This is a genomic window from Streptomyces sp. NPDC096310 (genome assembly GCF_044763125.1).
Classification (GTDB): domain Bacteria; phylum Actinomycetota; class Actinomycetes; order Streptomycetales; family Streptomycetaceae; genus Streptomyces.
Genome location: NZ_JBIWFO010000025.1, coordinates 57,158 through 107,600, shown reverse-complemented (window position 1 = coordinate 107,600; position 50,443 = coordinate 57,158). Strand labels below are relative to the sequence as shown.

48 protein-coding genes and 7 tRNA genes (1 of these 55 only partly in view) are annotated in these 50,443 nt (G+C 72.1%); 32 read left to right on the top strand and 23 right to left on the bottom strand.

Annotated features, from left to right (window positions below):
• Positions 1 to 398: 398 nt before the first annotated feature.
• Genes argC through ACIQ7D_RS31845 form a run of 5 tightly spaced genes read left to right on the top strand, consistent with a single transcriptional unit; the run spans position 399 to position 5,248 of the window.
• Positions 399 to 1,427: an N-acetyl-gamma-glutamyl-phosphate reductase gene (argC, locus tag ACIQ7D_RS31865; protein WP_403943595.1), complete on the top strand. Its 1,029-nt coding sequence runs from the start codon at positions 399 to 401 to the stop codon at positions 1,425 to 1,427.
• Complete coding sequence (gene argJ / locus ACIQ7D_RS31860; RefSeq protein ID WP_403943592.1) at positions 1,424 to 2,578, top strand: bifunctional glutamate N-acetyltransferase/amino-acid acetyltransferase ArgJ; 1,155 nt, start codon at positions 1,424 to 1,426, stop codon at positions 2,576 to 2,578. Before argC ends, argJ begins: the two co-directional genes overlap by 4 nt.
• Positions 2,575 to 3,504: an acetylglutamate kinase gene (argB, locus tag ACIQ7D_RS31855; protein ID WP_403943589.1), complete on the top strand. Its 930-nt coding sequence runs from the start codon at positions 2,575 to 2,577 to the stop codon at positions 3,502 to 3,504. The genes argJ and argB overlap by 4 nt, the downstream gene beginning before the upstream one ends.
• Positions 3,505 to 3,542: 38 nt before the next feature.
• Positions 3,543 to 4,694: an acetylornithine transaminase gene (locus ACIQ7D_RS31850; protein ID WP_403943615.1), complete on the top strand. Its 1,152-nt coding sequence runs from the start codon at positions 3,543 to 3,545 to the stop codon at positions 4,692 to 4,694.
• Between the two features lie 17 nt (positions 4,695 to 4,711).
• Entirely contained in the window at positions 4,712 to 5,248 is a 537-nt protein-coding gene (locus ACIQ7D_RS31845; RefSeq protein ID WP_384990833.1) for an arginine repressor, read from the top strand.
• Positions 5,249 to 5,333: 85 nt separating this feature from the next.
• Here the strand turns inward: ACIQ7D_RS31845 and ACIQ7D_RS31840 are convergent, their stop codons facing one another.
• From ACIQ7D_RS31840 to ACIQ7D_RS31815, 6 genes are all read right to left on the bottom strand, one after another.
• Positions 5,334 to 6,107, bottom strand: coding sequence for an FAD:protein FMN transferase (locus ACIQ7D_RS31840; protein WP_403943587.1), 774 nt, complete (start codon positions 6,105 to 6,107; stop codon positions 5,334 to 5,336).
• Positions 6,107 to 6,991, bottom strand: a complete 885-nt coding sequence (locus ACIQ7D_RS31835; protein ID WP_403943584.1) for an FMN-binding protein — start codon at positions 6,989 to 6,991, stop codon at positions 6,107 to 6,109. The genes ACIQ7D_RS31840 and ACIQ7D_RS31835 overlap by 1 nt, the downstream gene beginning before the upstream one ends.
• An 8-nt stretch (positions 6,992 to 6,999) precedes the next feature.
• The gene (locus ACIQ7D_RS31830; protein ID WP_403943581.1) at positions 7,000 to 8,331 is read right to left on the bottom strand and encodes a ferric reductase-like transmembrane domain-containing protein; all 1,332 of its coding nucleotides are present in this window, start codon (positions 8,329 to 8,331) and stop codon (positions 7,000 to 7,002) included.
• A gap of 130 nt (positions 8,332 to 8,461) precedes the next feature.
• Positions 8,462 to 9,265, bottom strand: coding sequence for a L,D-transpeptidase (locus ACIQ7D_RS31825; protein WP_403943579.1), 804 nt, complete (start codon positions 9,263 to 9,265; stop codon positions 8,462 to 8,464).
• A gap of 52 nt (positions 9,266 to 9,317) precedes the next feature.
• A complete protein-coding gene (locus tag ACIQ7D_RS31820; RefSeq protein ID WP_399294652.1) occupies positions 9,318 to 9,938 on the bottom strand; it encodes a pyridoxamine 5'-phosphate oxidase family protein in 621 nt (206 codons plus the stop codon).
• Between the two features lie 114 nt (positions 9,939 to 10,052).
• On the bottom strand, positions 10,053 to 10,967 hold the full coding sequence (locus ACIQ7D_RS31815; protein ID WP_399294649.1) for a hypothetical protein: 915 nt from the start codon (positions 10,965 to 10,967) through the stop codon (positions 10,053 to 10,055).
• A gap of 218 nt (positions 10,968 to 11,185) precedes the next feature.
• Here ACIQ7D_RS31815 and ACIQ7D_RS31810 point away from each other — a divergent pair, with 218 nt between their 5' ends.
• Both ACIQ7D_RS31810 and argH read left to right on the top strand, forming a co-directional pair.
• Entirely contained in the window at positions 11,186 to 12,379 is a 1,194-nt protein-coding gene (locus ACIQ7D_RS31810; protein ID WP_403943577.1) for an argininosuccinate synthase, read from the top strand.
• 128 nt (positions 12,380 to 12,507) lie between these two features.
• Positions 12,508 to 13,938 (top strand): argininosuccinate lyase, encoded by a 1,431-nt coding sequence (gene argH / locus ACIQ7D_RS31805; RefSeq protein WP_403943574.1) that lies wholly within the window; start codon positions 12,508 to 12,510, stop codon positions 13,936 to 13,938.
• An 82-nt stretch (positions 13,939 to 14,020) separates the two neighbouring features.
• Here argH and ACIQ7D_RS31800 read toward each other — a convergent pair whose 3' ends face one another.
• Positions 14,021 to 14,530, bottom strand: coding sequence for a hypothetical protein (locus ACIQ7D_RS31800; protein WP_403943571.1), 510 nt, complete (start codon positions 14,528 to 14,530; stop codon positions 14,021 to 14,023).
• 71 nt (positions 14,531 to 14,601) lie between these two features.
• Here ACIQ7D_RS31800 and ACIQ7D_RS31795 point away from each other — a divergent pair, with 71 nt between their 5' ends.
• Positions 14,602 to 15,150 (top strand): TetR/AcrR family transcriptional regulator, encoded by a 549-nt coding sequence (locus ACIQ7D_RS31795; protein WP_403943569.1) that lies wholly within the window; start codon positions 14,602 to 14,604, stop codon positions 15,148 to 15,150.
• A complete protein-coding gene (locus tag ACIQ7D_RS31790) occupies positions 15,147 to 16,694 on the top strand; it encodes an MFS transporter (RefSeq protein ID WP_403943566.1) in 1,548 nt (515 codons plus the stop codon). The genes ACIQ7D_RS31795 and ACIQ7D_RS31790 overlap by 4 nt, the downstream gene beginning before the upstream one ends.
• A 9-nt stretch (positions 16,695 to 16,703) precedes the next feature.
• Here ACIQ7D_RS31790 and ACIQ7D_RS31785 read toward each other — a convergent pair whose 3' ends face one another.
• Positions 16,704 to 17,375, bottom strand: coding sequence for a lysophospholipid acyltransferase family protein (locus ACIQ7D_RS31785; RefSeq protein ID WP_403943565.1), 672 nt, complete (start codon positions 17,373 to 17,375; stop codon positions 16,704 to 16,706).
• Positions 17,376 to 17,604: 229 nt separating this feature from the next.
• Between ACIQ7D_RS31785 and ACIQ7D_RS31780 the strand changes: the two genes are divergently transcribed.
• The 3 genes from ACIQ7D_RS31780 (at position 17,605) to ACIQ7D_RS31770 (ending at position 19,951) form a co-directional block, all read left to right on the top strand.
• Positions 17,605 to 18,756 (top strand): glycerophosphodiester phosphodiesterase, encoded by a 1,152-nt coding sequence (locus ACIQ7D_RS31780; protein WP_403943562.1) that lies wholly within the window; start codon positions 17,605 to 17,607, stop codon positions 18,754 to 18,756.
• Positions 18,757 to 18,832: 76 nt separating this feature from the next.
• Positions 18,833 to 19,411, top strand: coding sequence for a sigma-70 family RNA polymerase sigma factor (locus ACIQ7D_RS31775; RefSeq protein ID WP_403943560.1), 579 nt, complete (start codon positions 18,833 to 18,835; stop codon positions 19,409 to 19,411).
• A gap of 36 nt (positions 19,412 to 19,447) precedes the next feature.
• Entirely contained in the window at positions 19,448 to 19,951 is a 504-nt protein-coding gene (locus ACIQ7D_RS31770; RefSeq protein ID WP_403943557.1) for a GNAT family N-acetyltransferase, read from the top strand.
• Positions 19,952 to 20,048: 97 nt separating this feature from the next.
• Here ACIQ7D_RS31770 and ACIQ7D_RS31765 read toward each other — a convergent pair whose 3' ends face one another.
• Both ACIQ7D_RS31765 and ACIQ7D_RS31760 read right to left on the bottom strand, forming a co-directional pair.
• Positions 20,049 to 20,477: a hypothetical protein gene (locus tag ACIQ7D_RS31765; RefSeq protein WP_403943555.1), complete on the bottom strand. Its 429-nt coding sequence runs from the start codon at positions 20,475 to 20,477 to the stop codon at positions 20,049 to 20,051.
• Positions 20,478 to 20,481: 4 nt separating this feature from the next.
• A complete protein-coding gene (locus ACIQ7D_RS31760) occupies positions 20,482 to 20,841 on the bottom strand; it encodes a hypothetical protein (RefSeq protein WP_403943553.1) in 360 nt (119 codons plus the stop codon).
• Between the two features lie 585 nt (positions 20,842 to 21,426).
• On the opposite strand from ACIQ7D_RS31760, the gene ACIQ7D_RS31755 reads away from it, so the two are divergent.
• From ACIQ7D_RS31755 to ACIQ7D_RS31720, 8 genes are all read left to right on the top strand, one after another.
• A complete protein-coding gene (locus ACIQ7D_RS31755; RefSeq protein ID WP_403943551.1) occupies positions 21,427 to 22,491 on the top strand; it encodes a methionine ABC transporter ATP-binding protein in 1,065 nt (354 codons plus the stop codon).
• Complete coding sequence (locus ACIQ7D_RS31750; protein ID WP_403943549.1) at positions 22,488 to 23,159, top strand: methionine ABC transporter permease; 672 nt, start codon at positions 22,488 to 22,490, stop codon at positions 23,157 to 23,159. Before ACIQ7D_RS31755 ends, ACIQ7D_RS31750 begins: the two co-directional genes overlap by 4 nt.
• Before the next feature lie 68 nt (positions 23,160 to 23,227).
• A complete protein-coding gene (locus ACIQ7D_RS31745) occupies positions 23,228 to 24,091 on the top strand; it encodes a MetQ/NlpA family ABC transporter substrate-binding protein (protein WP_403943547.1) in 864 nt (287 codons plus the stop codon).
• Positions 24,092 to 24,197: 106 nt separating this feature from the next.
• A complete protein-coding gene (locus ACIQ7D_RS31740) occupies positions 24,198 to 24,875 on the top strand; it encodes a GNAT family N-acetyltransferase (protein WP_403943613.1) in 678 nt (225 codons plus the stop codon).
• Positions 24,876 to 25,012: 137 nt separating this feature from the next.
• On the top strand, positions 25,013 to 26,233 hold the full coding sequence (cbiE, locus tag ACIQ7D_RS31735) for a precorrin-6y C5,15-methyltransferase (decarboxylating) subunit CbiE (RefSeq protein WP_403943545.1): 1,221 nt from the start codon (positions 25,013 to 25,015) through the stop codon (positions 26,231 to 26,233).
• A gap of 313 nt (positions 26,234 to 26,546) precedes the next feature.
• Entirely contained in the window at positions 26,547 to 29,897 is a 3,351-nt protein-coding gene (gene cobT / locus ACIQ7D_RS31730; protein WP_403943542.1) for a nicotinate-nucleotide--dimethylbenzimidazole phosphoribosyltransferase, read from the top strand.
• A gap of 242 nt (positions 29,898 to 30,139) precedes the next feature.
• The gene (gene cobA / locus ACIQ7D_RS31725; RefSeq protein WP_403943539.1) at positions 30,140 to 31,363 is read left to right on the top strand and encodes a uroporphyrinogen-III C-methyltransferase; all 1,224 of its coding nucleotides are present in this window, start codon (positions 30,140 to 30,142) and stop codon (positions 31,361 to 31,363) included.
• 58 nt (positions 31,364 to 31,421) lie between these two features.
• Positions 31,422 to 32,318 (top strand): TrmH family RNA methyltransferase, encoded by an 897-nt coding sequence (locus ACIQ7D_RS31720; RefSeq protein ID WP_403943536.1) that lies wholly within the window; start codon positions 31,422 to 31,424, stop codon positions 32,316 to 32,318.
• 136 nt (positions 32,319 to 32,454) lie between these two features.
• On the opposite strand, the gene ACIQ7D_RS31715 is transcribed toward ACIQ7D_RS31720, so the two are convergent.
• Positions 32,455 to 32,685 (bottom strand): hypothetical protein, encoded by a 231-nt coding sequence (locus ACIQ7D_RS31715; protein ID WP_403943533.1) that lies wholly within the window; start codon positions 32,683 to 32,685, stop codon positions 32,455 to 32,457.
• A gap of 323 nt (positions 32,686 to 33,008) precedes the next feature.
• Positions 33,009 to 34,310, bottom strand: coding sequence for a serine/threonine-protein kinase (locus tag ACIQ7D_RS31710; RefSeq protein WP_403943610.1), 1,302 nt, complete (start codon positions 34,308 to 34,310; stop codon positions 33,009 to 33,011).
• 646 nt (positions 34,311 to 34,956) lie between these two features.
• Between ACIQ7D_RS31710 and ACIQ7D_RS31705 the strand changes: the two genes are divergently transcribed.
• The 3 genes from ACIQ7D_RS31705 (at position 34,957) to ACIQ7D_RS31695 (ending at position 36,848) form a co-directional block, all read left to right on the top strand.
• Positions 34,957 to 35,163 (top strand): hypothetical protein, encoded by a 207-nt coding sequence (locus ACIQ7D_RS31705; RefSeq protein WP_403943531.1) that lies wholly within the window; start codon positions 34,957 to 34,959, stop codon positions 35,161 to 35,163.
• A 240-nt stretch (positions 35,164 to 35,403) separates the two neighbouring features.
• The gene (locus tag ACIQ7D_RS31700) at positions 35,404 to 36,459 is read left to right on the top strand and encodes a phosphotransferase family protein (RefSeq protein ID WP_403943529.1); all 1,056 of its coding nucleotides are present in this window, start codon (positions 35,404 to 35,406) and stop codon (positions 36,457 to 36,459) included.
• Positions 36,460 to 36,536: 77 nt separating this feature from the next.
• A complete protein-coding gene (locus tag ACIQ7D_RS31695; protein ID WP_403943527.1) occupies positions 36,537 to 36,848 on the top strand; it encodes a zf-TFIIB domain-containing protein in 312 nt (103 codons plus the stop codon).
• Between the two features lie 74 nt (positions 36,849 to 36,922).
• Here the strand turns inward: ACIQ7D_RS31695 and ACIQ7D_RS31690 are convergent.
• The 5 genes from ACIQ7D_RS31690 to ACIQ7D_RS31670 all read right to left on the bottom strand — a co-directional run bounded on the left by ACIQ7D_RS31690 (position 36,923) and on the right by ACIQ7D_RS31670 (position 37,396).
• Positions 36,923 to 36,994: transfer RNA gene (locus ACIQ7D_RS31690), tRNA-Val, on the bottom strand.
• 54 nt (positions 36,995 to 37,048) lie between these two features.
• Positions 37,049 to 37,120: transfer RNA gene (locus ACIQ7D_RS31685), tRNA-Val, on the bottom strand.
• A gap of 20 nt (positions 37,121 to 37,140) precedes the next feature.
• Positions 37,141 to 37,212, bottom strand: a tRNA-Val gene (locus ACIQ7D_RS31680).
• Between the two features lies 1 nt (position 37,213).
• Positions 37,214 to 37,287, bottom strand: a tRNA-Cys gene (locus tag ACIQ7D_RS31675).
• A 36-nt stretch (positions 37,288 to 37,323) separates the two neighbouring features.
• Positions 37,324 to 37,396 (bottom strand) — tRNA-Gly (locus tag ACIQ7D_RS31670).
• Between the two features lie 158 nt (positions 37,397 to 37,554).
• On the opposite strand from ACIQ7D_RS31670, the gene ACIQ7D_RS31665 reads away from it, so the two are divergent.
• The 3 genes from ACIQ7D_RS31665 to ACIQ7D_RS31655 all read left to right on the top strand — a co-directional run bounded on the left by ACIQ7D_RS31665 (position 37,555) and on the right by ACIQ7D_RS31655 (position 40,450).
• The gene (locus ACIQ7D_RS31665) at positions 37,555 to 38,706 is read left to right on the top strand and encodes a chorismate-binding protein (RefSeq protein WP_403943525.1); all 1,152 of its coding nucleotides are present in this window, start codon (positions 37,555 to 37,557) and stop codon (positions 38,704 to 38,706) included.
• Positions 38,706 to 39,533 carry an aminotransferase class IV gene (locus tag ACIQ7D_RS31660; RefSeq protein WP_403943523.1) on the top strand — a complete coding sequence of 276 codons (828 nt, stop codon included), beginning with the start codon at positions 38,706 to 38,708 and terminating at the stop codon, positions 39,531 to 39,533. Before ACIQ7D_RS31665 ends, ACIQ7D_RS31660 begins: the two co-directional genes overlap by 1 nt.
• Before the next feature lie 77 nt (positions 39,534 to 39,610).
• Positions 39,611 to 40,450, top strand: coding sequence for a GNAT family N-acetyltransferase (locus tag ACIQ7D_RS31655; protein ID WP_403943521.1), 840 nt, complete (start codon positions 39,611 to 39,613; stop codon positions 40,448 to 40,450).
• An 81-nt stretch (positions 40,451 to 40,531) separates the two neighbouring features.
• Here the strand turns inward: ACIQ7D_RS31655 and ACIQ7D_RS31650 are convergent, their stop codons facing one another.
• On the bottom strand, positions 40,532 to 41,053 hold the full coding sequence (locus ACIQ7D_RS31650; protein WP_403943518.1) for a DsbA family protein: 522 nt from the start codon (positions 41,051 to 41,053) through the stop codon (positions 40,532 to 40,534).
• 249 nt (positions 41,054 to 41,302) lie between these two features.
• Between ACIQ7D_RS31650 and ACIQ7D_RS31645 the strand changes: the two genes are divergently transcribed.
• Together ACIQ7D_RS31645 and ACIQ7D_RS31640 are read left to right on the top strand one after the other, a co-directional pair.
• Positions 41,303 to 41,749 carry a hypothetical protein gene (locus ACIQ7D_RS31645; protein WP_403943516.1) on the top strand — a complete coding sequence of 149 codons (447 nt, stop codon included), beginning with the start codon at positions 41,303 to 41,305 and terminating at the stop codon, positions 41,747 to 41,749.
• 187 nt (positions 41,750 to 41,936) lie between these two features.
• Complete coding sequence (locus ACIQ7D_RS31640) at positions 41,937 to 42,089, top strand: hypothetical protein (protein ID WP_329821645.1); 153 nt, start codon at positions 41,937 to 41,939, stop codon at positions 42,087 to 42,089.
• Between the two features lie 123 nt (positions 42,090 to 42,212).
• Here ACIQ7D_RS31640 and ACIQ7D_RS31635 read toward each other — a convergent pair whose 3' ends face one another.
• On the bottom strand, positions 42,213 to 42,782 hold the full coding sequence (locus ACIQ7D_RS31635) for a CGNR zinc finger domain-containing protein (protein ID WP_403943513.1): 570 nt from the start codon (positions 42,780 to 42,782) through the stop codon (positions 42,213 to 42,215).
• Positions 42,783 to 42,988: 206 nt separating this feature from the next.
• Positions 42,989 to 43,402: an SsgA family sporulation/cell division regulator gene (locus ACIQ7D_RS31630; RefSeq protein WP_003959770.1), complete on the bottom strand. Its 414-nt coding sequence runs from the start codon at positions 43,400 to 43,402 to the stop codon at positions 42,989 to 42,991.
• A 190-nt stretch (positions 43,403 to 43,592) separates the two neighbouring features.
• On the opposite strand from ACIQ7D_RS31630, the gene ACIQ7D_RS31625 reads away from it, so the two are divergent.
• A complete protein-coding gene (locus ACIQ7D_RS31625) occupies positions 43,593 to 44,063 on the top strand; it encodes a TIGR02611 family protein (RefSeq protein WP_403943510.1) in 471 nt (156 codons plus the stop codon).
• A gap of 54 nt (positions 44,064 to 44,117) precedes the next feature.
• Positions 44,118 to 44,189 (top strand) — tRNA-Val (locus ACIQ7D_RS31620).
• A gap of 91 nt (positions 44,190 to 44,280) precedes the next feature.
• On the opposite strand, the gene ACIQ7D_RS31615 is transcribed toward ACIQ7D_RS31620, so the two are convergent.
• Entirely contained in the window at positions 44,281 to 46,800 is a 2,520-nt protein-coding gene (locus tag ACIQ7D_RS31615; protein ID WP_403943508.1) for an SCO7613 C-terminal domain-containing membrane protein, read from the bottom strand.
• 123 nt (positions 46,801 to 46,923) lie between these two features.
• Between ACIQ7D_RS31615 and ACIQ7D_RS31610 the strand changes: the two genes are divergently transcribed.
• Positions 46,924 to 46,995, top strand: a tRNA-Val gene (locus ACIQ7D_RS31610).
• 58 nt (positions 46,996 to 47,053) lie between these two features.
• On the opposite strand, the gene ACIQ7D_RS31605 is transcribed toward ACIQ7D_RS31610, so the two are convergent.
• Positions 47,054 to 47,881 carry a 3'-5' exonuclease gene (locus ACIQ7D_RS31605; RefSeq protein WP_403943506.1) on the bottom strand — a complete coding sequence of 276 codons (828 nt, stop codon included), beginning with the start codon at positions 47,879 to 47,881 and terminating at the stop codon, positions 47,054 to 47,056.
• 255 nt (positions 47,882 to 48,136) lie between these two features.
• Between ACIQ7D_RS31605 and thrS the strand changes: the two genes are divergently transcribed.
• The gene (gene thrS / locus ACIQ7D_RS31600; RefSeq protein WP_403943504.1) at positions 48,137 to 50,113 is read left to right on the top strand and encodes a threonine--tRNA ligase; all 1,977 of its coding nucleotides are present in this window, start codon (positions 48,137 to 48,139) and stop codon (positions 50,111 to 50,113) included.
• Positions 50,114 to 50,153: 40 nt separating this feature from the next.
• On the opposite strand, the gene ACIQ7D_RS31595 is transcribed toward thrS, so the two are convergent.
• On the bottom strand, positions 50,154 to 50,443 hold the end of the coding sequence (locus tag ACIQ7D_RS31595) for a potassium channel family protein (RefSeq protein ID WP_403943502.1). 376 nt of this gene lie beyond the right edge of the window; only the last 290 of its 666 coding nucleotides appear in the window; the start codon falls outside the window, past its right edge — the gene reads right to left on this strand; the stop codon is at positions 50,154 to 50,156.

Here is a 50,443-nt window from a genome sequence, read left to right as displayed (position 1 = left end):
AGACGCCACCAGGCAACAGCCCGACGCAGCCACTACAAACGGCGGTCCGCCGACGAACCCGCTGGATAGATCACGAAACCGCACTGGAGTACTAGGGCGTGTTTCGAAAGTCCCGCCTGGCTCGCGACGCCTGGCACGCACGTTCGCTGTGTTGTCGGAGTCGCCCACGTACGTCCAGGCCGTCGATGACACCGATCCTCCGCCTTGCGATCGCACGCACCAGACGCCGCGAGCCCCGCCCTACGGGCGGACGGCGCTACTTTCGAAACACGCCCTAGCACTCTCCATGTGCCAACAAGAATTCTCGGTCACAGGGCGGCTCCTCCGCCAGGGAACATCTCGTTGCATAAAAGTGCATCGCTACGTATAGTCATGCCATCACTGAGGAGGGCAATTCGATGGCTGTACGTGCAGCGGTGGCAGGAGCGAGCGGATACGCGGGCGGGGAACTGCTCCGTCTGCTCCTCACCCATCCCGGGATCGAGATCGGGGCCCTCACCGGAAACTCCAACGCGGGACAGCGGCTCGGCGGGCTCCAGCCGCATCTGCTCCCCCTGGCCGAGCGGGTACTCGCCCCCACCACTCCCGAGGTTCTCGCAGGTCACGAGGTGGTTTTCCTCGCGCTGCCGCACGGCCAGTCCGCCGCGGTCGCCGAGCGGCTCGGGGACGATGTCCTCGTCATCGACATGGGCGCCGACTTCCGGCTGAAGGACGCCGCCGACTGGGAGCGGTTCTACGGCTCCGCGCACGCCGGGACCTGGCCGTACGGCCTCCCGGAGCTGCCGGGCCACCGCGCCACGCTGGAGGGGTCCAAGCGCGTCGCGGTGCCCGGCTGCTACCCCACCGCCGTCTCGCTCGCGCTCTTCCCCGCGTACGCCGCCGGACTCGTCGAGCCCGAGGCCGTGATCACCGCCGCCTCCGGCACCTCGGGCGCCGGCAAGACCGCCAAGCCGCATCTGCTCGGCTCCGAGGTCATGGGCTCCATGACCCCGTACGGCGTCGGCGGCGGCCACCGGCACACCCCCGAGATGATCCAGAACCTCAGCGCCGCCGCGGGCGAGCGGGTCACCGTCTCCTTCACCCCCACCCTCGCACCGATGCCGCGCGGCATCCTCGCCACCTGTTCCGCGAAGGCGACCTCGGGCACCACCGCCCAGGACGTGCGCACCGCGTACGAGAAGGCGTACGCCGACGAGCCCTTCGTGCACCTCCTCCCCGAGGGCCAGTGGCCCGCCACCGCCTCCGTGTACGGCTCCAACGCCACCCAGCTCCAGGTCGCCCACGACGAGGCCGCCGGGCGCGTCATCGCCGTCAGCGCCATCGACAACCTCACCAAGGGCACCGCGGGCGGCGCGGTGCAGAGCATGAACATCGCCCTCGGACTCCCCGAGTCCACCGGACTGACCACGATCGGAGTGGCACCGTGAGCGTCACGGCAGCGAAGGGATTCACGGCGGCGGGCATCGCCGCCGGGATCAAGGAGAACGGCGGACCCGACCTGGCCCTCGTGGTCAACGAGGGGCCGCGCCGCGCCGCCGCGGGCGTCTTCACCTCCAACCGCGTCAAGGCCGCCCCGGTCCTCTGGTCCGAGCAGGTCCTCAAGGGCGGCACCGTCTCCGCCGTCGTCCTCAACTCCGGCGGGGCCAACGCCTGTACGGGCCCGAAGGGCTTCCAGGACACCCATGCCACCGCCGAGCACGCCGCAAAGGTCCTGACCGGCCACAGCGCCGGCGAGATCGCCGTCGCCTCCACCGGCCTCATCGGCGTCACCCTGCCCATGGACAAGCTGCTGCCCGGCATCGACGTGGCCGCCGCGGCCCTCTCCGAGCACGGCGGCGAGAAGGCCGCCATCGCCATCAAGACCACCGACACCGTCCACAAGACGGCGGTCGCCGGCGGCGAGGGCTGGACCGTCGGCGGCATGGCCAAGGGCGCGGGCATGCTCGCCCCCGGCCTCGCCACCATGCTCGTCGTCCTCACCACCGACGCCGACGTCGAGACGGCCGCGCTGGACACCGCGCTGCGCGCCGCCACCCGTACCACCTTCGACCGCGTCGACTCCGACGGCTGCATGTCCACCAACGACACCGTGCTCCTGCTCGCCTCCGGCGCCTCCGGGACCACCCCCGCCACCGACGTGTTCGCGGAGGCCGTCCGTACGGTCTGCGCCGACCTGGCCCGGCAGCTCATCGGGGACGCGGAGGGCGCCTCCAAGGACATCCGTATCGAGGTGGTCAACGCCGCCACCGAGGACGACGCCGTCGAGGTGGGCCGCTCCATCGCCCGTAACAACCTCCTCAAGTGCGCCATCCACGGCGAGGACCCCAACTGGGGCCGGGTGCTCTCCGCGATCGGCACGACCGGCGCCGCCTTCGAGCCCGACCGGCTCAATGTCGCCATCAACGACGTCTGGGTCTGCGAGAACGGCGCCGTCGGCGAGGACCGCGACCTGGTCGACATGCGCTACCGCGAGGTCCGTATCACCGCCGACCTGTCCGCCGGTACGGAGACGGCCGTCATCTGGGCCAACGACCTCACCGCCGAGTACGTCCACGAGAACAGCGCGTACAGCTCATGAACGCCCGCAAGCACACCGCGCTGCCCAAGGCACGGATCCTCATCGAGGCGCTGCCCTGGCTCACCCGGCACAACGGGAAGACCGTCGTCATCAAGTTCGGCGGCAACGCCATGGTCGACGAGGACCTGAAGGCCGCCTTCGCCCAGGACGTCGTCTTCCTGCGGCAGTCCGGGCTCAAGCCGGTCGTCGTGCACGGCGGCGGCCCCCAGATCAGCGCCGAGCTGGACCGGCACGGCCTGGTCAGCGAGTTCAAGGCCGGTCTGCGCGTCACCACGCCCGAGGCGATGGACGTCGTACGGATGGTCCTCGCCGGACAGGTGCAGCGCGAGCTGGTCGGCCTGCTCAACCAGCACGGCCCGCTCGCCGTCGGCATGACCGGCGAGGACGCCCACACCATCTCCGCCGTCCAGCACCGGCCGCTCATCGACGGTGAGCTGGTCGACATCGGCCGGGTCGGTGAGATCACCGCGATAGACACCGGCGCCATCGAGGCGCTGCTCGGCGACGGCCGGATCCCGGTCATCTCCTCCGTGGCGCGCGGCGCCGACGACGGCCAGATCTACAACGTCAACGCCGACACCGCCGCCGCCGCGCTCGCCGCCGCGCTCGGCGCCGAGACGCTGATGGTCCTCACCGACGTGGAGGGCCTGTACGAGGACTGGCCGAACAGCGACGACGTGATCAGCAGGCTCACCGCCACCCAGTTGGAGACGCTGCTGCCCGAGCTGTCCAGCGGCATGGTGCCCAAGATGGAGGGGTGCCTGTTCGCCGTGCGCAACGGCGTCACCACGGCACGCGTGCTCGACGGCAGGGTCCCGCACTCGATCCTGCTGGAGATCTTCACCGACGAGGGCATCGGCACCATGGTCGTGCCCGACGCGCCGGCGACCGTACCGGCACCCACCGAGGGAAAGGCAGTGAAGTGACCGGCAACCAGGAGCTGGCCCGGCGCTGGCAGGGCGTCATGGCCGACAACTACGGAACGCCGGGGCTCTCCCTCGTCCACGGCGAGGGGGCCCGCGTCCGGGACGCCGACGGCACCGAGTACACCGACTTCGTCGGCGGCATCGCGGTGAACGCGCTCGGCCACGGACACCCCGCTGTCGTCGAGGCCGTCTCCCGCCAGATCGCCGCCCTCGGCCATGTCTCCAACCTCTACATCGCCGAGCCGCCCGTCGCCCTCGCCGAGCGGCTGATCCAGCTCTTCGGCCGCCCGGGCCGGGTGTTCTTCTGCAACTCCGGCGCCGAGGCCAACGAGGCCGCCTTCAAGATCGGCCGGCTGACGGGCCGCACCCACATGGTCGCCACCGACGGCGGCTTCCACGGCCGGACGATGGGCGCCCTGGCCCTCACCGGCCAGCCCGCGAAGCAGACCCCCTTCCTGCCGCTGCCCGGCGAGGTCACACACGTACCGTACGGAGACACCGACGCGCTGCGCGCCGCGGTCACCGAGGAGACGGCGCTCGTGATCATCGAGCCGATCCAGGGCGAGAACGGTGTGGTCGTCCCGCCCAAGGGCTATCTGGAGGCCGCCCGGGAGATCACCCGCGCCACCGGCACCCTGCTGGTCCTCGACGAGGTGCAGACGGGCGTCGGCCGGACCGGCGCCTGGTTCGAGCACCAGGCGCACCAGGGCGTCGAACCCGATGTGGTCACCCTCGCCAAGGGACTCGGCGGCGGTCTGCCGCTCGGCGCGGCCATCGCCTTCGGTGACGCCGCCGATCTGCTGGGGCCGGGGCAGCACGGTACGACGTTCGGCGGCAACCCCGTCGCCTGCGCCGCCGGGCTCGCCGTGCTGGACACGCTCGCCGCCGAGGGCCGCCTCGACGAGGTGAAGCGGCTCGGCGAGAAACTGCGCGACGGTGTCGAGGCTCTGGGCCACCCGCTCGTCTCCCATGTCCGCGGCTCGGGACTGCTGCTGGGTATCGTGCTCACCGGGCCGCTCGCGCCGACGGTGCAACAGGCGGCCCAGGGTGCCGGTTTCCTGGTGAACGCCCCCGCCCCCGACGTCGTACGGCTGATGCCTCCCCTGATCATCGGCGACAGCGAGGTGGACGCGTTCCTGGCAGCCCTGCCGGGCATCCTCGACGACGCGCACGGGGACGGACGATCCTGAGAAATGAGACGACGACGATGACCGACGCCCAGGAAGCAGAGCACGGCGGGCCGTCCGTGCCGCAGACCAGAACAGCCCGCCACCGCCGGATCGTCGACATCCTCAACCGGCAGCCGGTGCGCTCCCAGAGCCAACTGGCGAAAGTGCTCGCGGACGACGGGCTGAGCGTCACGCAGGCGACGCTCTCCCGCGACCTGGACGAACTGGGCGCGGTCAAGATCCGCAACACCAACGGCGAACTGATCTACGCCGTTCCCAGCGAGGGCGGCTTCCGCACCCCGCACGCCCCGCTGGGGGAGTCGGCGAAGGAGGAGCGGATGCGCCGCCTCGCCGGCGAACTCCTCATCTCCGCCGAGGCGTCCGCCAACCTCGTGGTCCTGCGCACCCCGCCGGGCGCGGCCCAGTTCCTCGCCTCCGCCATCGACCAGGCCGAACTGAGCGACATCCTGGGCACGATCGCGGGCGACGACACCCTGATGCTGATCAGCCGCGACCCGGCGGGCGGCCAGGCGCTCGCGGACCATCTGCTGAAACTGGCCCAGAACGACCGCTGAGCGCCGCGGGTATCACATTCCAACCGCTGCGCGGGCGGCCCGGGTTGTGCGCCGGGCCGCCCGCACGGCGGGGCGCCGCCGCCGCTCAGACCCCCACCGTCGCGACATGCCGGTGGAAGCCGCTGGTCGCCCAGGTGTCCCCGTACGGGGTGACGGCGAAGCCCTCGGTGCCCGGCAGGGCTTCCAGCCACTTCCTCGCCCGGTCGCCCATCGCGTACGCGGCCGTCGCCCGGACATCGGCCGCCGTGACGCCCTCCTGGCAGACCACGGTGACCGAGGCCGGCCCGCCGGCCGGGGCCTCGCCGGTGTGCGGGTCGAGGACGTGGCAGCCGCGTTCCGCCGGGCCCGAGGTGGCCACGCCCAGGCCTTGGTGGGCCTCGACCACCGTGGCCAGTTCGCCGGGGCGCAGCGGGTCGGCGATGCCCACCCGCCAGGGGCCGCCCACCAGTTGGATGTCGCCGCCGCCGCCCAGACAGACCGACGCCGCCCCGGACGAGGCGATCATCCGGGCCGCCCGCTCCACCGCCCAGCCTTTCACCAGCCCCGTCGGGTCGACCCCGCCCGCGTAGCCGGGGGTGAACCAGCCGCCGCTCTCGCGCTCGGCCTCCGCGCACAGGCCGAGCACCTCCACGACCTCCGTCAGACAGGCGGAGAGCGTCAGTTCACCCCGGTTCAGCCGCGAGATCTGGCTGTCGGGGCGGTACGTCGAGAAGATCTCGTCCGCCCGGTGCAGCGAGGCCACCGCCGCCTGGAGCCCCGCCCGCACCCTCGGCTGGTCCCGCACACCACGGATGTCGAACGAGAAGACCGTGCCCATCGACTCCTCGACATGGCGCAGCCGTACGCCCTCGGGCGCCATCAGAGGCCCGCCTCGTCGAGCGCGCTCTGGAGCGATTCCTGGTAGCCCTTGCTGGTGTAGCTGGCGCCGGACACGGCGTCGATCCCCGCGCTCTGCGCGGTGACCGCCGCCTGGTTCAGCTTCGGCACGGCACCGGAGGTGATGGACTTGGAGCGGGCGTCCGCCGACGGGGCCTGGACCGCGTCGGACGCGGTGACCTTCCCGTCGGCGACGGTGATCTGCACCTGGACCGTGCCGTACTGGGTGTCGACCGGGCTCCCGAGCACGGTCCGCGGGGCCGCGCCCGTACCGGTACCCGCGCCCGTACCGGTACCCGCGCCCGTACCGGTACCCGCGCCCGTACCCGCGCCGGCGCCGGTGTCCGGGCCGCTCGCCTCGGCCGAGCCGCCGCCCGCGCCCCCGCCCGTGGCGGCCGTACCGCCCGTGGTGTCCGTACCGCCCGTCCCCGCCTTGTCCAGGGCGCTCTGGAGCGATTCCTGGTAGCCCTTGCTGGTGTAGCTCGCGCCCGTCACGGCGTCGATCCCCGCGCTCTGCGCCGTGACCGCGGCCTGGTTCAGCTTCGGCACGGCGTCGGCCGTGATCGACTTGCTGCGCGCGTCCGCCCCCGGCGCCTGCACCGCCTCGGCCCGGGTGATCTTCCCGCCGGCCATGGTGAGCCGCACCTGAACCGGTCCGTACTGGGTGTTCACGGCGTCCCCGAGCAGGGCCTGCCCGCCCGTGGCGCCCGCCGCCCCCGCCGACGCGCCGGCTGCCGCGCCGGGCGGCGCCGTCGCCCCGGCCACCGTGGACCCACCGGGCTGCTTCAGCGCGAGCAGCAGCACGATGCCCGACGCGGTCGCGGCGACACCGATCATGATCCGCCGGAGCGGATGCTTCCTCTTCACCGGCTGCCTCACATTTCGAAGGACTCGTGATGGATGCGCCGGGCGGGAACGCCCGCCTCGCGCAGTGCTTCGTACGATTGACGCGCGAGCCCGGCGGGCCCGCACATGTACACGTCGTGGTCGTCGATGTCCGGCAGCAGCTCACGCAGCCGCTGCGGAGTGATCTCGGGCCGGACCCCGTCGGGGCCGTTGACCGCGTACAGCAGCCGCGCCCCGCGCGCCGAGGCGATCTGGCGCAGCTCGTTCCACAGCGCCAGGTCCTCGGTCTTGCTGGCCCGGTAGAGCAGCGTCAGATCGCCGGGCTCCCCGGGCAGCGTCTCGAACAGGGCCCGCATCGGGGTGATCCCCGCGCCGCCCGCGATCATCAGTACCTTCTCCTGGCTGCGCCGGCCCGCGGTCAGCGCGCCGTAAGGGCCCTCCGCCCAGATCCGCGTGCCGGGCTCAAGGCGGGCCAGCGCCTCGCTGTGCTCGCCGTTGGCCTTGACGGTGATCCGCAGCAGATCCGGCCGCGGCGGCGCCGACAGGGAGTACGGGTTGGAGCTCCAGCGCAGCCCGTCCGTGAGGAACCGCCAGCGGAAGAACTGGCCCGGCTGCGCGCCGATCCGGTGCAGCCGCCGCCCCGTGATCAGTACGGAGACCACACCCGGCGCCTCGTACACCGTCGAGTCGACCCGCATCCGGTGGCGCAGGTTGAGCCGGACCGGCGTCAGCACGCGGTACCAGAACAGCAGGGCGCCGGCCGTCGCGTACAGCACGTACCAGACGGTCCGCGCGGTCGGGTTGCCGACGAACTCCGCGCCCGTGGCGAGCTGATGCCAGAACGTCAGGTACACCGCGACATAGGTGAGGAGATGCAGGTAGTACCAGGTCTCGTAGCGCACCTTGCGGCGCACCGTCCCGGCCGAGACGAAGCCGACCAGGATCAGGAGCACCGTCCCGACCGTCGCCTCGATCATCCGCGGGAACTCGGTGATCACACTGATGGTCTGGGCCACGATCGGGCTGTTCGCCTGGACCGCGTACCCCCAGACGGTGAGCACGACATGGACGATCACCAGGCTCACGGCGTACCGGCCGGCCACCGCGTGCCAGCGCGCCACCCGGTCGGAGCCCACCCGCCGCTCCAGCGCGGGGACCCGTGCCATCAGCAGCACCACGATCGCGATCAGATAGCCGCTCAGCAGCCCGGTGAGCCGACCGCCGCCGATCAGCCACTCGGCCATGGCCATGTGGACGACGGCGGTGTTCTGCCACCACAGCGCCATGACGGCGGCCGCGCCCGCCCAGCACATCACCAACAGGGGCAGCGCGCCCGACCGCTGGGGGCTGATCGCGCGCATGGTCTGCCTTCTGGCGGCCCGACCGTTGTGCATCATCGCCACGGAACTGCACCTCAACTCTCCTCCGTGTCCGCCGATACGGATTTGACCGACGGCGGGTTCAAAGAAGAGGGGCCGCGACGCGACGAGTTCAATCTTTGGTGGTTCCTCCGAACCGGTTGACGGCGGTCAGTGCGGTCGGCCCGTCGGCCGTGCCGATCGCGAGGTGCGGGGCGCGCTTTGGGTCGGCCCAGGCGAGCACGGTCCGCATCGCGTCGGCCGGTACGGAGACACAACCGGCCGTCGCGCCCGCGCCGTTGACGTGCAGAAAGATCCCGGCGCCCCGGCCGCGCACCGGACGGTCGTAGTTGAAGCCGATGACCATGCCGAGGGAGTACTGCTCCGGATAGTCCGCCAGCCGCTCGGCCTCTGCGGCCCGGCAGTCCGCCGGCAGGCCCTCCACCCAGCGGTTGTAGTCACGGGAGGCGTTGTCCTGGCACCACCAGGACGCCCCGGTCACGGGCCGGTAGGAGTACGCGGTCCCGGCCGGCGCCGGGGCGATCCCGAACGCGTACGGCAGGTCGTACAGCCCGGTCGGGGTGGTGGAGGTGCCCTGCCGGCGGGTGGCGCCCTCGGTGAGCCCGCCCGCGCCGAAGCGCGCGGGGGAGGAGCCGGCGGCCATCCAGTGGCCGTCCCGCCGGTCCCACCAGGTGAGCCGGCCGGTGGTCGAGCCGGTGTCGGGCGCCTCGGCGGTGAGTAGCTGGCTGCCGCCGCCGGTGTCCGCCATCCGCTCGGGCAGCGGCGTGTCGGCGGTCCGGGCCGGGTGGGCGGCGGCCGTGCCGGTGACGAGGGTGAGGAGGGTGACGGCGGCGAGGACGACGGCGGCGCGAGCGGTACGGGTGCTACGGGCCGTACGAGCGGTACGGGTGCTACGAGTGCTACGAGCGGGGCGCATGGCCGGACCGTACGTGTCAGGTCCGTCACCCGTCCTCCCGGAAGCCGCCGCGCTAGGCCGAACGCAGCCCGGATTCAGCCGAGCGGTCGGCGAGGTCCGTCCGCGGGGGCAGGGGCATCGGCAGCGCCGGGAGCCCGTCCAGGCTCACCGGGACGTGCTCCTTCTTCGCGCAGTACGCGGCGAACTCCTCGTCGGACTTCCGCCCGAAGTGCTCGGCGTGCTGCGTGCGCTCCTCGCGGTACTCCATGAAGGGGACGGCGAATCCGCACGCGTCGGCGATCCGCACGGCGTGGATGACGATGATGGCGCGGGCGGCCGGTCCGTCGGCGTCCGCGAAGTACGGGATGTACGTGGCCCAGCGCGGGTCGTCACGGAAGACCGGCTCGCCCCGGCCGTGCACCCGCAGCACCTTGGGCGGTCCGGTGAAGGCGCACCACATCAGGGTGATGCGGCCGTTCTCCCGGAGATGGGCGATGGTCTCGGCGCCACTGCCGCCGAAGTCGAGATAGGCCAGGGTCAGCTCGTCGACCACGACGAGGGTCCCGGCGCGCCCTTTGGGCGAGAGGTTGACGTGGCCGTCGTCCGCCAGCGGTGCGGTGGCGGTGAAGAAAACGGGCTGGTCCTCGATGAAGGCGCGGATTCTGCCGTCGATCCGTTCATAGCGTTTCCCCATACAGGTGATTATCGCTCCGCACCCGTACGGACGCCGGGATGCCGGAAACGCCGTCGCCACTCGTCAGCGGCAACGGCGTTCCCGGTCTGGCCGGTCGGCCCACGGTCAGGTGGGTCAGTTCAGGGTGCAGGGTGCGAGCGCGTCGAGCCCGGCGGGCTTCTCGGCGGTGCGGCCGATGGCGGTGGCCATGCGGTTGATGGTGGCGACGCGCTTGTCCTCCAGCGGGCCGAGGATCGCGTTCTGGACGAAGTTGGGGCCGCCCTGGCCGACGGTGTCGGTGATCCGCTGGTTGGCCTCGGAGATCTGGGTGTTCAGCAGCGCGAGATTACGGTCGATCTCGGCCTGGGCCGAGGCGGGGACCGCGGGCAGGCTCGACGCGACGTCGGGGCAGTTCACCGTACCCGCGGCGCCCGCGTCCCCGGCTCCGGCATCTCCGGCTCCGGCGTCCCCGGCGCCCGCGTCACCAGCGCCTGCATCTCCCGCACCGGCGTCTCCGGCTCCCGCGTCTCCGGCACCGGCATCTCCAGCCCCGGCGTCCCCGGCGCCCGCATCTCCGGCGCCCGCGTCACCGGCCCCGGCATCTCCCGCCCCGCCGCCCGCCGCGCTCAGGGTGCAGGGTGCGAGCGCGTCCAGTCCGGCGGGCTTCTCGGCGGTGCGGCCGATGGCGGTGGCCATGCGGTTGATGGTGGCGACGCGCTTGTCCTCCAGCGGGCCGAGGATCGCGTTCTGGACGAAGTTGGGGCCGCCCTGGCCGACCGTGTCGACGAGCCGCTTGTTCGCCTCCGCGATCTGGGTGTCGAGGAGGGCGAGGTTACGGTCGATCTCGGCCTGGGCCGAGGCCGGGACCGCGGGCAGCGAGCCGGCGACGGCCGGGCAGCTCACCGTACCGGGCGAACCGGCCGCCGTACTGCTGTCGCCCTCCCCGGCCAAGGCGTTACCGGCGATCACGGCACCGGACAGGACGACCGCGGCGGCACCGCCGGCGATGAGCACACGGCGCTTGTTGTACTTCGGAAGAGCCCTGGACATGCGGAAACCTCACTCGGATAAGGGTGGGGTGGGAGTCGTCCGGTGAGTGGCCGGACGGCTCGACCTCGGTTCGTACAACGCGGCGCCTGCGTTCGGTGAGGTGTACGAGACGAGGGCGCGCACCGTTCAAACATCACTCCAAACTCATCGAGATTGACGAATCATACGGACGGGTGCATAGTTATGCCTGTCAGTGAATGCACCGTAAGGAGAAACCCGTGACCGAGCGCGTCGTACTCGCCTACTCGGGCGGCCTGGACACCTCCGTCGCCATCGGCTGGATCGCCGAGGAGACGGGCGCCGAGGTCATCGCCGTTGCCGTGGACGTCGGCCAGGGCGGCGAGGACCTGGACGTCATCCGCAAGCGCGCGCTCGCCTGCGGTGCGGTGGAAGCCGAGGTCGCGGACGCCAAGGACGAGTTCGCCGAGGAGTACTGCCTCCCGGCGATCAAGGCCAACGCCCTCTACATGGACCGCTACCCGCTGGTCTCCGCCCTCTCCCGGCCGACGATCGTCAAGCACCTCGTGGCCGCCGCCCAGAAGCACGGCGCGGGCACCGTCGCCCACGGCTGCACCGGCAAGGGCAACGACCAGGTGCGGTTCGAGGCCGGGATCACCGCCCTCGGCCCGGACCTGAAGTGCATCGCCCCGGTCCGTGACTACGCGATGACCCGGGACAAGGCGATCGCCTTCTGCGAGGAGAAGAACCTCCCGATCGCGACCACCAAGAAGTCCCCGTACTCCATCGACCAGAACGTCTTCGGGCGCGCCGTCGAGACGGGCTTCCTGGAGGACATCTGGAACGGCCCGATCGAGGACGTGTACGAGTACACCTCGAACCCGGCCACGCCGCGCGAGGCCGACGAGGTGATCATCTCCTTCAAGGAGGGCGTCCCCGTCGCGATCGACGGCAAGCCCGTCACCGTCCTCCAGGCCATCCAGCAGCTCAACGAGCGGGCCGGCGCCCAGGGCATCGGCCGGATCGACATGGTCGAGGACCGGCTCGTCGGGATCAAGTCCCGGGAGATCTACGAGGCGCCCGGCGCCATCGCACTGATCACCGCGCACCAGGAGCTGGAGAACGTCACCGTCGAGCGCGAGCTGGCCCGCTACAAGCGGCAGGTCGAGCAGCGCTGGGGCGAGATCGTCTACGACGGCCTGTGGTTCTCCCCGCTCAAGCGCGCCCTGGACGGCTTCATCAACGAGGCCAACCAGCACGTCACGGGCGACATCCGGATGACGCTGCACGGCGGCCGCGCCGTCGTCACCGGCCGGAAGTCGGACGAGTCGCTGTACGACTTCAACCTGGCCACCTACGACTCGGGCGACACGTTCGACCAGTCCAAGGCGCAGGGCTTCATCGAGATCTTCGGCCTCTCCTCCAAGATCGCCGCCCGGCGCGACCTCGCCTGACCCGCGCCCGTACGACGGCCGCCTCCCCTTCCTCCGCTGCGGGGAGGCGGCCGTACTTCTTCCACGCTTCACGTTCGAGTTCCATGCTTCACGTTCGAGGCTTCACGAACCCTCCAAGGAGTTCAGCAGTGAGCAGCAACAACGGTGACGTCCGGCTCTGGGGCGGGCGCTTCGCCGACGGTCCCTCGGACGCGCTGGCGGCTCTGTCGGCGTCCGTCCACTTCGACTGGCGGCTCGCGCCGTACGACATCGCCGGGTCCCGCGCCCACGCCCGCGTGCTCCACAAGGCGGGGCTGCTCACCGCCGACGAACTGACCCGCATGACCGCCGGTCTCGACCAGCTCGAAGCGGATGTCGCCGATGGCTCGTTCACCGGCACCGTCGCCGACGAGGACGTCCACACCGCACTGGAGCGCGGGCTGCTGGAGCGCCTCGGCGCCGACCTCGGCGGCAAGCTGCGTGCCGGCCGCTCCCGCAACGACCAGGTCGCCACGCTCTTCCGGATGTACCTGCGCGACCACGCGCGGATCGTCGGCGGGCTGATCGCGGACCTCCAGGACGCGCTGGTCGGTCTCGCCGAGGCCAACCCGGACGTGGCGATGCCCGGCCGTACGCACCTCCAGCACGCCCAGCCCGTCCTCTTCGCGCACCATGTGCTGGCGCATGTGCAGGCGCTGTCCCGGGACGCGGAGCGGCTGCGGCAGTGGGACAAGCGGACGGCGGTCTCCCCGTACGGTTCCGGCGCGCTGGCCGGTTCCTCGCTGGGGCTCGACCCCGAGGCGGTCGCGGCCGACCTGGGCTTCGAGCGCGGCTCCGTGGGCAACTCGATCGACGGCACCGCCTCGCGCGACTTCGTGGCCGAGTTCGCCTTCATCACCGCGATGATCGGCGTCAACCTGTCGCGGATCGCGGAGGAGATCATCCTCTGGAACACGAAGGAGTTCTCCTTCGTCACCCTGCACGACGCGTTCTCCACCGGCTCGTCCATCATGCCGCAGAAGAAGAACCCGGACATCGCGGAGCTGGCGCGCGGCAAGTCGGGGCGGCTCATCGGCAATCTGACCGGGCTGCTCGCCACGCTGAAGGCGCTGCCGCTCGCGTACAACCGCGATCTCCAGGAGGACAAGGAGCCGGTCTTCGACTCCTGCGACCAGCTTGAGGTCCTGCTGCCCGCCTTCACCGGCATGATGGCCACGCTGACCGTCAACCGGACCCGGATGGAAGAGCTGGCCCCCGCCGGTTTCTCGCTCGCCACGGACATCGCGGAGTGGCTGGTCCGGCAGGGTGTGCCGTTCCGGGTGGCCCACGAGGTCGCGGGGGAGTGCGTCAAGGAGTGCGAGTCGCTCGGCATCGAGCTGGACGAGCTGACGGACGAGCAGTTCGCGAAGATCTCCGCGCACCTCACCCCGGACGTCCGTTCGGTGCTCAATGTGGCGGGCTCGCTGGCCTCCCGTAACGGCCGGGGCGGTACCGCCCCCTCCGCCGTCGCCGCCCAGCTCGCGGAGGTCAAGGCGGACCTGGTGATCCAGCACGCCTGGGCCACCGCCAAGAAGCAGTAGCGAGAGGCAGCGGCGAGAAGGAAGAGCGAAGAAGAGAAGGAAGCGGTAAGAGCGGGAAGGGGAGCGGGAGCCGCAAGCGGCTCTACAGCGCCGCCGCCCACCGCGCGAGCGCCTCGAAGTCCGGCCGGGTCAGCCCGATGCCGGGGTCGACGCGCAGCAGCAGGGCGGCGGCGCGGTGTTCCCGCTCCACCCACTCCCGGTCGTACGACGTGATCTCGTCGTCGATCCAGGCGAAGGGCCGTCCGGCCGCGTACTCCAGGACGTACCGCGTCTTCCAGAAGGTCCCGCGGGGGGTCCGCCCGTGCGTCTCCGGCCAGCGGATGTACGGCAGCTCCGGCAGCCCGAGGTGTGGCCCGATCCACTCGTTGGCGTCGCCCTCCCAGGTCGTGGCCCAGACCAGTTCGTAACGGTCGGCGAGGGCCAGCAGCTCCGTGCCGTGGTCGGGGTTGAGCAGCACGGACAGCGGCTGCGGATACGGCCAGGCCGCGGGGCGCATCACATGCCGGATGTAGCCGCGCGGGGGCCGCGCCCCCGCCAGGGCGTCGTACGGATTGAGCGGGCCGTCGACATCGATCAGCAGCAGCGGTTTCATCCACCCCACCTCTCCGGTAGATCATCGTATTGAATGAGACCTCTGTGTCTCATTCGGGCTATGGTTGCCTCATGACCATGGATCGTGACCAGGTGCTGCGCACCGCGGCGGCCCTGCTCACCCGTAAACCGACCGCCACCATGGACGAGGTCGCCCGCGCCGCCGGGATCGGGCGCGCGACCCTCCACCGGCACTTCGCCGGACGGGACGCGCTGATCAAGGCGCTGGAGGCGCTGGGCCTCCAGGAGCTGGAGACGGCGCTGGACGGCGCCGGGATCGACGAGGGCCCCGCGGACGAGGCGCTTCGCCGGCTCGTCGCCCGGGTCGAGCCCTCCGCCGGACTCCTCGCCTTCCTCGTCACCGAGAACCAGCTCTTCGAGGGCGAGATCAACGAGGGCTGGGACCGGATCGACGCCCGGTTCTCCGCGCTCTTCCGGCGCGGACAGGAGCAGGGCCACTTCCGGATCGACCTCAGCCCGGCCTGGCTGACCGAGGCCCTGTACGGGCTCATCGGCGCCGGTGCCTGGGCGATCCACGACGGGAGGGTCGCCGCCAAGGACTTCCAGTACATGATCGTCGAGTTGCTGCTCGGCGGAGCACGACGGAGCGTGGACACGTGACCAGCAGCCACCCGGCGGCGACGGAAGCCGGGTTCGGGCCGCGCCCCGGGCGCTGGATCGCGCTCGCCGTCCTGGTGCTCGCGGTGCTCCTGGTGGCCGTCGACGCGACCGTGCTCGGCCTCGCCACGCCCTTTCTCAGCGAGGACCTCAAGCCGTCCGGTACCCAACTCCTGTGGATCGGCGACATCTACTCCTTCGTCATCGCGGGCCTGCTGGTCTCGATGGGCAGCCTCGGCGACCGCATCGGCCGCAAGAAGCTGCTGCTGACCGGCGCGGTCGCCTTCGGCGGTATCTCCGTGCTCAACGCCTACGCGTCCAGCCCGGAGATGATGATCGTGGCGCGTGCGCTGCTCGGGGTCGCGGGCGCGACCCTGATGCCGGCCACGCTCGCCCTGATCCGGAATCTCTTCCACGATCCCCGGGAGCGCAGTCTCGCCATCGGTATCTGGGGCGCGATGGCGTCGGCCGGCGCGGCGGTCGGCCCGGTCGTCGGCGGCTTCCTGCTGGAGCACTTCTGGTGGGGCTCGGTCTTCCTGATCAACCTGCCGGTGATGGCGTTGCTCGTCCTCGTCGGCATCCGGACGCTCCCCGAGTCGAAGGACCCGGCCCCGGGCCCCTGGGACCTGCTCAGCGTGGCGCTCTCGCTCATCGGCGTCGTCGGCGTCGTGTACGCGATCAAGGAGATCGCGGCGCACGGCGCGGCCTGGGACATCGCGGTGATCGCGGTCGCGGGGGTGGGCGCGCTGCACTGGTTCGTACGGCGCCAGCTCACCCTGCCCGCCCCGCTGCTGGACGTGCGCCTCTTCCACCACCGGGGCTTCTCCGGCGCCGTACTGGCCGACCTGCTGACGATCCTCGGCCTGTCCGGGCTGGTCTTCTTCCTGTCGCAGTTCCTGCAACTGGTCCAGGGGCGCAGCCCGCTGGAGGCCGGACTCGCCGAACTGCCCGCCGCGGTCGGCGCGGTGGCGACCGGGCTGCTCGCGGGCCGGGCCGCGCGGCGGTTCTCCGTACGCGTGGTGGTGGCCGGCGGCCTCGCGGCGATCGGTGTCCCCCTCGCCGTGATGACCGGGCTGAGCCAGACCACCGGCTACCCGCTGCTGGGCGCGGTGCTGCTGCTCGTCGGGGCCGGCGCGGGCTTCTCGTTCACCGTCACCGCGGACGTGATCCTCTCCAGCGTCCCCAAGGAGCAGGCGGGCTCGGCCTCCGCGGTCTCGGAGACGGCGTACGAACTGGGCGCGGCGCTCGGCATCGCGCTGATCGGCTCCATCGTCACCGGCGTCTACCGGGACTTCCCCACGCCGCCCGGTGTCCCTCCGGGCACGTCGGCGGCGGCCCACCAGTCCCTGGGCGGTGCGGTGGACGCGGCGGCGGGCCTGCCCGGCCGGGGCGGCGCCGACCTGCTCGCCGCGGCCCAGGGCGCGTTCGTCGACGGCCTGCGCCTGGCCTCGGGCCTCGGCGCGGCGGTGCTGCTGGCGACGGCGGTGGCCGCCTGGTTCCTGCTGAAGGGCCAGAAGCTGGAGGAGGGTTCGATTCCCGGGGACTGACGGAAGGCGCTACGCGGCCTTGGCCTTCGTGGCGTACATGTCCACGTACTCCTGGCCCGACAACTCCATGACCTCGGTCATCACCGAGTCCGTCACCGCGCGCAGCACATAGCGGTCCCGGTCCATGCCCTCGTACCGGGAGAACTCCATCGGCTTGCCGAACCGCACCGTCACCTTGCCGAAGCGCGGCATGCCCGAGCCGTTCGGCTGGAGCTTGTCCGTGCCGATCATCGCGAACGGGACCACCGGGGCGCCGGTCATCAGCGTGAGCCGCGCGATCCCCGTACGCCCCCGGTAGAGACGGCCGTCGGGGGAGCGGGTGCCCTCCGGGTAGATGCCGAAGAGCTGGCCCTGCTCCAGCACCCGGCGGCCGGTCATCAGCGCGGCGACACCACCCCGGCCGCCGTCCCGGTCGACCGGGATCATGCCGACACCGGTGAAGAACCAGGCCATCAGCCGGCCCTTGAGGCCCTTGCCCGTGACGTACTCGTCCTTGCCGATGAAGAAGACCTGACGGTCGCAGACCAGCGGCAGGACCATCGAGTCGATGAAGGTGAGATGGTTCCCGGCGAGGATGACGGGGCCGCTCCGCGGGATGTTCTCGACGCCCTCCACCCTCGTACGGAACATCAGGCGCATGACCGGTCCGAGCAGTGCCTTGATGAGGGCGAAGCGGGACAACGGGTCCTCCGGTGTCGTGGTGCGGTTGTTGGACGGCCGAGTAAATCCGTGCAGGTGAGTACGGTACTCGCGGCTCAGGGGCGGCGCACATCGGGTTCACGGAGTGGATACGCACTGTTGATCTGTGTTTCCACCACGTTCGCGCCACGGTCTCCCGTACGGAGGGGGCGGCCGCCTACGCTCACCTCGATTCGCGGCAGGCGCGGGACCTCATATCGAAGGAGCGTTCATGACACAGGGTGCGCGGAACACGCCCGGACGGCGGTCCGTACTGGGCGCGGCGGTGCTCGGCTCGGCGGCCGTGGCGCTGCCCACCGCGGCGGTCGCCGCCGAGCGGGGACGGGGCGGCCACGGGCCGTCGGAGCCGGCCCTGCCCGTGCCCACGATCGTCGGCCACCGGGGGGCCAGCGGCTACCGCCCCGAGCACACCCTCGGCTCGTACCAGCACGCCCTCGACCTCGGCGCGCATGTGATCGAGCAGGACCTGGTGCCCACCAAGGACGGACACCTGGTGTGCCGTCACGAGAACGACATCACGGCCACCACGGATGTCGCGGACCACCCGGAGTTCGCGGACCGCAAGGCCACCAAGTCCGTCGACGGGGTCAGTCTCACCGGCTGGTTCACCGAGGACTTCACCCTCGCCGAGCTGAAGACCCTGCGCGCCGAGGAGCGCATCCCGGGCGTACGTCAGCACAACACCCTCTACGACGGCCGCTGGACCATCCCCACCTTCGAGGAGGTGCTGCGCTGGGCCGACGAGCAGGGCCGCCGCCTGGGCCGCACCGTCTGGCTCTACACCGAGACCAAGCACCCCACCTACTTCCGCGGCCTGGGCCTCGGCCTGGAGGAGCCCTTCGCGAAGCTGCTCCGTAAGTACCGCCGCGACCGCGCCGACTCCGCGATCTTCCTCCAGTCCTTCGAGCCGAGCAGCATGCGGCGGATGGCGCGGCTCGTCGACTCGCCGCGCGTCGTCCTGCTCGACGCGGCGGGCAGCCGTCCCTGGGACTTCGGGGTGGCGGGTGACCCGCGTACGGTCGCCGATCTGGTGAAGCCCGAGGGGCTGAAGTGGATCGCGTCCTTCGCGCAGGGCATCGGCCCCACCCTCGACCTGGTCATCCCGAAGGACGCCGCGGGCAAGCTCGGGAAGCCCACCACGCTGGTACGGGACGCCCACGCCCAGGGGCTGATCCTGCACCCGTACACGCTCCGCAACGAGAACGCGTTCCTGCCCGCCGACTTCCGGCGCGGCACCGACCCGAACGCGTACGGCGACGCCTTCGGCGCCTTCGAGGCCTACTTCGCCCAGGGCATCGACGGGATCTTCACCGACAACCCGGACACCGGTCTGCTCGCACGCGCGGACTTCGTCAACCGCTGAGCCGGAACGTCCCCCGGTCGGGTGACTGCCCGGCCGGGGAGCAACCGTCCCCCACCAGCCGGGCGTCCCGCCGGACATGACGCCAGTCCGTGCCACCCGGCCCCTCCGCGTACCCCGTCCGACGCAGCCAGGGGCGCAGCCCCCGCCGGATCTCGTCCGTACGCTGCTGCCCCTCGTCCGCGCCGAGGCCGCGGCCGAGGCACCGGCGGCCGGGGTCGAGGCGGGCGATCTCGAACAGGGCGCCTGGGTACGGCTGCTGGAGCGGCCCGCGGCGGCCGGAACGCCCGGCGACCCGGCGCGCTGGGTGCGTGATGTCGTACGGGCGGAGGCGCGGCGAGCCCGGCGCACCGCCGCCAGGGAACGCGTCTACCGCCACGAACCCGCCGCCGACAACGAGTCGGACCCCGAGCGGATCGCCCTGCGCACCGACTGGAGCAGAGCGGTGCGCGCGGCCGTCGGACGCACGCCGGGCCGCTGCCCGGGCGTGCTGACGGCGATGCTGTCGGCGAAGGACCTCACCTACCGGGAGATGGCCGGTGAGTTGGGTATGTCACAGGGCAGTTTGGGCCCCTTGCGATCGAGATGCCTGGGATGCCTGCGCAGAATGCTCGCGGCGGAGGTTGCGGCTCCTGAACGCGGGGGAAAGGAGCGGTAGACACCGGCGGACCAAGTGAGCGGGAGGCATGCACACATGGGCATGAGCGTGACCATCTCAGCGGCGCGGGCGCAGGACGCGGAACAGATCCTGAAGCTCCAGTACCTGTGCTACCAGAACGAGGCCGAGCTGTACGGCGACTACACCATCGAGCCGCTGACCCAGACCCTCGACGACCTGAGGGCCGAACTCGACGGTGGGCACGGCCTGGTGGCGCGCCTCGGCGACGAGGTGGTGGCCTCGGTGCGGGGCCGTGTGGACGAGACGGGCACGGCCCGGATCGCCAAACTCATCGTCCATCCGCGGCTGCGCAGGCACGGCCTCGGCGGACGGCTGCTCGACGCCATAGAGGTCCACTTCGCGGCGGAGCCGGCCGCGCAGCGCTTCCAGCTCTTCACCGGCCACCGCAACGAGGGCAATCTGCGGCTCTACCGCAGCCGCGGGTACGCGCCGGTGGCGACGGAGCAGGTCGGCCCGAAGCTGCGGCTCGTCAAGCTGGAGAAGGCGGCGGCCGACCGCGTGTACGTGGCCAGCGCCTGAATGAGGGCGGAATCCTCCCTGTCCGTCCCGGACCGGCCGGGGATTCCGCTTCTCGGATTCTCGGAGCTTCTCGGCCCCCCTCGGGGCCGCACCGGGCTCACACCGCCGCCGCCCGCTTCCGCAGCCACGCGATGCCCGTGACCGGCAGCAGCACCGGGATGAAGAGATAGCCCATGCCGTAGTCCGACCAGACGGTGGTGTCCGGGAAGGCCGAGGGGTCGGCCAGTGTCCATGTCCCCACCGTCAGAACGCCGACGAGTTCGGCGGCGCAGCACACCAGGGCCGCCCGGCGCGCCGACTCGCCGCCGCGTACGAGCGTGTACGTGATGAACGCGTAGACGACGGCCGCGACGGCCGAGAGCGAGTAGGCGAGCGGCGCGTGCGCGAACTCGGTGGCGATCTGGTAGGCGGACCGTGAGACGGCGCCCACCGACATCACCCCGTACAGCCACACCAGCAGCAGACCGGGGCCCGTGACCAGCCGGCCTCCGCGTCCCTCGGACGTCTGCGGCACCTCGGTGGTCATTGGGTCAGCCTCCCCAGATGTCGTGTAGCCGTACTTCCAGCACGGCCAGGACGACCGCACCGGCGGCGACCGTCACCGAACCCCAGCGGGTCCGCTCACCCAACGACAGAAAGCCCGCCGCGGGCACTGCCAGCAGGGCGCCCAGCAGATACGAGACGAAGATGACCGAGCCCTCGTCGGCCTTGTCGCCGCCCGCGAGCCGTACGATCCCCACCACGAACTGGACCAGCGCCAGCAGGGACACCACGGCCATGCCGATGAAGTGCCAGTCCTTGGTGGGCTGGTCGCGGTAGGCGGCGAAACCGCACCAGGCGGCGAGGACGAGCGCGGTCACGGAGACCGCGACCGTCAGGGCGACAAGCATGGGCCGAGGGTATTACGGCGTAATAGACCCGCCGCGAGCACCCCCGGGGGCCGGATCCGGCCACCCGCGCCCCTGCCGTGGCCTTGACCACAGCTCGCCGCGGCCGCACGACGCTCCCGGATTCGCTCCCGGCCGCCCGTTCCACGGTATCCGCGCAGGTCACAGCCGAGGGAGCGGGGAGTCGCCGGGGCGGGCGAGGCGATGGGCCGCCCCCTGCCCGGACCGCAGGGCCGTCCGTATCGTGCGACGAATTGTTCCGCTATTCGGACACTCGCCCGGAGGGCGTCCTGATGTCTGTTTTACTTGCCGCATGACCACGACGAGCTACCGCGACCCCGCGACCGAGGCGATCACCACGCCCGGTGCTCGTTGTCTGTGTCGAATGCGCTCCTTCTGAGGGCCCCCGCCTGAGCCTCGCGCCCCGAAGCGAGACCCGGCCCCCCCGTGCGCCCGCGCCCGGTCGGGCCCGCCCCCGCACGCGCCGCCGGCCGCACCACCCGCCGCGCCGGTGTGCGCGCGGCCCCGACGAATGCCTCGTGCCCGGCGCACCCCCGCCGCGCACTCGACAGTGACGGAAAACCCCCTGTGATCACTACTACGGGCCTGACCAAGGTCTACCGGTCCGCGCAGTCGCGCGGCCGTGAGGTCACCGCGCTCGACGGCGTCGACCTGCACGTCCGCGAGGGCGAGGTCTTCGGCGTCGTGGGCCGCAGCGGCGCCGGCAAATCCTCGCTGATCCGCTGCGTCAACCTCCTCGAACGCCCCACCGCCGGCACGGTCACCGTCGACGGCCAGGACCTCACCGCACTCGCCGGCCGGGGCCGCAGGGCCGGCAAGGAACTGCGCCGCGCACGCAGCTCGATCGGCATGGTCTTCCAGCACTTCAACCTGCTGTCCTCCCGCACCGTCAAGGACAACATCGAACTCCCGCTGGAGATCCTCGGCGCCAGCGGCCAGGAGCGCGGCCGGCGCGCCCTGGAACTCCTCGACCTCGTCGGACTCGCCGACAAGGCCAAGGCGTACCCCGCCCAGCTCTCCGGCGGCCAGAAGCAGCGCGTCGGCATCGCCCGCGCGCTGGCGGGCAGCCCGAAGGTGCTCCTCTCCGACGAGGCGACCAGCGCCCTCGACCCGGAGACCACCCGCTCCATCCTCCAGCTCCTGCGCGACCTCAACCAGCAGCTCGGCCTGACCGTCCTGCTCATCACCCACGAGATGGAGGTCGTGAAGACGATCTGCGACTCCGCGGCGCTGATGAGCCGGGGCCGGATCGTCGAGTCCGGCACCGTCGGCGAACTGCTCGCCACCCCCGGCTCCCAGCTCGCCCAGGAACTGTTCCCGGTGGGCGGCGCGCCCGCGGGCCCCGGCCGTACGGTCATCGATGTCACCTTCCACGGCGAGGCGGCCTCCCAGCCGGTGATCTCGCAGCTCTCCCGCACGTACAACATCGACATATCGATCCTGGGCGCCGCGATGGACACCGTCGGCGGACGCCAGATCGGCCGGATGCGGATCGAACTGCCCGGCACGTACGAGGAGAACGTCGTCCCCGTCGGCTTCCTGCGCGAACAGGGCCTCCACGCGGAGGTCGTCGACCCCGACGCCCCCGCCCAGGACCAGACCCCCGCACCGGTGAAGGAAGATGCCAAGTGACCTGGTCGGAAATGCAGCCACTGCTCTCCCAGGGGACCGTCGACACCCTCTACATGGTGCTGTGGTCAGCGCTCGTCACCATCGCCGGCGGGCTGCCGCTGGGCATCCTGCTGGTCCTCACCGACCGGGGCGGACTGCTCCAGAACACCGTGGTCAACAAGGTCGTCGGCGTGATCGTGAACATCGGCCGCTCGCTGCCGTTCATGATCCTGCTGATCGCGCTGATCCCCTTCACCACCCTGGTCGTGGGCACCTTCATCGGCCCCACCGCGATGATCGTGCCCCTGGCGATCGGCGCCATCCCCTTCTTCGCGCGCCTCGTCGAGACGGCGATCCGCGAGGTCGACCACGGCCTGGTCGAGGCCGTCCAGGCGATGGGCGGCTCGATCCCCACGATCATCCGCAAGGTCCTGCTCCCGCAGGCCCTGCCCTCACTCGTCTCCGCCGTCACCACCACCCTCATCGTGCTCATCGGCTACTCGGCGATGGCGGGCGCGGTGGGCGGTGAAGGACTCGGCTCCAAGGCCGTCACCTACGGCTTCCAGCGGTTCGAGAACGGCTTCATGATCGCCACCGTCGTGGTGCTGATCGCGATCGTCACCGTGATCCAGCTCCTGGGCGACGGCGCCGGGCGCCTGCTGGCCCGCCGCGGCCGTACCGCCTCCTGAGACCCCCCGACGGCCCGCACTCCTTGTCCGGGCCAGGCCACCCGCACCACCGGAAAGAGGCACTCTTCGTGCGTACCACCCTCAAGATCACCGCGACCGCGGCCGTCACCACGGCCCTCGCCCTGGGCCTCGCCGCCTGCGGCACCTCCTCGGACCCGGGCGGCGGAGCCTCCGCCGCCGGAGCCTCCGCCGACCCGTCGAAGCCGCTGGTCGTCGCCGCGTCCCCGACGCCGCACGCCGACATCCTGAACTTCGTCAAGAAGAACCTGGCGGAGAAGGCGGGCCTCAAGCTGGAGGTCAAGGAGTTCACGGACTACGTCCTGCCGAACACCGCCACCCAGAGCGGCGAGGTCGACGCCAACTTCTTCCAGCACAAGCCCTACCTCGACGACTTCAACAAGAAGAAGGGCACCGACATCGTGCCCGTCGTCAACGTCGAGCTGGAACCCCTCGGCCTCTACTCCCACAAGGTCAAGGACCTGGGAAGCCTCAAGGCCGGCCGGACCGTCGCCATCCCCAACGACACCACCAACGAGGGCCGCGCGCTCAAGCTGCTCGCCGACAACGGTGTGATCACACTGAAGGACGGCGTCGGCACCGACGCCAACCTCTCCTCCGTCAAGGACGCGAAGGGCCTCACGTTCAAGGAACTGGAGGCCGCCACACTGCCCCGCGCCCTGAACGACGTGGACGCCGCCGTCATCAACGGCAACTACGCCATCGAGGCCAAGCTCAAGCCCGCCGAGGACTCCCTCGCCCTGGAGAAGGCCGACGGCAACCCGTACGCCAACTTCCTCGCCGTCAAGCGCGGCAACGAGAAGGACCCGCGCGTCGAGAAGCTCGCCGAGCTCCTCAACTCGGACGAGGTCAAGAAGTACATCGACGACACCTACGACGGTTCCGTCATCGCCTCCTTCGGCGCGGCCAAGTAGCCACAGCGGTAACGTCCTTGTCCGCGCATGCCCCGCACACACGCAGCGTGTGCGGGGCACACGCATCCGTACCGACCCGGCCATGCGCATCCCATCCGGATGCTGCATGCTGTGCATTTACGACGGACTGAGGCATGGAGCTCGCATGACTACCACCTTTCCGGACGTCTCCATCAGCACGGAGCGGTTGGTGCTGCGCCCCTACGAACTCACGGACATCCCGGCGCACATCGAGATGATGAACGACGAGATGGTCACGGCCTGGACCTCCGTGCCCCATCCGTACACTCACAAGGACGCCGAGGTGTGGGTGCGCAGAATCGCCCCCAACGAACGCCGCACCGGACGCGGGATCGCCTTCGCCGTCCACGAGTTCCTGACCCAGCGGCTCGTCGGCGTCGTCCGGCTGCGCCGCACCAACTGGCGCGCGCTGGCCACCGAGGCGGCCTACGTCACCGCCCCCTGGGCACGCGGCGAGGGATACGCCACCGAAGCCATGCTCGCGGTCGCCCAGTGGCTCTTCGGCGACCTGGGGTTCGAACGCATCGAGGTGCGCACCCCCGCCGACAACACCGCCTCCCAGCAGGTCGCGCAGAAGATCGGCTGCATCAGCGAGGGCGTCCTGCGCAACGCCTGGATAGCGCGCTCGCAGACCGAGGACGGCGGCTGGACCGACATCCGCACCGACCTCATCGTCTGGAGCCTGCTCCCCGAGGATCTCGAAGGCATGGGCGAGCAGATGGCCGACGCGGGCGGCTACGCCTCCTACCCCGACTGGCGCTGACCGGCCGCCCCCGGAACTTCACCACCTCCGCCCGGCCGTCGTTCCACCACGCCAGGTACTCTCACCGTGCCTCGTCGTGCCCCAGGGCGTACGAAGCGGCATCCCCGCCCGCGACTACCTTCGGGAGACTGACGACGATGGCCGACCGCGTCACGGTGATCGGCTGGGACGGCTCGCCCCTCACCGCAGCCGCCAGGTCCGCGCTCTCGGCCGCCACCCTGGTGGCCGGAGCCGCCCACCATCTCGCCCTCCCCGAGGTACCCGCCGGCGCCGAGCGCATCAGACTCGGCTCCATCGACCTGGCGGCCCGCCGGATCGCCGGACACCGCGGCACCGCCGTCGTCCTCGCCGACGGCGACCCCGGCTTCTTCGGTGTCGTACGCGCCCTGCGCGCCCCCGAACACGGCCTGGAGGTCGAAGTCGTCCCCGCGGTCTCCGCCGTGGCCGCCGCCTTCTCCCGGGCCGGCATGGCCTGGGACGACGCCCAGATCGTCGTCGCCCACCGCCGTACCCTGCGCCGCGCCGTCAATGTCGTCCGCGCCCACACCAAGGTCGCCGTCCTCACCTCCCCGGGCGCCGGCCCCGCCGAACTCGCCCTGCTCCTCGACGGCGTCCACCGCACCTTCGTCATCTGCGAGGAACTGGGCACCGATCGCGAACAGGTCACCGTCCTCACCTCCGACAAGGCCGCCGACCACGTCTGGCGCGACCCCAACGTCGTCATCGCCATCGGCGGCATCGGCACCTCGCTCGCCCCGTCCGGCGGCTGGATCGCCGGCCGCGACCCCGGCTACCCGCCGGAGCACCGCGGCTGGGCGCTGCCCGGCGAGGAGTACGGCATCAACCTCGACGAGGGCGAGTCCACCTGGCTGCGCGCCGCCCAACTCGCCCGGATCGGCGCCCGTACCGGCGACCTGATCTGGGACATCGGCTCCGGCAGCGGGGCGGTCGCCGCGGAGGCGGCCCGCTTCGGCGCGGCCGTGATCGCCGTCGACGACGAACCCGGCGCCTGCGCCAGCACGGCCGCCGCCGCCCGCCGCGCCGGCGTCCAGCTCCAGGTCGTCCAGGGCCGGGCGCCCCATGTACTGGAACGGCTCCCCGAACCCGACGTCGTACGGATCGGGGGCGGCGGCGTCGATGTCGTCATCGCCTGCGCCGACCGCAGGCCGGAGCGCATCGTCACCCACGCCGCCACCCGGGACGAGGCCGAAGCCGTCGGAACGGCCCTGGCCGGAGGGGGATATGCGGTGGAGTGCGCCCTCCTCCAGTCCGTCGCGCTCGACACCGGAAGCTGGACCGAGCGCGACCGTTCCGTCGTCTTCCTGGTCTCCGGACGGCGTCAGGACCTCGCCCCATGACCCTGCCGCGACCCGACGCGAGGTAGGCTGGCCGATCGTTGTACCGCTGCCGGTCGTTCGTCGCTTCGTTCGTCAATGTCCGGAAAAGGGGCCCGTTTTAAGCCCTGATGTGGTACAGCGACCGGGGGGACGCGCGACGTGGCGCAGTCCACAGCGGGCCGAGGGAAGCCGTGACACCACGGGGAGACCACGGGTCGACTCGTGCCGCGCGGCGCCCACGCTCGTTGTTCCTGACGGGCGCCGGACACACGCCGCGGATCGGGCGCCCCGGTGGAAGGGCCGAAGGAGCGGAAACAATGGGCGAGGGGTACGCATGACTGACACCGGCCAGGTCCCGGGTGAGGGACTGCCGGAGAACGCAGGCATGGTGGAACAGCCGGGCGTCCCCGCTCCCGGCACGTACACCTACCTGACCCCCTCCGGGCCCGCCACCGAGGACGAAGACCTGCTGCTGATGCCGAGTTCGCAGGGCGGCTGGAGCGACCCCCAGGTCGTCCCGGCGGAACCGCACACCGCCTACGCCACGCCGGAGGGGTACGCGCCCGACGCCTACGCGACGGCGCCCCAGCAGGCGTACGGGGTCCCCGAGGGCTACGCGCCCCCGGAGACCTACGCCGCCGCCGCGCCCGAGACGTACGCCCCCGCCGAGACGTACGCCCCCGCGGCCCCGTACGCCACCCCGGAGGAGTACGCCGCCGCGCAGGTGCCCGTCCAGCAAGTGCCTCCCATAGAAAAGCCGGTGACGGAGCCGGTGCCACAGGTGGAGGCCCAGGTCCCGCCGGCGACCCCCGAGACGTACGAGGCCCCCGCGGAACAGGTCCTTCCGGACGAACCGCAGCCCCCGGCCGCCGCGCCCGAGGCCGAGGAGCCCGCGGCCGTACCGCACCAGCCGGACGCGCACGAGGCCGGTGGCCGGGACTCCGGCTCGGTCGACCTGAACGGCGTACGCGTCCCGCCCCCGGCGGCGGCCCCGCCCCCGGCGGCCGCACCGGCCCCGCCGCGCCGCCCGCTGCACATGGGCCCGCCGGTGCCCGACCCGACGGGCGGTGTGGTCCGCTCGCTCGCCGACCGCGGCCCGGCCGGCGCGCCGACACAGGCGGTCCGGGTACGCCCCCGCCCCCAGACACCGCCCGCCGTGGCGGAGGCGGCGCAGGAGCCCCCGGCGGAGACGGCCGTCCCTGAGCCCGAGCCGACGGAGCCCACCGAGCCGGAGCAGATGGCGGCGGCCGAGGAACCCCCGGCCCCGCAACCGGAACCGGTTCCCGAGCCGGCTGCCGCGATCCCCGAGCCCGAGCCGATCGCCCCTACCCCCGAACCGGTGCCCGAAGCCCCGGAGCCCCAGCCGGTGCCCGACGAGGCACCCGCACCCGCACCCGTAGCGGAGGTGCAGCCGGAACCCGAGCCGGAACCTGAGCCGGCAGCGGCGGAACCTCCGGAGCCCGAACCGGCCCCGGAGCCCGAACCCGCCCTCGAGCCCGAACCGGCCCCGGAGCCCGTGGCGGAGCAGGCACCGACGCCCGAGCCCGTGGCGGCCCCCACGCCGGAGGCGGCGCCCGTTCCCGCCCCCGAGCCCGAACCCGTGGTGGAGCCTGCCCCCGAGCCCGAGCCGCAGCCCGTCGCGGCAGAGGCGCCCTCGGCCCCGGTCCCCGACGAGGCCACTCCGGCGCCCGCTCCGCAAGAGGCACTGGAGACTCCCGAGCTCGGGGAGAGCAAGGCCGGCCCCGCCCCCCAGCAGACTCCCGACCCCCAGGAGACCTCAGACACCCAGGAGCCCCCGGAAGCCCCGGCGGCCAAGGAGAAAACCCCGGAGCCCCAAGAGGTCCAAGAGGTCCAAGAGGTCCAAGAGGTCCAAGAGGTTCAAGAACCCCAGGAGGTTCAAGAGCCCCAGGAGGTCCCGGAGGTCCCGGAGGTCACGGAGGGCACGGAGGGCACGGCGGCGCCCTCCGGCTACGACGAAGCCGAGCGGGACGCCGTACTCCGGGTGATGCGCGAGCGCCGTGACATCCGCAACGGCTTCCGCTCCGACCCCATCCCGCACGAGGTTTTGCTCCGCGTCCTGGAAGCCGCGCACACCGCGCCCAGCGTGGGCCACTCGCAGCCCTGGGACTTCGTCGTCATCCGCTCCGCCGAAACCCGCCGGTCCATGCACGAACTGGCCCAGCGTCAGCGCGACGCCTACGCCAAATCGTTGCCCAAGGGCCGGGCCAAGCAGTTCAAGGAACTGAAGATCGAGGCCATCCTCGACACCCCGGTGAACATCGTCATCACCGCGGACCCGACCCGTGGCGGCCGGCACACCCTGGGCCGCCACACCCAGCCCCAGATGGCCCCGTACTCCTCCGCGCTCGCCGTGGAGAACTTCTGGCTCGCCTCCCGCGCCGAGGGCCTGGGCGTCGGCTGGGTCAGCTTCTTCGACGAGCGCGAGATGGTCCGCGTCCTGGGCCTGCCGGAACACCTCGAAGTCGTGGCGTACCTGTGCGTCGGATACGTCGACGAGTTCCCCGAGGAGCCCGAGCTGATGCAGGCGGGCTGGTCGAAGCGCCGCCCCCTGTCCTGGGTCGTCCACGAGGAGACGTACGGCCGCCGCGCCCTGCCGGGTGAGGAGCCGCACGACCTGCTCCAGGAGACCGTCGCCGGAATCCGCCCGCTGGACGCCAAGGCGCTGGGGGAGGCATGGGAGCGCCAGAAACGGATGACGAAGCCGGCCGGTGCGCTGGGCATGCTGGAGATCATCTCGGCACAGCTCAGCGGCCTCTCCCGGCTCTGCCCGCCCCCCATCCCCGAACCGGCCGCCGTCGCGGTCTTCGCGGGCGACCACGGGGTGCACGCGCAGGGGGTGACCCCGTGGCCGCAGGAGGTGACCGGCCAGATGGTCGCCAACTTCCTGGCGGGTGGCGCGGTCTGCAACGCGTTCGCGACCCAGGTCGGCGCGGAGGTCTGCGTCGTGGACGTGGGCGTGGTGGGCGATCTCCCGGCAACCCCGGGCCTGCTGCCCCGCAAGGTCCGCGCGGGCACGGGCGACTTCACGACCGGCCCCGCGCTGAGCCGCGAAGAAGTCCTCGCGGCGATCGAGGTGGGCATCGAAACGGCCCGCGATCTGGTGGCCGCGGGCAACAAGGCGCTGCTCACCGGTGAGATGGGCATCGCCAACACCACGGTTTCGGCCGCGCTGATCTGCGTCTACACCGGGCAGGACCCGGCGGAGGTCACCGGCAGGGGCACCGGCATCAACGATGAGATGCACGCCCGCAAGGTTGACGTGGTCCGCCGCGCTCTCGACCTCCACCAGCCGGACCCGGCCGACCCGATCGGCGTCCTCGCGGCCGTCGGCGGACTGGAACACGCGGCACTGGTCGGCTTCCTGCTCGGCGGTGCGTCGATGCGTACGCCGGTGATCCTGGACGGCGTCAGCGCGGGCGCGGCGGCACTGGTCGCCCGTGCGATCGCCCCGGAGGCCCTGGCGGCCTGCATCGCGGGCCACCGCAGCGCGGAGCCGGGCCATGTGGCGGCCCTCAACAAGCTCGGCCTGCGCCCCCTGGTCGATCTGGACCTCCGCCTGGGCGAGGGTACCGGTGCGCTGCTGGCACTGCCGGTGATCCAGAGCGCGGCACGGGCGATGCACGAGGTCGCGACGTTCGACTCGGCAGGAGTGACGGAGAAGTAGCACCGTCCGGCACCCACCCTCCCCGCTCCGGCCGGGGGGGGCAGGGGCGCCCACAGGCGGGAGGGGGTCGGGGTCGGAGGAGGTACGTGTCCGGAGGCCCCGGCACCCGCACCCTTCCCGTGCACCGCATCCGCGCCCCTCCTGCCCACCACCCGCCGCGTAAGCTGGACCGAACCTCACACACCACCCACCTGCACCCGAACCCGAACCCCCGCCCCACCGCCCGAGGAGCCCCCGCCCACATGGCCCAGCACGCCGACCACCCCGCCTACCCCGTAGGACTCCGCCTCTCCGGGCGGCGCGTCGTCGTCGTCGGCGGAGGCCAGGTCGCGCAGCGCAGGCTGCCCTCGCTCATCGCCGCGGGCGCCGACATCGTGCTGGTCTCGCCCTCGGCCAAGCCGTCCGTCGAGGCCATGGCGGCGGCCGGCGAGATCCGCTGGGAGCGGCGGCGGTACGAGGAGGGCGATCTCGCCGGAGCCTGGTACGCGCTGATCGCCTCCAGCGACCCCGAGGCCAACCGCACCGCCTCCGCCGAGGCCGAGCGCGACCGGGTCTGGTGCGTACGCAGCGACGACGCGGAGGCGGCCACCGCCTGGACCCCGGCGACGGGCCGCAGCGCAGGCGTCACCGTCGCGGTGCTCACCGGGCGCGACCCGCGCCGCTCCGCCGCCGTCCGCGACGCCATCGTCGAGGGGCTGCGGGAGGGCACGCTCGCCGCGCCGCACCACCGCACCCGTACCCCCGGCGTGGCGCTCGTCGGCGGCGGCCCCGGCGACCCCGATCTGATCACGGTGCGGGGCCGCCGGCTGCTCGCCGAGGCGGATGTTGTCATCGCCGACCGGCTCGGCCCGCGCGATCTGCTGGACGAGCTGCCGCCGCATGTCGAGGTGATCGACGCCGCGAAGATCCCGTACGGCCGTTTCATGGCACAGGAGGCCATCAACGCCGCCCTGATCGAGCATGCGAAGGCGGGCAAGGCCGTCGTCCGGCTCAAGGGCGGCGACCCGTTCGTCTTCGGCCGGGGCATGGAGGAGGCGCACGCGCTCGCCGCGGCGGGCATAGCGTGCACGGTCGTCCCGGGCATCTCCAGCTCGATCAGTGTGCCGGGCGCCGCCGGGATCCCTGTCACGCACCGGGGCGTCGCCCATGAGTTCACCGTCGTCAGCGGCCATGTCGCCCCGGACGACGAGCGGTCGCTGGTCGACTGGGCCGCGCTCGCCCGGCTGCGCGGCACGCTCGTCCTGCTGATGGCGGTCGACAAGATCGGTTCCATCGCACGGGCGCTGGTCGAGCACGGCAAGGCCCCCGAGACCCCCGTGGCGCTGATCCAGGAGGGCACGACCGCCGCCCAGCGCCGCGTGGACGCCACGCTCGCGACGGTGGGGGAGGTCGTGCGGGCCGAGGCGGTACGGCCGCCCGCGGTCATCGTCATCGGTGACGTGGTAACGCTGGGCAACGGCGCCTGAACCGCCCACACCCACACACCCACACCAACCCCCGCACAGGACAGGGCACCACACCCCCGTGGCCGAACTCATCACCGTAGAGGACCCCGACGACCCGCGCCTGGCCGACTACACCGGGCTGACCGACGTCGAACTGCGGCGCCGCCGCGAACCCGCCGAGGGGCTGTTCATCGCGGAGGGCGAGAAGGTCATCCGCCGGGCCGGCCAGGCCGGCTACACCATGCGGTCGATGCTGCTCTCCGCCAAGTGGGTCGAGACCATGCGCGACGTCATCGACGAGGCGCGGGCACCGGTCTACGCGGTCAGCCCCGAACTCGCCGAGCGGGTCACCGGCTACCACGTGCACCGCGGCGCTCTCGCCTCCATGGCGCGCAAGCCGCTGCCCGCCGTGGCCGACGTACTCCGTACGGCCCGCCGGGTCGCTGTCATGGAGGCGGTCAACGACCACACCAACATCGGCGCGATCTTCGCTTCAAGTCCGCAAAAGTCTACAGGTCAGCGCGTGGCGGTGTTCGAAGACATCGTCGATCACGCCAATCTCGGGGCCGCCTTCCGTAGCGCGGCAGCCCTCGGAGTCGACGCGATCTTCCTTACTCCTCGGTGTGCGGATCCCCTGTACAGGCGGGCCGTGAAGGTCTCGATGGGGGCAGTCTTCCAGGTCCCGTGGACCCGGCTGGAGTCGTGGCCGAAAGATGTCGAGCTTCTCCGGGAGGCTGGCTACGTCACGGCGGCGCTCTGCCTCGGCGAGCAGTCGATAACTCTCGACGAACTCGCCTCGCGGCACTATGAAAAGCTGGCGCTCATCTTCGGGACCGAGGGGGACGGGCTGTCCACCGAAGCGCTCCTGTCGGCAGACGAGCACGTCCGCATCCCGATGGAGGCCGGAGTCGACTCACTTAACGTCGCGGCGGCCTCAGCAGTGGCCTTCTATGCGACGCGGCCGAGGCCCGCCTGACGTTGGAGATCGGGGAATCTTCGATGTGCGGGGCGCGCCCGCGAGCCTCTGAACCAGGAACGGGGGAGTCGGGCGTCGAGCGCGTCTCGCGCGGGGGCCGGCGATGGCGGGGCCAGGCCGGACAAACTTGCGCCCACTACCCGTTCGGGTTCACGTCGATCAGGTGCCACTCCCCACTCTCACCAACGAGGAAGTCCAGGGCGGCGTAATGGAGGCAGAAGACGCGCAGTAGCTTGCGAACGCCCATGGCGACTGGACCCGGCACGTCGCAGGGCTCGTAGGTGTGGCTGTCGTAGTCCGTACGGATGTCGATGCGTGCGGCCTCCGAGGCGCTGTGGATCTTCGCCGCGAAAAACTGATCAGCCACGACCGTCAGACGGATGTTGTACGTCTTCGGGATCCACTCCTGGAACTGGTGGGCGGTGAGGCCGACGCTGTGCGTGATCTCCGAGGCACGGACCTCGGTGGTCCACAGCGCATAAGGCTTGCCGTCGATGCCGCTGGGGCCCTGATTTCCGAGGGCTTTGTACGCGGCAACCCGGCCGGGCAGACCCTCAATGAAGGCGCGGGCCTCGGCCGGATCGTTGGTGATGAGCGTTTCGGGGACTCTACGCGGTCACCACGGGCCGCCCGGAAACGTAACAATCCAGTCGGCGCCGCTCCCGGCCCGCGGCCCCCGCGCCCGCCCCCTCAGAGCTGCTGCGCCGCCGCGATCCCCAGCGCGACGATGAGCGTCACGACGACGAAGACGATCAGCCGCTGCCGCAGCAGCCGCGGGTTCGCGGGCCGCAGCTTGGACGAGCGGGTCCGCGGCCCGGCCGCCGGCCGGCCCTTCGTGCGTCCCGCAGCCCCCCGGGCGGCGTCCCGGGGCCTCGGGGGCCGGGTGGAGCCCGAGCCGCCGCGCCCGCCGGAGGAGCCCGTCCGGCCGGGCGTTCCGCCGGTACGGGACGAGCCGGCGCCGCCGGTACGGGAGGGGGCCGTGCCCCCCGTCCGGGAGGCGGAGCTTCCCGGACGCGGCCCGGAGCCGTCGGCCGCCCCGGGCGCCCCCCGGCCCTGTGAGCCGCGCACGACCTCCCGCTCCGTGTACCGCTCGGTCAGCCCGCCCGCCGCGGGCTCCTGGCCGCCGCGGGTCCGCTGTACGGGCGGTCGGCTGTCGATGAGCCCCTGTGCCTCCCGCGCGGCGATCTCCTTGAGCCGCATCGAGAGCTGGAGGGTGCTGGGACGTTCCTCCGGGTCCTTCGCCAGGCAGGCCCGTACGAGTGGCGCGAGGGAGTCGGGTACGCCGTGGAGGTGCGCCTCCTCGTGGACCACCCGGTAGAGCATGACCTCGGAGCTGCCGTGTCCGAACGGGGAGTCGGCGGTCGCCGCGTACGCCAGCGTGGCCCCCAGCGAGAAGACGTCCGTGGCGGGGGTGACGGCGGCTCCGCGCACCTGTTCGGGTGCGAGGAAGCCGGGCGATCCGACCGCCGTGCCGACGTGCGTGAGGGTGGACGCGCCGGTGGCCCACGCGATGCCGAAGTCGATGATGCGCGGGCCCTTGGGGGAGAGCAGGATGTTCGACGGCTTGAGATCGCGGTGGACGACCCCGGCCTCGTGGACGGCGACCAGACCTTCGGAGAGCGCGGCGCCCACCGAGGCGACCTCGGCGGCGAGCAGCGGGCCTTCCTCGTTGACCTTGTCGTGCAGCGAGGGGCCGGGTACGTACTGGGTGGCGAACCACGGGCGGTCGGCGTCCAGGTCGGCGGCTACCAGCCGGGCCGTACAGCCGCCGCGGATGCGCCGTGCGGCGGAGACCTCGCGGGCGAACCGCGACCGGAACTCCTGGTCCTCCGCGAGGTCGGGCCGGATCACCTTCAGCGCGACCCGCTGGCCGCGCCGGTCGGAACCGAGGTAGACGACGCCCATGCCGCCCGCCCCGAGCCGTCGGTGGAGTCTGAACGAGCCGACGACACGCGGGTCCTCGCGCCGGAGCCGCATCATCGCCATGTCCATCCCCGCTGCCCGGTCGTCCGTGTGACGTGGCACAGCTTACGTACCTGTGCCCGGGTGCGCTCATAGGCCGCGCCCTCGCGCACCGACCGATTGTCAGTGCGGGGCGCCGAAATTGAAGATTGGTCAGTCGTCGGAGTGACCGCCCGGCCCGGCCGGTGGTGATCCCAAGGGTCGTGCGCACAAAGGGGATTGGGAGGAACGGATGTACGGAGGGTCCGCCGCCCGGCGGGGGAGCGGAGGACGTGAGAGATGTCACCAGAAGTGGATCAGCAGCGGATCAGCAAGGGGGCCGGCGGCCGAGCAGAGGTACCCGAGCCCCGGCCCGGGGACGCGCGGACCCCGGATCACCCGCCCGAGGAGCCGCGTCCCCGGGTACGCGCGTCATCCTTCCGGGCGAGAGGCCGGTCCTCCGTTAGGCATCGTGGATCATCCCCTCCGGGAAGACCCCAACGCGTGGGGCCCGCTCTCCACCCTGGGGAGTACGCCGCCGGTCCACGGCTCATCCTCCGGGAGGCCCGGCAATAGGTACGCGGGCATGACGCCCCGACATCCAGGTGTCCCTAGTCTTGAGATCAAGCGGCGGGTGAGGAACTCGTCCCCCGAGGTCGGATACTCGCCGCTGTCGAATCGGGACAGGAGAAGGACCATGGCGGACACGGCAGCGCGGGCAATGATCCGCACGCGAGGACGCAAGGCGTACGCCGCGTTCGGCAGTCGCCCGTCCGGGACGCGCCACCCCTTGGTGGCGACGGCCATGGTCCTTCCTCTGGCGGCCCTGCTCGTCGTCGTCTTCGGCGGCTGGGAAGCAGTGGTCACACAGGCGTCGTCCGTGGGCGTGATGCTGGGGCGCTGAGCGGCGCCCCGGACCCGGGAGAGCGGCCCGGGTCGGGGACATCCGGCCAACAACCCCGTGGGGACGGGGGTGCGGCGGACGGCAGCGGTGGGCCGGTTAGCTGGGGAGCTGACCGGCCATCGCGCTTTTCCGCCCACGGACGACCGCTGCCCCTCCCGTACGGCGACACGGCGTAGGCTCCACGCGCTCACGCGCTCACGCGCTCCACGCCCGCACACCGTCGCATCCCCGGGGACCACCGTGACCGCATCCGTCGTCCACGCGCTCGGCCACCTAGCCCACGAAGCGGCCCATCCCACCCCGGACGCACCCACCACCCCCTGCCACGCCGGCTCCGCCGACCCCGCCTGCCCCATCTGCCATATCTGCCATATCTGCCACCAGAGCCCCACCGTGCTCGCCGACCGCCCCGACGGAACCGTCGTACGGCACGGCAGGGCCGTGGCCAAGGCGCACGCCGACGGGACGGACCCCGCCGGCCACCGCGCCAGGCTCGCCGTCGCCGCGCACCCCCGGCTCGCCGGCATCCTGCTGCCGCCGCTCCTCACGCCCACCGAGGAGGTGTACGGACGTCCGGTCACCGCCTGGCCCTATGGGGACCCGGTCGACCCCGTCGACCCCGACGCCGCCCCGTGGGAGCAGGCCGGGACGCTCATCGCCCGACTGCACCGCGTCCCGCCCGCCGCACTGACCGGCCCTCCGCCCGCGCCCCCGACCGGGCCGGTGCCCGGCGGCCTGCCCGCCATGCGCGGCCCCGCCAAGGCCGCCCGCGCCCTGGCCCGGCTGAGTGCCGCGGGACCGCACCCCGCCGCGGTGCCCGTGCGGCGCGCCTGGGAACGGCTCCCCGCCTGGGCGCGGGGCGAGGCGCCGCAGCCGGGTCCGTACGCGCTGTGCCACGGCGATCTGCACCTCGGCCAGCTCGTACGCCACCCCGCCCCCGACGGCCCGTGGGTCCTCATCGACGTGGACGACCTCGGACTCGGCGCCCCCGCCTGGGACTTGGCCCGCCCCGCCGCCTGGTACGCCACCGGGCTGCTGCCCCCGGAGCCCTGGCAGCGGTTCCTCGGCGCCTACCGGGCCGCGCGGGGCCCCGCCGTACCCGCGGATCCGGCCGCCGATCCCTGGCCGTATCTGGATGTCGCCGCCCGCGCGCTCACGGTGCAGACCGCGGCGCTCGCCGTCGTCAAGTCCCTCGCCGAGGACCGGGAGCTGGACGAGGTGGAGCTGTTGACGATCGACGCCTGTGACCGGATCGCGGGCCTCGCAACCGAGTTGGAGTCGAAGGCGTCGTCGTAGGGTGAACGAACGGTCGCCGGGCGCGTGTTCCGGCGATCTCCGGCGATGCCGGACGACCGACGAGGAGCGATGCGACCATGCAGTGTCCCAAGTGCCGCGCGGCGATGCACACGTACAACCGCAACGGCGTCCAGATAGAACAGTGCAGCGGTTGCCGGGGAATCTTCCTCGACTACGGCGAACTGGAGTCCCTGACCCGCCTGGAGTCGCAGTGGAGCCAGCAGGCGCCGCCCGTGCAGCAGGCCCCGCCGCCGCAGGCGTACCCGGCGGCGCCCGCCCCCGCCTGGGGCGCCCCGCAGCACGGCGCCCCCTACGGGGGGCAGCACGGAGGCCACCACGGCGGACACCACCGTCACAAGAGCTTCGGGCGCATGCTCTTCTCCTCCTGAGGCCCCTGACGACACCGAGGTCGCACACGACAGAACCCCCGGTCGCCGAGGTGGCGGCCGGGGGTTCTGGGCGGTGCGCGATACTGGGATTGAACCAGTGACCTCTTCCGTGTCAGGGAAGCGCTCTCCCGCTGAGCTAATCGCGCGGGCGACTCACACAAACTGCAATCGCTGCGTACTGCGTGGCACTGCATACTACGTGCGCGATACTGGGATTGAACCAGTGACCTCTTCCGTGTCAGGGAAGCGCTCTCCCGCTGAGCTAATCGCGCGGGAATCCAGAAGGATCCAGTGGACGATACTGGGATTGAACCAGTGACCTCTTCCGTGTCAGGGAAGCGCTCTCCCGCTGAGCTAATCGTCCTTGGAGGTGGAGACGGGATTTGAACCCGTGTAGACGGCTTTGCAGGCCGTTGCCTCGCCTCTCGGCCACTCCACCAAGAGTGTGGGGGTTCGGGAAAACGCCCCACCATCGAGCGGACGACCAGGTTCGAACTGGCGACCTCAACCTTGGCAAGGTTGCGCTCTACCAACTGAGCTACGTCCGCGTGCCGTTTCCCGGGCCCGTCTGCGCGGCCCGGCGACGTGTTGAACTCTAGCGGATTCCCGGGCCAGCACAAAAACGCGTTTCCGCAGCGTGACGCGGTACCTTCGCCGCGCGTGAGGCCCGGAGCCGTCCGGCGGGGCCTGTTCTAGACTCGCAAGCGTGCACGACCTCGCTCCGCTGGCCCGCTTCGGCGGCCTCGTCGCCTCCGGTCTGCGGGATGTCACCCACGATCCGGAGGCGCTGGACTCCGCCGGGTTCTGGGCCGTCGCCGCGGACTTCGAAGGCCGCCTGACCTGCGCCCGTTTCGACGACATACGGCATGAGCCGGTGCCCGCGCCGGTCCCCGGGCGGTGGCGGGGCCCCGACGCCGGTGACTGGACGTCGTCCCTCGACCGCGCCGCGTACACGAAGGGCGTGCGCCGGATCCGCGAGTACATCGCGGCGGGCGACGTCTATCAGGCCAACCTCTGCCGCGTCCTGACCGCCCCGCTGCCCGGGTCCGCCACGACCGGCCCCGCCTCCGCCGACATCGACGCGCTCACCGCGCTGCTCGCCCGGGACAACCCTGCGCCGTACGCCGGGACGATCCGGCTGCCCGCGCACGGCGTGGAGATCGCCACCGCCTCGCCCGAGCTGTATCTGCGCCGCGACGGACGCACCGTCGAGTCGGGGCCGATCAAGGGCACCGGGCGAACCGCGGCGGACCTGCTGGAGAAGGACTTCGCCGAGAACGTGATGATCGTGGACCTCGTCCGCAACGATCTGGGCCGCGTCTGCGCCGGTGGATCCGTCACCGTCCCCGCCCTCTGTGCGCTCGAACCCCACCCCGGTCTGGTCCATCTCGTCTCGACCGTACGGGGCGAACTCACCGAGCGGGCCGGGTGGGCCGAACTGCTCGCCGCGACGTTCCCGCCCGGCTCGGTCACCGGCGCCCCCAAGTCCAGCGCGCTGACGATCATCGAGGAGCTGGAGACCGCCCCGCGCGGACCCTACTGCGGCGGCATCGGCTGGGTCGACGCCGACCGGGGCACGGCCGAGCTGGCCGTCGGGATCCGTACGTTCTGGATCGACCGCGCCACGCACGGCCGCCCCGTTCTGTGCTTCGGCGCGGGCGCCGGGATCACCTGGGGCTCCGACCCGGAGGGGGAGTGGGCCGAGACCGAGCTGAAGGCGTCCCGGCTGCTCGCGATAGCGTCGGGCACCTACCGGCCCGGAGCCGACGACTCCGGATCGGCCCGGGACGAACCCGGTACCGACCCCGGCGTCGGCACCCGCCCCGGTGCGACAGCGATCAGCGGAAGGACCGTGTGATGAGGATCTGGGTCAACGGCGCACTCCACCCGGCCGACGCCGCCCGGGTGTCCGTGCTCGACCATGGACTGACCGTCGGCGACGGCGTCTTCGAAACGGTCAAGGCCGTCCGGGGCCGCCCCTTCGCCCTCACCCGCCATCTGCGCAGGCTGGCCCGCTCCGCGCACGGCCTCGGCCTGCCGGAACCCGACCTGGACGAGGTACGCCGCGCCTGTACGGCCGTGCTCGACGCCAACCCGATGGAACGGGGCCGGCTGCGCGTCACATACACCGGGGGAGTCTCCCCGCTCGGCTCCGACCGCGGCGACGCGGGCGCCACCCTGGTCGTCGCCGTCGGCGAGACGGAGCGCCGCCCCGACACCACCGCCGCCGTCACCGTCCCCTGGACCCGCAACGAACGCGGCGCCCTGACCGGGCTCAAGACCACGTCGTACGGGGAGAACGTCGTCGCGCTCGCCCACGCGCACGAGCGGGGCGCCAGCGAGGCGCTCTTCGCCAACACCACCGGCGCGCTCTGCGAGGGCACCGGCTCCAACGTGTTCGTCGTCCTCGACGGAGTGCTGCACACCCCGCCCCTCGCGTCCGGCTGTCTCGCCGGCATCACCCGCGAACTGACCGTCGAATGGTGCGGCGCCCGCGAGACGGAGCTGCCGTTCGACGCCCTGGAGCACGCCGAGGAGATCTTCCTGACCTCGACGCTGCGCGACGTCCAGGCCGTCCACCGGATCGACGGCCGGTCCTTCGACGCCGCCGCCGCCCCCGGGCCGGTCACCGGCAAGGCGATGCGCGTCTTCGAGGAGCGGTCCGGCGCCGATCTCGATCCCTGAGCCTCATGGGCCCGCACGGGGTTCCGTGGGCCTTAATGGGGTGACGGACACGCCTCGGCGGGGGTAGAACTCCCCTGATGACCACCACCCTGAGGCCCACCGGTCCGCTTCGACAGGCCGACGACGGCACGAAGTCACGCTCCTACGAGGTCTGCGTGAACGGCCGCCCCGTCGGTGCGGTCGAGATCGCCACGGACCCCGGCTTCGCCCACCGGGCCGGCCTCGTCCGCTCCCTCCGGATCGACGGACCCGACCGCCGCCGCGGCCGGGCCACCGTCGCCGTGCTCGCCGCCGAGGAGGCGCTGCGGGGCTGGGGGTGCGACCAGGCGCAGGCGCTCGTACCGGCCGGCGCCGACGCCGCGCTGCGTCTGGCGGAGAGCCTGGGATACACCGAGCGCAGCCGCAACATGGACAAGGAACTCCTCCCAGGGCCGCCGGCGCTCCCCGAGGGGGTCGAGGGCCGCCCCATGACCGAGGCCGAGTACGCGCTCTGGCGCGCCCGCTCCGTCGGTGACTTCGCGCGGAGCTGGACCGACCGCGGCGTACCGCCCGAGCAGGCCCGCGCCAAGTCGGAGGCGAGCCACCGCGACAACCTCCCCCGGGGACTGGCCACACCGGGTGTCTCGTTCACCGTCCTCGTCCACGAGGGAGCCGCCGTGGGCCATGTCTGGGTCGCGCCGCGCGAGGTGCGCCCCGGCCGGCCCGGTTCGTACGTGTACGACGTGGAGGTGGCCGAGGACCAGCGCGGCAAGGGCTACGGCCGCGCCCTGATGCTGCTCGCCGAAAAGGTCGCCGCGGAGACCGGACCGCCCCTGCTGGGGCTGCACGTCTTCACGACCAACACTCCGGCGCTGAGGCTCTACACCTCGCTCGGATACCGGACGACGCAGTACAACCTCGTCCGGCCGCTCCTCTGACCGTCCTGCGCCTCGGATCTCTCTCCGGCCCTTTCCAGTCCTTTCCGGTCCTTTTCCGGTTCTTTCCGGTCGGTCGGCGGCCTACGACGCCCCGTCGGCGGCCAGCAGCCGGTCGGCGATCGCCTCGATACGCTCCCGCAGCCCGTCCTGGCTCTTGCCGCCGTCGAGCCGCTCCCCGTCGATGACGTACGTGGGCGTACCGGTCACCCCGATCGCCTTGCCCTCGGCCTGGTCGGCGTCGACGGCCAGCAGATGGCGGCCGTCGATCAGTGCGGTGTCGAACTCCTCGGCGTCCAGCCCCAGTTCGCGCGCCACCTCCAGCAGAAACGGCTCGCCCCGGGCGGTCAGCTCCTCGGTCCCGGCGAGGACGGCCTCCACATACGGCCAGCCGCTGCCCTGTTCGGCGGCCTCCTCGGCGGCCTGGGCGGCGGCGTACGCGTGCCGGTGCTTCTCCAGCGGGAAGTGCCGAAGCCGTACGTCCAGCCGGTCGCCGTAACGGGCGCGCAGCGCACGGACGTCCTCAAGAGCGCGGTCGCAGTCGGGGCACTGGAGTTCGCACCAGAGGTCGAGGACGACGGGGCGCGCGGTGGTGGAGTCGTTCATGGCCCCAGTCTTCCAGCAGGCCGGCCCCGCCGTGCCCGAGGGCCCGAGGGCGGCTCTCGGCCCCGGGGCTCCTCGCCGGGGTTCTCGTCCCGGCGGGGCCGCCGACCGGGACCTGCGGACGACATCGCCCCCGAGATCTCCCCCAGATCCGCCGGTCGGGGCCCCGCACCGTGGCCCCGACCCCGGTGCCAGGTGCAGGATGGAGGGAAGACGAGTTCGGCCGTTGACGCGCGATGCCTGGAGGACCCGATGATTGCCGAGACCATTTGCTCAGCGGTGTCTGCGGCGGGCCTGGGCATCGCCGTGATCGCGGCGTACCGCAAGCGGTTCCTCGCCGCGACCCGGATCGCCGCGTACGCGCTGGTCCCGATCGGTCTGGTGATGACGGGCATCGTGAAGTGGGCGGCGGGCACGGCCTTCAGCCCGGTCGCCTGGGCGGGCTTCGGGGTGCTCGCGGTGGCGTGGGTGCTCTTCATGACGACCCGCGCGGTGGAGCGGCGCGGTGGCGGTACGCGCAAGGAGCGCAGGGCGGCGGCGAAGGCGGCCAGGGGCGGGGCGGTCGAGCCCGCCGCGTCCGCGCCCTCCCTGGGCGCCGGGGCCCGACCGGCCGACCGGCCCCGGGCGACACCGGAGCCCACGCGGTCCGGGGACGACTTCAGCGACATCGAGGCCATCCTGAAGAAGCACGGCATCTGACCGCTCGTACGCCCTGGTGACCCTTTCGGTCCGCCGGGGCGCCCCGCGAGGTGCCCGGCAGCATGCCAGGTGCACCGGGATCCTGTGCGGGTTCCGGGCCTTTTTCCACGGAATATGATGAACTCCCGGGCCGATCATGCCTGGTTGGTCATCGACCGGGTGCGCGGTGAGCCATGATCGCCCCGAGATGCTCGATAGCTCACGGGGTGAGAACCCCGCCCCCACCGAGGAGCCGCGCGGCTGTCTGTTCGCGCTCTCCCAGCCACCGTTGATGATCTTTCTGACGGTGATCGGCGCGCTGCTGCTGATGGCCGCCGTGCACGATCTGTTCCTGCTATGAGGCCTGGATGAGTGAGCCCGAAGTTTCCCCCGCGGGGAGGCGCCCCGCCCGCACATCCGCGGCGTTGTCGTCACTCGGCGATGTTCCAGTGCCGCGACGGGGCAAAGCTTGCTGGGAGGGGCACTAGCCGGCCGCTTCCTTGCGGCGTGCCCGGTACGCGGCGACATGCAGCCGGTTGCCGCAGGTGCGGCTGTCGCAGTAACGGCGCGAGCGGTTGCGCGACAGGTCGACGAACGCGTGCCCGCAGTCCGGCGCCTCGCAGCGGCGCAGTCTGTCCTGCTCGCCCGCCACGACCATGAAGGCCAGCGCCATGCCGCAGTCGGCCGCGAGATGGTCGGCCACCGAGGCGCCCGGCGCGAAGTAGTGCACGTGCCAGTCGTAGCCGTCGTGGTCGGTGAGCTGCGGGGTCGTGCCCGCGGCCGCCACCAGTTGATTGATCAGATCGGCCGCGGCCCGGGCGTCCGGTGTCGCGAACACCTCCGTGAAGCGGGCCCGTACCTCCCGCACGGCGCGCAGATCCCGTTCACCGAGGTCGTCCACGCCGCTGACGTTGTGGGTCCGTACGAACTCGTACAGCGCCCCGAGGCCCGCGAGCCGGTCCACCGCGTCCGGGCCCGTGTCGGCCTCCGGAGCGGTGTTCACCAGATCGACGACCGTGTCGAGGGCGATCCGGGTGTCGTGTGGAATCAGCACGGTCCGCTCCCTGGCCTGCCGCGGGCCGGTGCCCGCCGAACCCGGACGACTTTAGACCGTCCGGGGCAGATGTGACGCCAGGCATACGCGCCGGCGCCGTCGCCGCGGTGGGTTCCGCGGCGCCGGCGCCGGTGTCCTCCGTATGCGGTTGTCCGCGCGGCGCCGTCTCCCCGAGTCGGACGGCGCCGTGCAGCTCTCTGCCTGGCTCAGCTCTCGGCCAGGATGTGGGAGAGCTCCGTGTCGAGATCGAAGTGACGATGCTCGGTGCCTGGTGGCACCGCGGCGTCGGTCCTCTTGAGGAACGACTCCAGGGCCCGCGCGGGGGCCTCCAGCAGGGCTTCGCCCTCCGGGGAGCTCAGAGCGATGCAGACGACGCCCTGACCGTGGCTGCGGGACGGCCAGACGCGGACGTCGCCGGTGCCGGTGGGCCGGTGCAGCCCCTCGGCGAGAAGGTCGCGGGCGAAGACCCACTCGACCGTCTCTTCGGCTCCGGTGTGGAAGGTGGCGTGCACGGCATAGGGATCGGCCGTGTCATACCGCAGGCCCGCGGGTACAGGCAGTGAGGACTCGCTCGATACAACGAGGCGCAGGTGCAGCTCGCAGCTGACCGTGGTGTTCATAAGCGCCAGGGCCTTTCGCTCAGTGTGCGCTCGGGGATTCGCACGTCGGCGAAATCGACATGCCACCTACGGTGCCGTTGTAAACCCCTCTGTCTGTTTTGCGATGCTTCAGGTAGCTCGTACGGCGGTGTGGTACTTCGACTCGTACCGCCATTCCAGTGATCCCGGCGATTCGGGTACGTTGGGACTCATGCACGCGCAGAGTCACGAGCGGGACCAGGCTGTCGCCCCCGCGGCGACACAGCCCGCCACGGGGGACATGACGGCGGAGGGGACGGTGGCGCCCGAGCGGGCGCTGGGTTCCCGCGCGCCGCGCTTCATCAAGGCGTCCAGGCCACTTCATGTGAGCTGGCAGGTCGGCGTCTTCCTGGCCGGTCTCGCGGTGGTCGCCGCGGGCGTGGCCATGCTGGTGCTGCCCGGCCCGGGATGGGTGGTGATCTTCGCAGGCATGGCGATCTGGGCGACCGAGTTCGTCTGGGCCCAGCTCGTTCTGCGCTGGACCCGGCGCAAGGTCAGGGAAGCCGCGCAGAAGGCCCTCGACCCCAAGGTCAGGCGCCGCAACATCATCCTCACGACCGCCGGTCTGGTGATCTTCTGCGTGCTGGCCGGGATCTATCTGTGGAAGTTCGGCATCGTCCTGCCCTGGAAGATCGACCAGTGACCGGTGACGCGTCCGGGGACGCCCCTGACATGGGGTAACGTATGCCCTGCGCCCGGGCGATTAGCTCAGTGGGAGAGCGCTTCGTTCACACCGAAGAGGTCACTGGTTCGAACCCAGTATCGCCCACCCGGAACCGAGGTCCCGACGACGGAAACGTCGTCGGGACCTCGGTCGTTTCCGGCCGCGGAGCACTCCGGGCACCCCGCGGCCGGTCGGCTCAGCGCATCCGGCCCAGGCTCCGGCGCACCCGGCGCGCGTCCCGCAGCCGCTGCTCGTACGTGGCGCCCACCCCCAGGAGCAGCAGCCCCGCCAGGGCCGGCGGCAGCCAGCGCGGCAGCGCGCCCGCCACCTGCACCACGTACGGCGCCAACTCATGCAGCGCCACCAGCGCCAGCACCGCCCCGCCCAGCACCAGCGGCGCCCGCAGCCTCAGCCGGGCCCCGGCCAGCGTCAGCGCCAGGGCCGCGAGCCCCAGCAGCAGCGGGCGCGCCCAGTGCGGGTCGCCCCACGTGGCCAGCAGGCTCGGCGCGAGCGTCGCCGCCAGCCCGGGCCCGTACGCCGTCCATGACGACGCCGACGGGTCCCGGCGCCGCCGTGCCGCCCCCACCGCCAGCGCGGCCACCGTCACCGGCAGCGTGTACGCCTCGGGCACCGACACCCCCGACGCGCCCAGCCGTACCCATGTCGCCGCGACGAAGAGCACCGTCGCCGCGTACCCCGCCACCCGCCGCCGCTCGGCACGTACCGCCGTACCCGCCGCGATCACGCCGCCCAGCGCGAGCACCAGCGCCAGCACCGGCGGGCTCCCCAGGGCGAGCCCGGCCGCGAGCAGCCCGGCTACGGCGCCCGCGCTCTCGACCGGCCCCGCCACCGGATGCTCGCGCAGCCGCACGCCGAGCAGCGCCACCGCCGCCGGTACGGCCAGGACCGCCACCGCGACGGCCTCGACGGGCAGCCCGGCCGCCGCCGACGCGGCGACCACCAGGGCCGTCGCGAAACCGACGGACACACAGGCCAGGAGCGCGCGCACCGGCTCCCCGAGCGCCGCGTCCCCGCTCCCCTCCCGGCTCCGTACCGGCGCGGTCCGCAGCGCCACGGCCGCCCCCGCGAACAGCGCCGACAGCGCCGCGCAGACGGTCGGCGTCGCCGGCCGGGTCGCGAGGGAGAGCGGCGCCACCGAGGCCGCGCCCGTCAGCGAGAGGATCAGCGCGGTGAGCGCCCCGGCCTTCCCCATCGGGCTCCACGGCCGGACGGTGAGCGCCAGCGCCACCGCCGTCAGGCCCAGCGGGACGACGAGCGCCACCGCATAGGGCAGATCCGCCACGACCGGCACCACCAGCACCGTGGCCCAGCCGAGCACGCCCGCCCCGCACAGCGCCGCCGTACGCGACCGCCCTACGTCGGCGAGCGGCACGACACCAGGTGCCAGGCGCGGCAGCAGGCGGTACGCGGCGAACAGCGTCCCGGCGGCGGTCGCCAGCACCAGCGGCGTGGTGATCTGCCAGGACGACGCGAGGCGCACCCCGAGCGCCGCCCGCGTCCCGTCCGGCGGACCCGACCAGATCGCCGTGAGCCGGGTCGCCCCGCCCAGCAGCGTGGCCACGACCGAGGGCAGCGCCCACGGCAGCGCGGCGCCCGTCACCGCGCCGCCCGCCGCGCCGAGCCCCTGGAGCACGGGACGCGGCAGCCGGGTCCGTACCAGCGCCAACAGGCCCACGGCGCAGAGCAGATAGCCCAGAACGGCCCACCCCGCCGGCACGACCGTACGCACCAGACCGCCCACCGCGCCGACCGCGGCGAGCCCGGCCCCCGCCGCGCACACCCACGCCGCCCCCGGCGCCCCCGGCGCCCGCCAGGCCACGACCAGCCCGAGCGCCGCGCCGGTGAGCAGCAGTACGGCGGGGCCGGCCATCGCGGCCGGGGTCCCCGCGCCCGCCGACGACCAGGCGGCCACCGACAGCGCTACGCCCCCGGTGGTGAACGCGGCGGCGGTCACCAGCCCCCGCGCGACCCTCCCCGCCGCGTGGCGCGGCGGGTTCGCCGGGGCGCGGGAGAGCAGCCACAGAGCGGCCGCCGTGTCCAGGGCGGCCGTCGCCAGCAGCGTCCACGCCACCGTCAGAGCCGGCAGGCCCTCCGCCACCGACCAGAGGAACAGCGGGAGTTGAGCGATGATCACAGCGGCGGGGAGCGGGCCGCGCAAGGCGCCGAGCAGCGCTCCGTACCCACCCCAGACCAGGGCGAGCACCGCGCAGGCGACGGCCGCGCAGCGCAGCCCGTCCACGCCCGGCAGTGCCACCGCGTACAGCGCGTACGCGTCCAGGACCGTCAGCACCAGAGCGAATCCCGCCACGGCCTCGGCCGTCGCGGAGAGTCTCCGGCGCAGCAGCGCCACCGGGGCGGCGAGCGCGGCGAGGGTGATCACCGTCAGCACCGCGGAGCGCCCGCCGATACCGAGACGGCCCCAGCTCAGCAGGGTGAAGGCGATGGCAGCGACCGCCAGCAGCACACCGCCGAGGGCGAGCAGCACGTTCTGCGCGCTCGGCGGGGCGGTGGCGGGGGAGCCGGGGGCGGGGGAGCCGGTGGCCCGGACGGCCGCCGCGGGCGGGGCCGAGGGCCGGGACAGGACGGTCACCAGGTAGGCGCGGCGCGTCAGCAACTGGCCTCTGCGCGCCTCCAGCCGGTGCAATTCCTGGTCGATGAGCGCCAGTTCCCCGGCGGGGTACGGAACGTTCTCCATACGACGGAGTGTGGCCCGGGACACAGCCCCTGCCATGGGCGCGGCTACTCAGATCGTGGCCTGAGTACGCCGGTTCCGGTTTGAAGGAAGGCCGCCGGGGCCTGTATGGTTCAGGTCGTTCCCGGGCGATTAGCTCAGTGGGAGAGCGCTTCGTTCACACCGAAGAGGTCACTGGTTCGAACCCAGTATCGCCCACCGGGAAAGGCCGGTCCGTCCCTGACGGACCGGCCTTCGCGCGTTCCGGCGTACGGGATCAGACGGCGGTGGCGGGCAGTTCGGGACGCAGCGGCCACGCGGGATCCGTCGCGCCCTCCCCGGAGCCGCGCGAGAACCACGCCTGGGGCCCGCGCGTCTGCGCCGCGTGCCAGACGGCCTGGAGCGTGTGCAGCTCCTGGGGCGAGAGCCGCTCCATCCGGGCCGCGAACCGGCGCCCGATCGCCCGGACCAGCTCCAGCGCCGACAGGGCCGACATCGCGGCCGGCACGGCCGGGGTGACCGGCGCGGACGGCCCGGGCGGCCACTGCGGGCAGGCGGGCCAGACCGGCTCGGTCACCTCGGCCGGCTCGTCGCCGGTCGCCTCCGGTATCGCGTCCGCCCCCACCTCGTACTCGGCGCAGAGCCGGGCGAGATCGCGGCCGCCCTTGCGGTAGCGGTCCAGATGCCGGTCGAGGACCAGCGGATCCAGCACGCACAGCGGCGCGTTCTCCATGCGGCGCCCGAAGGAGGAGGCGCGATGGCGCCGCAGCTCCCGGTCGAGGAGCGTCAGCCCGAACGGCGCGTTCATCACCACCACCGGGCGGCCGGCCTTGCACTGCTCCGCCAGCGCCCGGGCGACCTCCTCCACCACCGGCGCCGGCCAGCGGCCGTTGCGGTGCAGGAAGTTCTCTGTCAGGCCGTGCGCCTCGGCGGCCCCGGGCGGCACCGGCACCCCCGGGTCGACCAGCCAGCGCCGCACTCTCGGCCGTACCCCCGTCGTGTCCTGGACGATCAGCGCGGCGGACACGATCCGGTCCCGCTCGACGTCCACCCCCGTCGTCCCGGTGCCGAACGCGGCCAGTGGCCCCTCGTACCAACACGTCATGACCGAACTCCCCGAGCCTCTCGAACTGCTCACGCGGTGGCGAATCGTGCGCCACCGACCCCTAATCGGTAATACCCGGACAGGTCGCTTGGTACGCGCCGTGTCCGGCCATCGCCGCACGGTGACGGGCGGGGCACCCGGGGCCGCCGGGCACGGTCGCGGCAAACCGTTTCGCGGGCCGCCCGCCCGGCTCGGTACGATGCGCAGTGCGTACGCCATGCGCGGGGTGCGCACCCCATAAGTCAGGAGAGACCGGTGTCAGACGTCCGTGTGATCATCCAACGCGATTCCGAGCGGGAAGAGCGCGTGGTGACGACGGGCACTACGGCGGCCGAACTCTTCCCCGGTGAGCGCACCGTCGTGGCCGCCCGGGTGGACGGTGAGCTGAAGGACCTCGCGTACGCGATCGGCGAGGGCGAGGTCGTCGAGCCCGTCGAGATCTCCTCCGAGGACGGCCTGAACATCCTGCGCCACTCCACCGCGCATGTGATGGCGCAGGCCGTGCAGGAGCTGCACCCCGAGGCCAAGCTGGGCATCGGCCCGCCGGTCAAGGACGGCTTCTACTACGACTTCGACGTCGCGACCCCCTTCACCCCCGATGACCTCAAGGCCATCGAGAAGAAGATGCAGGAGATCCAGAAGCGCGGCCAGCGCTTCTCGCGCCGGGTCGTCACGGACGAGGCGGCGCGCGAGGAGCTGGCCGGCGAGCCGTACAAGCTGGAGCTCATCGGCATCAAGGGCGCGGCCTCGACCGACGACGGCGCGGATGTCGAGGTGGGCGGCGGCGAGCTGACCATCTACGACAACCTGGACGCGAAGACCGGCGAGCTGTGCTGGAAGGACCTCTGCCGGGGCCCGCACCTGCCGACCACCCGGAACATCCCGGCGTTCAAGCTAATGCGCAACGCCGCCGCCTACTGGCGCGGCAGCGAGAAGAACCCGATGCTCCAGCGCATCTACGGCACCGCGTGGCCGTCGAAGGAGGAGCTGAAGGCGCACCTGGAGTTCCTCGCCGAGGCCGAGAAGCGCGACCACCGCAAGCTCGGCAACGAGCTGGACCTCTTCTCCTTCCCCGACGAGGTCGGCTCCGGCCTCGCCGTCTTCCACCCCAAGGGCGGCATCATCCGCCGGGCCATGGAGGACTACTCGCGCCGCCGGCACGAGGAGGAGGGGTACGAGTTCGTCTACACGCCCCACGCCACCAAGGGGAAGCTCTTCGAGAAGTCCGGGCACCTGGACTGGTACGCCGACGGCATGTACCCGCCCATGCAGCTCGACGAGGGCGTGGACTACTACCTCAAGCCCATGAACTGCCCCATGCACAACCTGATCTTCGACGCCCGGGGCCGCTCCTACCGTGAGCTGCCGCTACGGCTCTTCGAGTTCGGGACGGTCTACCGGTACGAGAAGTCCGGTGTCGTGCACGGGCTGACCCGGGCCCGTGGCTTCACCCAGGACGACGCGCACATCTACTGCACCCGTGAGCAGATGGCGGACGAGCTGGACTCGACGCTGACCTTCGTGCTCAACCTGCTGCGCGACTACGGGCTGACCGACTTCTACCTGGAGCTGTCCACCAAGGACCCCGAGAAGTTCGTCGGCACGGACGAGGCGTGGGAGGAGGCCACCGAGACACTGCGCAAGGTGGCCGAGAAGCAGGGGCTGCCGCTGGTCCCCGACCCGGGCGGCGCCGCGTTCTACGGCCCGAAGATCTCGGTGCAGGCGCGCGACGCGATCGGCCGCACCTGGCAGATGTCGACCGTGCAGCTCGACTTCAACCTGCCGGAGCGCTTCGATCTGGAGTACACCTCGCCGGACGGCTCCAAGCAGCGCCCGGTCATGATCCACCGTGCCCTGTTCGGCTCGATCGAGCGGTTCTTCGCGGTGCTGCTGGAGCACTACGCCGGCGCGTTCCCGGTCTGGCTGGCGCCGGTGCAGGCGGTCGGCATCCCGATCGGCGAGGCGCACGTCGGGTACCTCCAGGACTTCGCGAAGGCGGCGAAGGCCAAGGGGCTGCGGGTCGAGGTGGACGCGTCCTCCGACCGTATGCAGAAGAAGATCAGGAACCACCAGAAGCTGAAGGTCCCCTTCATGATCCTCGTGGGGGACGAGGACATGAACGCGGGCACGGTCTCCTTCCGCTACCGCGACGGCTCGCAGGAGAACGGCGTGCCGCGCGACGAGGCGCTGGCGAAGCTCCTCGACGTGGTGGAGCGCCGCGTACAGGTCTGACCTGACAGGTGTGGACCCGTGGGAGGCCCCTGGAGGCGCGTCAGCGCTCCGGGGGCCTCTCCTTGTCCTCCCGGCCGAAGACCTGGATCAGCCAGGACGAGAACGAACCGGTGACCGCCCCCAGCAGCGCCAGCCCGCACAGCATCAGACAGACCGCGTACAGGCGGCCGAGCGGGGTCACCGGTGTCACATCGCCGTAGCCGACGGTGGTGATCGCCGAGCAGGCCCACCACACGGAGTCCCCGAAGGTACGGATCGTGGCGCCGGGGGCGTCGTGTTCCTGCTGGTAGACGGCGAGCGCGGCGGCGAAGGAGAGCAGGGTCGCGGTCA

Excerpts from the sequence above, each read along its gene's own strand:
- argC (WP_403943595.1), top strand. The coding sequence starts at position 399 with ATGGCTGTACGTGCAGCGGTGGCAGGAGCGAGCGGATACGCGGGCGGG.
- argB (WP_403943589.1), top strand. The coding sequence starts at position 2,575 with ATGAACGCCCGCAAGCACACCGCGCTGCCCAAGGCACGGATCCTCATC.
- ACIQ7D_RS31850 (WP_403943615.1), top strand. The coding sequence starts at position 3,543 with ATGGCCGACAACTACGGAACGCCGGGGCTCTCCCTCGTCCACGGCGAG.
- ACIQ7D_RS31845 (WP_384990833.1), top strand. The coding sequence starts at position 4,712 with ATGACCGACGCCCAGGAAGCAGAGCACGGCGGGCCGTCCGTGCCGCAG.
- ACIQ7D_RS31840 (WP_403943587.1), bottom strand. The coding sequence starts at position 6,107 with ATGGCGCCCGAGGGCGTACGGCTGCGCCATGTCGAGGAGTCGATGGGC.
- ACIQ7D_RS31830 (WP_403943581.1), bottom strand. The coding sequence starts at position 8,331 with ATGCGCGCGATCAGCCCCCAGCGGTCGGGCGCGCTGCCCCTGTTGGTG.
- ACIQ7D_RS31825 (WP_403943579.1), bottom strand. The coding sequence starts at position 9,265 with ATGCGCCCCGCTCGTAGCACTCGTAGCACCCGTACCGCTCGTACGGCC.
- ACIQ7D_RS31820 (WP_399294652.1), bottom strand. The coding sequence starts at position 9,938 with ATGGGGAAACGCTATGAACGGATCGACGGCAGAATCCGCGCCTTCATC.
- ACIQ7D_RS31815 (WP_399294649.1), bottom strand. The coding sequence starts at position 10,967 with ATGTCCAGGGCTCTTCCGAAGTACAACAAGCGCCGTGTGCTCATCGCC.
- ACIQ7D_RS31800 (WP_403943571.1), bottom strand. The coding sequence starts at position 14,530 with ATGAAACCGCTGCTGCTGATCGATGTCGACGGCCCGCTCAATCCGTAC.
- ACIQ7D_RS31795 (WP_403943569.1), top strand. The coding sequence starts at position 14,602 with ATGACCATGGATCGTGACCAGGTGCTGCGCACCGCGGCGGCCCTGCTC.
- ACIQ7D_RS31780 (WP_403943562.1), top strand. The coding sequence starts at position 17,605 with ATGACACAGGGTGCGCGGAACACGCCCGGACGGCGGTCCGTACTGGGC.
- ACIQ7D_RS31775 (WP_403943560.1), top strand. The coding sequence starts at position 18,833 with ATGACGCCAGTCCGTGCCACCCGGCCCCTCCGCGTACCCCGTCCGACG.
- ACIQ7D_RS31770 (WP_403943557.1), top strand. The coding sequence starts at position 19,448 with ATGGGCATGAGCGTGACCATCTCAGCGGCGCGGGCGCAGGACGCGGAA.
- ACIQ7D_RS31765 (WP_403943555.1), bottom strand. The coding sequence starts at position 20,477 with ATGACCACCGAGGTGCCGCAGACGTCCGAGGGACGCGGAGGCCGGCTG.
- ACIQ7D_RS31760 (WP_403943553.1), bottom strand. The coding sequence starts at position 20,841 with ATGCTTGTCGCCCTGACGGTCGCGGTCTCCGTGACCGCGCTCGTCCTC.
- ACIQ7D_RS31740 (WP_403943613.1), top strand. The coding sequence starts at position 24,198 with ATGCTGTGCATTTACGACGGACTGAGGCATGGAGCTCGCATGACTACC.
- cbiE (WP_403943545.1), top strand. The coding sequence starts at position 25,013 with ATGGCCGACCGCGTCACGGTGATCGGCTGGGACGGCTCGCCCCTCACC.
- cobT (WP_403943542.1), top strand. The coding sequence starts at position 26,547 with ATGACTGACACCGGCCAGGTCCCGGGTGAGGGACTGCCGGAGAACGCA.
- cobA (WP_403943539.1), top strand. The coding sequence starts at position 30,140 with ATGGCCCAGCACGCCGACCACCCCGCCTACCCCGTAGGACTCCGCCTC.
- ACIQ7D_RS31710 (WP_403943610.1), bottom strand. The coding sequence starts at position 34,310 with ATGGACATGGCGATGATGCGGCTCCGGCGCGAGGACCCGCGTGTCGTC.
- ACIQ7D_RS31705 (WP_403943531.1), top strand. The coding sequence starts at position 34,957 with ATGGCGGACACGGCAGCGCGGGCAATGATCCGCACGCGAGGACGCAAG.
- ACIQ7D_RS31695 (WP_403943527.1), top strand. The coding sequence starts at position 36,537 with ATGCAGTGTCCCAAGTGCCGCGCGGCGATGCACACGTACAACCGCAAC.
- ACIQ7D_RS31660 (WP_403943523.1), top strand. The coding sequence starts at position 38,706 with ATGAGGATCTGGGTCAACGGCGCACTCCACCCGGCCGACGCCGCCCGG.
- ACIQ7D_RS31655 (WP_403943521.1), top strand. The coding sequence starts at position 39,611 with ATGACCACCACCCTGAGGCCCACCGGTCCGCTTCGACAGGCCGACGAC.
- ACIQ7D_RS31650 (WP_403943518.1), bottom strand. The coding sequence starts at position 41,053 with ATGAACGACTCCACCACCGCGCGCCCCGTCGTCCTCGACCTCTGGTGC.
- ACIQ7D_RS31645 (WP_403943516.1), top strand. The coding sequence starts at position 41,303 with ATGATTGCCGAGACCATTTGCTCAGCGGTGTCTGCGGCGGGCCTGGGC.
- ACIQ7D_RS31640 (WP_329821645.1), top strand. The coding sequence starts at position 41,937 with ATGCTCGATAGCTCACGGGGTGAGAACCCCGCCCCCACCGAGGAGCCG.
- ACIQ7D_RS31630 (WP_003959770.1), bottom strand. The coding sequence starts at position 43,402 with ATGAACACCACGGTCAGCTGCGAGCTGCACCTGCGCCTCGTTGTATCG.
- ACIQ7D_RS31625 (WP_403943510.1), top strand. The coding sequence starts at position 43,593 with ATGCACGCGCAGAGTCACGAGCGGGACCAGGCTGTCGCCCCCGCGGCG.
- ACIQ7D_RS31615 (WP_403943508.1), bottom strand. The coding sequence starts at position 46,800 with ATGGAGAACGTTCCGTACCCCGCCGGGGAACTGGCGCTCATCGACCAG.
- ACIQ7D_RS31605 (WP_403943506.1), bottom strand. The coding sequence starts at position 47,881 with ATGACGTGTTGGTACGAGGGGCCACTGGCCGCGTTCGGCACCGGGACG.